Source organism: Aquimarina pacifica (assembly GCF_000520955.1).
In the GTDB taxonomy this organism is placed as follows: Bacteria; Bacteroidota; Bacteroidia; order Flavobacteriales; family Flavobacteriaceae; genus Aquimarina; species Aquimarina pacifica.
The window spans coordinates 1-57671 of the sequence record NZ_JACC01000029.1; the positions used below are offsets into that span (position 1 = coordinate 1).

Genomic DNA, 57671 nt, shown 5'->3' on the forward strand with positions numbered 1-57671 from the left:
CTTCTTTTGCCCAATCAGGGGCATCGTATAGCATATATGCTCCTGTCGAATTACCATAGGTATCTACCCGCAACTTGCCTTCTTCATTAGATATCGTACTATTCTGGTAGGCTTTCCACTCATCGGTGTCTATATCAAAAGTACTCATTCGTGTTAATCCATCTACGTGAGTATTATCTACTTTGGTCACTTTAAATTCATCTACATAAAAATGGGTGGTTTCATCCTCATATGTGTCGTTCTTATCTATATAGATTACAATGCTATTTGCTGACTTAATCGTATAAAAATATTCATGCGTTCCTGTAGACAAATCACTCTGTAAAGTATTCCACCCTAAATGATTACCATTAGCATCTAATTCTCGAATGTATAAACGTACATTGGCATTGGTAGACCCTTTATCAAAGTCAAAAGATAACTTAAACAAATCCATCGGTTCTACAGAAAATTCTGAAAGGTCATATTGTATCCCTTCCCAGGCACTATCTACGGTCACTTTTATTTTACCATTTTCTAGTACCGCCGTAGTGTTTGCTTTTGGAGTCCATCCTCCCAAATCATTAGCAAAATCTGTAAACACTACATTTTGATATACCTCATTACTATTAGTATCTTGATACGAAAGACGGATATTTCCTAAGTGGTCTTTGTACTGATACGTATATCGGTATCCGGTTGTTGTACCATCTGTTTCTACTACAGGCTCTGTATAGCCTTCGGGATGGTTAAAGAATTCTAACTCCCCATTTTTATAGATATAATTACCTGCATAGGCAGTTGTAGTAGTTACACTTTCTTCGGTCACGATTTTTTTCTGTTTTATACCCGTTGCATCGTAAATATAGGTAATATTTCCTTGATGATCTGAGTCGTTAATGGCTAACGTATTGGGCAGATTGAGATGGTTATAGGTAATCCCAGTGATCCCCTTATTTTGATCGGTAATCATATTACCATTATCATCATAGGTAAAGTCATTCCCTGTAGTATTGCCATCTTTAAATCCAAAGGTAGTATGCCCTGCATCGGTAACACTTTGTAGTTTGTTACCGCTATCATAGGTATACGATAATACATCCATAGCTCCAAAAATAGTAGCATCAGCATCCAGATTTCCTTTTCTACTTAGGGTTTGGATATTACCCATCCTATCATAAGTGAGGTTGTCTATATCATATCTTCCATCACTACTCATCCCTTGCGTAATTCTGTTAAGCGCATCATATCCATAGGCATACCACCGCTGTTGTTGATCATTTGCCGTTGCCCAACTCGTCTCTGCAATATTTCCGTTATAGAGGGGTGTTGCCCCATGATCGGCGGTGTTATAATTGATCTTGAATCCAAAAAGGTGATTGCTCAAATTCGTAGGATCATTAATTCCGGTTAGCCAACCTCGTATGTTATAACGATAATCGATATGCTGTAAACCATTGCCCACTGTCTTGGTATCTAATTGTCCTAACGCATCATAATGATTGTTTACCAGTACCTCAGCCTCTTGCTCATTGATGGTTTGGGTTTGAGTTAACAATCTTCCCATATGGTCATATACAAAATGATCTATTGTTTTAATAACTGGCGAATCTACTTTGGTATGGGTTGTGGTTTGTTCTAGTACTTTACCTACAAAATCAAGTTGCATCTCTATTACATCAGTATAGTCCAGATAATTATTTCTAGTAATTATTCCGATGGTACGCCCTCTACTGTCGTACCCTATCCCAGATACAATCCATGCATCGGTAGTTAGTACTTTGGTCATTGCAATGGTTGGCAACCCTTTGACAGTCATATCTAATGAGGCGTCATAGTTTGAGAGGTTACTTACTAGATGTAGTTGTGTCATCAATGATGGCAATTCATAATCATCATAATACTGTACTGTCAATATTTCTGCATTACTTAAATTAGGGAAACCAGTATCGGTATAATAGAGAGATGCACCACCTAACGAACGCTCTGAGCCACGATCCACCCATAACTGATTAGAAAATGCCGAAGCTTCGGTTTGCAATGCTTTGCGATCTCTACTATCCGTTAGTGTTCCTGTATACGCGACTCTACCTAGTGCATCATATCGTGTAAAAAGCCATTTTCCTGCTGCTTTTAATAAGGCATCCTGAGTCAATACGGGCTGATCGAGGGTATTGTATACAATGCTTTCTGGTGCTTTTCCCGGGATTTTCTTTTCGATCAATCGATTGCGATGATCATAGGCATATTGGTAACACAACGCATTGAGTTCGGTTGCACTCACCCCATCGCTAGTCGTTACTTTTGGAGGGAGCACATAGGTAAGGTTACCAAAGGGATCATATACGTAATAGGTATTATGAGCTATCCCTTCATTGTAGGTTCTTTTTAACACCACTTGTCCACGTTTGTTTTTGTACTCTTTGGTGGTATGATCGTTGCCCGAACTCCAGTTTTCATCTTTGGTAGTGGTAACAAACAATTCATTGGCACTATAAAACTCATTTTGATGCAACTGTGGGCTTTCGGTATCATCTTCATTATCAAAAATCACCTCAAAATATACCACATCACTTGCAGCATTTGTTTCCCAATCAAGCTTGATGGTATGATCACTGTCACTTGTAGTATCTACTAACCAATCTTTCCCCGGTGCACCTTGCTCTAACACTCTATTGAGTGGTGAACGCTCATAGTTTTTCTCTGAGTAGGGATTACTATTGTTGGCATCGATATCTTCTGGATAGGTGTTGGCATAATATGCCTTTGTATCGCTGATTAATGCCTCATGATCTCGTAATAATAGAGAAGAAACAGTAGACATCGGATCAGCATAAGGCAAATACTCTTTTGAGGGTTTGCCAAACGCATCATAAACTATCGGAGTAATCATATCCTGTTTATTTCCTCCGGCTTGTTTGGTAATGGTTTGTTTGGAGCGCCCCAAACCATCATAATAGGTAATTTTTTGGATCAGATCATCATCGGTGGTATTCATCAGGTTGATGCGCTCTGATTGTATTGCTTTCGTAAAAATATAGTTTTCGTCCATGATAATGGGTTGATTAGGACATCCGTATTCTGTTCCCTGAACGCCTACACAAAAATCATGAGGGTTGTTGGCATACCATCCCTGTGGTTTCTCGCATTGTATAATTGGTGTACTATTGGGATCGCCAAAACCATCATTATCAGTGTCCTCATACCATGCGGTTTCGGGATTGAGCAAATAGTCTTCATCATCACAATCTAAGTTATTACTGACATAAACGAGTCCTTCAATAGGATCTTCGCAAACGCCTAATTTTTTGTACACATCACCATACCCATCACCATCTGTATCTCCGTACAACTCCTCGGTAGCACATGCGGTTTGTTGTGAAATGGTAAATCCTCTATAGATTTCACCCACGGTAGATGACGCAGTAATAATAAGAGAGCGTTGTACGCCTGTATTCGCTTTTACCCAAATCCTAATTTTAGTGGCTTCGGGTTGCGTGATGGTTAGAAAATCAGACGGAAGTGCCTGTCCACCATTGGCGGTAAAGGTATAATTGTAGCCATTATAATCACAATTGGTGGTAGTGATCTCATATTCTTTAATACCTCCTTCGGGAGAAAAGGTAATACTATTCGGAAATCCAGTAATACTACAGTCATCGTATACAGGATCATCGTCATAATACGAACCATCAGTACCATCCTGAGTAACTAAAAATCCTCCGGTGGTATTATATCCATAATTTATCGCCATAACGGTTTCTCCACGACTCAAATTACCTGCATTAGAATCACAGGTGATCCGTATATAGGTGCCATTATTACTTAGGGTTTCATCAAGAATGGTAACCCAAGAAGGAAACGTATAGGTAAGTTGCGGGGTATCACAAGGCTCTGTAAAATTAATGTAGGTATATATTACTCCTCCTTCTATCGGGAAATCAATACGATCCCGAGAAGTGGTTAACCCATAACAAGTATCACACCCATTAGAATCTCCGGTAACTCCCACACATTGGTCATTATCATTCAGCACATAATCTTCGGGCTGGTCACATTGTGTTATATAAGTATTCGGATCTCCAAAATTGTCATGATCATCGCCATCATAATACCAACGTGTTTCTGGATTAATCTGTTCATTATCATCGTTACAATCATTATTATTGGTTACATAGTTAAACTCATTATCAGGTAATTCACAAATGATAGCGGTTTGATTACGATCACCATAGGTGTCATTATCCTTATCAATATACCATAATTGTTCACATTCATCTTGCCTGATACTAGTGGCAATGGTTTTATCATTAATCTCAGAAGTTCCTTTGATATAGACAAAGCGATCATCTCCTGCATTGGGATCAACTTTAATGCGCACGGTATTTACCTGTGGCTGTGTAACTGTAATCCATGAAGGTAAATTATCCCCAGAAGTGGTTGTAAACACCAAATCTGTTAAATCATAGCAAGCAGAAGACAGGTCTAACTCATACTCTTTGGTATCTCCTGATTGTGGATAATAGATACTACTCGGAAAATCAGTGATTCTACATGTATTGGTGTTTCCTCCACCTGTGCTTCCTCCGCCACTACTATTATCCTCTTCTGGTCCTTCTTGACTAATCTCAAAACCTCCCGTGGTATTACCATTGTTCATAATAGAAATACCTGCTTCTCTATCTTCTCCGGTATTTTCTGAACATTCGATTTTTATATATGTTCCATTAGGAAGTTGTTCGGTAATAGTAATCCAACTAGGTAACGTTCCAAAGGTGACATCAACACCACTGGTACAATAATTTGAAAAATTGATATATCTGTATTCGGTTCCTCCTTCTTCAGAAAAATGTACTTCACTAGAAATAGTACCTCCGTAGCACTGTGCCGAGCTGCTATACACAGCACACAGGGTAAAAATCAACAGGAGAACATAATGTTTTATATAGCTATGCATGGTCTTAGTCTTTGTAGTTATACTGGTTATACGATACGATTTTACCTTGGTCATCTTTTACATATTGCAACTTCCCGACATCATCATAATAGTAGTACATCGTATAATTCTTAGGATCGGTAATGCTAGTTACTCCAAACATGGGATTATAGGTATAGGTCGTAATTAATGCATCCGGAAGTAGGGTACGCAAGCTCTCAATGGTTGCCATATCCAGATCTGTAAAGGTAGCTACCTGACTTTCTGATACATTTAGAACATCTGCGATATCAGAAACACTCGCATTTTCGATTTTGGCAATGGGAAACTGGTTTTTGTATCCCCATAACAGGACATTGTTTGTACCATTGAGCATCGCGTATTCAACAATTTTATCTTTTTTATAGCGGGTTATCCGCAATTCTGTAGCCAAAGGATCATTCGTTCCTTTTTGTTTTTGAGTAGTGATCGGCAGGTATAATCCATCAGATTCTGTATACTTAGTAATGGACTTACTGATCTGTTTGGTATCCTCATAAACTGTTTGTTCTATAACCGGGGTAATGTAATTTCTTTCTGCCATTTCTTTATAGGGGCTACCACTATCTAATGTTGGATATTTGCTGATAGTTTTCACTTCTTTGCCAGCATACGTTACTCTTGTTTGCCCGATGATCTGATTCTTCTCATTGTAACTAAAAGAGTCTGTAGTGGTCACAGGTGAGGCTCCATCAACATCATACACGGTGGTTGTTTTTTTGACTGGATAATATGAATAGGTGTATTCTTTGATAGCCGCTGTTAATAAAAGCACATCTAAAATATTCGTCTTCAAGACAAAAGAAGGAATATTTCTAATATATTGATCAAATCGTTCGGAATCGTCTCTATATTCTGTCGTGGTTTTTTGAACCAGTGTATTCTGATTGGTATAGTGGAAAGTTGCTGTTTCTTTCCCTCTTTCTCTATCTAAAAGTGAATGAGGCATGTATGGGTCATTCTCGGGAAGATATCCTGTATACCCAGCGGGTAGATGATCAAAGTGGGATACACCATTAGTATCCTCTCCATAATTCGTAAAGAAATACTTGGTATACGATCCATCACTGTTTTCTTCTACCACTTCATCATACCCCACATGAGATCCTTTTCCTGTATACCCGTAATTTGCTAATGAATGAAATGAGGTCTGATTTATGGAAGCAGAATGCCCACTATTGGCATTATAATATCCACCTACAAAATTAGCATCTCTTACATAGCTGTAACTATAATTAGGAATTGCGTTTAGTACCCCACTTGATTCTAGATTAGACAAACTAGCTCCTTGATAAAACCCTTTCTTATAGTAATATTTTTTGGAGGTAAGTAAATCACCAAGGTGATCAAAATTCTTTAACTGTTGGATGCGATTTCCCCCTGTTATGCCATCTAAGAAATTCGAAGTAATCAAAGCATCTCTCTGTGTATTCACTACCTTAGCATAGTCATTGACCTCCCATAAAAATGTAGTATATCCACGCGTAGGGTACGTTAACTTCGTTAGCAAACCTAGTTGAGAAGAATATGAGTTTACAGCCTTAAGGTTATAAATCGAATTAAGTGATTCTCCATTAGCATCTTTGCCATTATAATACCCCCAATGATCCGTATAATTACCATTGCAAGAGGGGGTATATTGATCTATATTATTATACTCAAAATCATATCGCTTCTTCTGATCGTTTGGATCTTCTTTTTTATAATAGGAAGACAAGGTGAGGCGCTGATCTGGGTTATCTATATACTCGAATGTGTGAATCTCCTGAGAATCTCCACCAATATTATATCTGTTCCTGATGGTAATTTGGTTAAGCTTTTCGCCTTTTACATTATCTATATACTCATCATATGGATCATCACCAATAAGCCATAATTTGTCAAAATCGTTGCTGTATCCAGACGTTGTTAACAATTGCTCCTCGGTATAGGTAAATGCTTCTGCACGATCCGAAGAAAAATCAATCTCAGTTGTTGAGCTCTTTATTTTGGTGAGATATAAACCCCAATTATAAAATCCACTAAGGTTTTTTTGTAAATCAGGAATCTCTTCAGCATAAAAATCTGCCGTATAGTGTGTCATAAAGGGATCATTATTGTTAAATTTATCACTCCCTGAACTTGCTCCAAAATGAAGCTGACAGGTTGGATAACTTCTTTTGTACTCAAACTCTACTACATTATTATGGATATCAGTAATTTTAGTGAGTACCCAACTATTAATTGTAAATGCTTGATCTTTTTTGGCATAAGGTGAGGATAACTCAACACCATCATGTCCTCCGAATTCATATTGGGTACCGTCTGGGGTAGTAATCTTAAATCTACTAAACATGCGGGATTGAACCGTATTGATCCACGTTCCTGAAAGTTCATTTTTAGGCAGATATGAATTGATGATGTCTACAATCTCATCTTTATATAAGAATTCGTTCATGAATTCTACTTTGATATTTTGATCCGAGATCACTTCCCAACCTCTATCAGTACCCGAATAAAAGAAGGCACCAGAATAGCCTAAAAAATTAAACGTAAACTCATCTCCCATAATGTCGTACTTACTACCACCATCACTTAACAATCCTAAAAATTCTGGAGCTGTCCAGTCATTAATTTTATCTAAAAGGTCAGCGCCGCAAGGGTTTTCTATATCATTCCAACCCAACTCCTCCGGAAAAGGGTAATACGTTTTTGTTGTACCGCTTGTATAGGTTTGGAGATAGGTTTCGTCATACCTACCTTTAGCGTTTCTGGTAATTGCACCGGCAGGATTGAGTGTCCAGCCAAAACCTACCCAACCAGGAATGATCGCAGGTTTTACATTCGAGGGATGATAACTCAGGGTAATTGGTACATTAATAGTACCGGATGCCAAATTATATATCGGAATCGATATATTCGGCGTCCCTGTAAAAAGATCCATAGGCGTCTCGCCATAGGTTCCTAAACTTGCGGTATTTGGACTTTGGACGGTAGGTATCAACTGCCCATTTTGTGCGCCTTGACTATGTGCCGCAATATTCCAAAAGAATACTGCCATACAAATAATGACTACTTTCTGGTACAAAGCCCCTGTACCAACTTTCCAATCTTTAGTGGTTCTCATTTGTGATTTGTATTATTTATTTTCCTTTATTACTTACTTTTTATTGTAAAGACAAACTGCCCTTAAGATGTTTGAAATCATCATGTGATGTTTTGTTTTCTACTACAATAGTAAAACATCCCAGTTTCGTTTTTCGGAACTCTCCAAAAAAATCCGTTTTTTTCGAAATCTTTTTGCACGTTTTAGGAATACTCCCAATATTATATGTCGGGAGCTCTTGATTTGTTACTAAAAATTTGAATTATTTTACATCAGGATCGATATGATCGAATAGTTCTAGTAAAAGAAGTCGATTGGTTTTAGGGTTTCTTTTCTTTACGTTGTGCTCTTTTAGAAATTGATGTATCATAACTGTTAAGTGCATATTAGAAAAAGTCTCTTCTACATTTCTATTATCTAAGGGGATAAACTCAGACGCACCGGGAAGTGTAAAATACAAGGACTCTGATCTTGATAGTACAGGCAATAACCATTGAACACTAACCACATTCATGTGTTGACAAGAATCGAATAGATACCAATACCCTCTGTCCCCAATAGGACCAGAATTTTTGCTACATACCATATTTGTTTTCATAGAACGAATTATGGTTTTAGCATCGATAGGGCTACTGAAATCGATCAATAGCATTTCTATTTGCTGTAAAATCTCGTAAATATCAATTTTGTGCATCCCATCTAATAGGTGCAGTACTTTTTGTATCCTATGATTTTGGTACGTAAGCATTTATTTCATTTTAGTTAGTTGCTGTTTTCATTCATTTTTAAAGATGTTCCGGTGTTTATCAATGTTGGGGAGACATACCTTTGGACTAGTAAGATTTTCTAAAATCGCATTGCTAGGGAAAACTATACGATTTGAAAAAAAGGTAGCTTAATTTCTTGATAAACACAGAACATCCTTACAAACACCACTCACTCAAATCACATAATAAACTTATTAGGTATGGGGTGTATTCCTATTTTGAATAATTTAATGGCTTTGTTAGTTTGTTTCATGTTGTTGGTTATTAAGGAATCTAACAAGTTTATAGTCTCCCAAGGAGTAAGATTATCCTGGCTCGAAATATTATTTGAAGAGCTTGTTCCTTCGTTTTACCTTTATCTTGGAGCATTATGATCCATCTATATATCTGAATTTCATAGCATTTTTCATTGACAATAGCATCTATAAAATCTTCCATTTGTATGTGAAGTGATTGTAAAATATAATTTATGTAGGAATGTTGATAGTTTGATTTTTTTTGAGCTTTCATTATAAAATTTATTCAAGGTTAAAATGTATTTTTCATGTCTAGGCATTCAATTATTTCAAAACCTAAATAGTTAAACTCATGTTTAATGTTTTTTGTAATTCTACTTCTTATTTATATTTTTAAAATGCGTCAGAAATATCTTGTGAGACTCTTTTATTTTTTGATCTCGGATATTATGAGCTGCAACCATACTTTCGACTGCTCGAAATAAATCCTCTTTATCGGTGTCAACTGATTTTACTTTTTGTTTGAAATATGAATGAGATAAACCAAAATCTTTGGCCGCAATTCTGATATCCTCAATAGGTAATTGTATTAATATTTGATATGCTAATTGGGTTAGACTCATCTATTCGCTGTAATTTTGTAGTTTTGTAATTTGTTTCGTTTATGCATCAAAAATAACTAAACATTTCGAAATAAACAAAACATTTATAAACTTTTAATGATTTTTCATAAACAAAAACAAACAATGGACGCTGGAGAAAGAATACTAATGGTTATAGATTTCCTTAAAATTTCTAAAAATAAGTTTTCTACCAAAATATTAGGATTATCTGCTAGTACCAAAATAGATCATATTATTAAAGGTAGAAATCAATTAACCGCCGACTTTGCGAGTATAATTTGTAGAGCAGTACCAGAGATTAATTATGAGTGGTTATTAAGGGGTAATGGTGAAATGTTAAAAGATACTAATAAATCTTTGCTAGATATTGACGATAATGCAACTAATATTGATATAAATAATTTAGCGTTTATGGCAATAAAGTATGAAGATGAATTAATGAAAAACCCCTTATTCAAAAAAATGATCGAAAGACATTCGCTAATTATGTTAAATGACAAAATGCCAGAATTAATTGACAGAATATACAAACTAAAATCATAGTAAATTATCATCCATAAAACTTTTGATAATTTCTGAAGTAATCAAGTTTTGCAACATTTGTTTACTTATGTTTTTTTTTGTGGCAACATTTTTCATTTCTAAAAAAATAATCATAAGTTTTCTTTCTTCTTCTAATATCTCATCAACTAATTTTTTCTCTAAATTATTAGCTTTCAGAATGTCTATTTCCTTTAAAAGAGAAATTTCAAAATCTTTTGGACTAATGGAACCCTTTTCAAATTGATCTACAGTTTCTTTGTAATTCTTTATTCTATAAATAATATGTTTTAACATTTGTTGGCTCGCCTAATAAAATAATTACTTTTTCTTTAGTTTGGATTTCAAATACGACATACCACTTTCAATAACGGTTTCTTTATGTTGATTTATTAATATTAAGGTATTAATATATTTAATTATCTGTCTGAATATTATAAAGGATATACCTAGAATAAATAAAGCAACAAAGGTATAAGCCAAATAATTATAATCGACATCAGGAATAAATACCCAAGTCAAATAAAAAAATCCAGAGACAAAAGGTGAAAGTAATGTGTATTGTAGATATTTTTGAATGACTTTAAATCTCTCTAAATTACTAACGGTAGAAATTGTAAACAATATTCCAATTACCAACAGGAATGTACATAAATGCCCACCAAGTGAATATAAAAAAGTTTGATAACTAGTAAAACCAAAAAACCTATTTTCTAAAATTTCATCTTTTACAAAAGCATGAAGGAATGGCATTAGTCCGCTTATAAGTATAAGTAGGAAACCAAACTTTTCAATAAAAAATAGGTTAAAGGTCTTTTTAATCTTTAAGGCTTCTATATTAATGCCTTTTTTATCATCTATCTGTGGGTAATTCGACTCTATCTTTGTCGATTGATTTGATTTCCAGTATTTCATTTTCCAAGTCTTCATTTTCACAACTCATGACAAAAACACTAATTAAAATAACGGCTAGGATAAGGCTAATTTTTTTCATTTTTTCTAAACATTTTATAAGTTACTAACTTAAATTTAACTAAAAAATTTCTAGTTCAGTGTTAGGAAAAATGTCTTTCTTAATTAAGCCCTTAAAGCACCATGTTTTATTGGTATTCTGATCATAATTGTTTGATTAACAAATTTATTTTACAAAGAAAGTGATTTTTGTTAAAAGAAAATTACGGTTTTACCGCGTATTTTTTTCGAAACATTATGTACCTGTTTCGAAACATAGGTTAGAGTGGGGGAGATGACTACATTTTTAGGTTAAATAAAATACTGGAAAAACATTAAAAGTTGTGTGATTTCCGAAAATATTAAAATTTAAGTGTCATCTCTTGTATCATTTTTTTCTCTATTCGTTTTTGTATTCTCGCAATAAAAGGATTATTTGATGTGTTGGACGGTATTTTTTTGTTACTCACATGAAATTTTAAAATTGCTTAAACCTAAGTAGCATATAAAATGTCTAAAACACAAAATTTTATGTAGAAAATTCGATAGAAAAAAGTACGGTTTTGAAGTAGGGTTTTCCTGCATTTTCACCCCTTTTTAGTACTTTAGAAAAGCCAAATCTCTTTATATAAAGTACTTTGAAAAAACCCTACAGGTTTTAGAAACCTGACAGGTCTGTTTATTTTTACTCGGTTCTTAAGCTTTTTATAGGATTTGCTGTTGCAGCCTTGATTGCCTGATAACTAATTGTGATAATTGTAACAACCAATAAACCTCCTATCGCAGAAGCAAAAACCCACCATTTAATCTCGATACGATACGTATACTTTTGTAACCAAATATTCATGGTATACCAAGCCAATGGTGTTGCAATTATTCCCGCAATTAGGATAAGTTTAAAAAAGTCTTGTACAAACAATACCAAAATACTGGTTACGTTACTGCCAAGAACTTTTCTGATCCCAATCTCCTTAGTTCTTTGAGCTACAAAAAATGAAATCAAGCCATAGAGCCCTAAGCAACTAATAAAAATAGCTAAGCCAGAAAATAATTTTGATAAGGATAATAAGCGTTGTTCTTCGGCGTATTGTTTTGCCACGCGTTCATCTAGAAATTTGAATTGGTAAGTATACTCTGGGAAAACTTCCTTCCATCGCTCTTCGATACCTGCTAATGTAGTTGCAATATCCTTTCCTTTGATTTTGACGGCAAGTTCATGATATGCATGAGGGGCAGGTGCAATAAATACGGGGCTAATATCTTCATGAAAATTTTGATCATGAAAATTGGCTACAACACCTACAATAGAGGCCTTAACAGCTCCTCCACTGAAGTTTACTTGCTTACCCAATAATTCCTCTGAAGAAGCAAGACCTAACTTTTCTGCAAGCTTCTCGTTTACCACAACTTCGGTGATCGAATCAGAAACATAAAAATTACGCCCTACCAACAATTGTAAACCAAAAGTATTGATATACCCCTCATCTGCTAATTTTGCAGAAATCGAAAACTCCTCGTCTTCAGAACGGTTATGATATTTTATACTTGTCCCCCAATTGTTCTCTGCTCCTCCAGGACTTGATAAACAGGCGGTACTATACTTGACTCCGGCGAGTTGAGAAAGACGCTCTTTTAAGCCTTCCCTCTTGATATTTTCGATTTCTTCAGGAATTTCGAGCATTACAATAGCATCTTTTTCGAATCCTAAATCTGCCGTCACTGCATAGTTAATTTGTCTGCCAATGATTATAGTTGAAGTAATCAGTATAATAGAAATTATGAATTGAGCAGTGACCAAAATCTTACGAGTAAGCTTGCCTCCTGTATCTGTTTGAGTTAATTTCCCTTTCAGCGCAAGCGTTGGTAAAATTCTTGCCAACAAAATACCAGGATAGCTTCCTGCTATAAGTGCAACGCATAGTAATAATATCACTACAAAACTTATGAACTTCAAATTTAACAGTGTGTTTACCTCGAGATGTAATTCGAAGAATGCATTAAAATAAGGCAATGACAGTATCGCAATAGTAAGTCCCAAAATCATTGCAAAAAGACTAATGATAAAGGTCTCTGCGATAAACTGCCAAAACAAATGTTGTTTTACTCCTCCCAGAACTTTTCGAATTCCGATCTCCTTAGACCTTGTGAACGCTTGCGCTGTAGAGATATTAATAAAATTTATACAAGCTACCGCAATGAGAAACACACCTATCAAACCAAAAACCCAAAGCAAATCTGAATTGATGCCTCCTGCATATCTTTTGTCAAAATGAATAGTACTTAATGATTGAAGCTTGTATCGATGCACATTTTTACTGGTAGGACGATGTTTGGCTACTAATTCTACCAAGGTCTTTTCAATATGATCAATATTCTGGTTTGGATGCAACAATGTAAAACATTGCAAACTACCATTGATGCCTCCCCAGGATTCGCCGGACACAAAATCATCATAGCTTTTTAAGGTTTTGAATGACGGAAATATGGATCCCTTGATCACCGTCGTTTCTGGCAAGTCTTTGAGCACTCCTATTATTTGAATGGTTTCGGCATTATCCAAAATAAAGGTTTGACCCAAAGCGGTATTACTATCAAACATTTTAGTGGCAAAACTCTCAGTAATGTAGGCGGTATTAGGTTCGGCCAATGTTCGATTACTGAGTTTATCGATAAGTGGAAAATTAAGTATCTCAAAAAAATCAGGTTCTGCAAAGACAATATCTTCCTTTAGGCGTTTTGCATTATTTCCTTCAGTGCCATTAACCTGCCACTGCTCTCTTATGAATATTTTTGCAACCTTTTGAGCATAATTATACGCTGTTCTAAAGCTATTTGTAAAACCTGGCGGCACCGCAGCTTCATAGTCAATATCATCTCTATGCTCTTCGGTCACTATTCTATAAATACGATCAGAATTGGCATGAAAATTATCGAATTGCAGGTGATGATTTACGAATAACACGATTAAAATCGTACACCCAAAACCAAGTGCTAATCCTAAAATATTGATAAAAGCAAACACTTTTCGTTTACGAAGATTGCGCCAAGCGATTTTAAGATGATTTTTAAACATAATTCTTTCGTTTTTTGATGATTAACCCAGACCCGTTAAGTTTTCGAAAACCTGACGGGTCTGTTTATTTTTATTCTGTTCGCAGACTTTTTGTCGGATTCATAACTGCTGCTTTAATACTCTGATAGCCCACTGTAAGTGCCGAAATAATAAAGGCCAAAAACGCTGCCAAGACAAAAACCCACCAAGCAATCTCTATTCGATACGAAAAATCTTCTAACCATCTATTCATAGCATACCACCCCAGGGGCAACGAGACCAGAATAGCAACTGCAACAAGTTTCAGAAAATCAACGGTCAGTCGCAAGGTTATTTGACTAACACTTGCCCCCATAACTTTTCTGATTCCGATTTCTTTTATTCTTCTTTCGGCATTAAATGTTGCCAAACCAAATAGCCCTAAGCAAGCAATCAAAATTGACAGTAACGCAAAAGAAGCAAAAACCTTCCCTAATCGTTGCTCTTCTTTATAGGTGTTATTAAACGATTCATCCATGAAGTAGTAATTAAAAGGCTGCCCTGGAGCAATTGTATTCCATATTTTCTCGATACTCCCTATAGTAGAAGAAAAGTTTCCTTCTACATTTAGTCTAATTACCATTTTATCAGAATAGTTACCTAAAGAGAGGCTCAAAGCTCGAATATCATTTCTTAGAGATTCAAAATGAAAATCCTTTACAACACCAACAATTGTTGAAAAGGTTCTATCACTATTATCAATACTCGATAACCTCATCCCCAATGCTTCTTTGGGTGATACATCTAATATTTTTAATGCAGCCTCATTAATAATTACGCTTGTAGAATCCGTGGCAAATTGACGATCAAAATCACGACCAGCAATTAGTTCTATGCCCAAAGTAGATATATATTCATGATCAACGGACCAGTTCTGTAGATTTATAGCATTTTCTTGATTTGCAATACCGTCTTTATTAAAAGAATTATCTCTTCTAGCTGAAGGGGTAGGTAAAAAACTACTTAATGACGCGCTTTTTATTGATCCCAATTGAGAAACTTGTTCCTTAAAAGATTGCACCTTATTTCGGTCTACATGAATATCATTTACAATCAAAATCTGATCCTTTGAATACCCCAAATCTTTATTCTGAATAAAGTGTAATTGCTGAAAAACTACTAGGGTACTTACTATCAAGAAAACTGAAATTGTAAATTGAAATACGACCAATGAATTTCTCAGCCTATTTCCTCCTACATTATGATTACTTGTACTTTTAAGAACTTTAATAGGCATAAAATTTGACATAAAAAATGCAGGATACATCCCCGAGAGTACTCCTAGGAGCAGGGTACAAATCAATATGATAAGCCAAAATATAGGGTTTGAAAAGGGCATCAAAATTGATGTTCCTGCAAGTTCATTAAAAAAAGGCAATACAATAACAGCCAATATAATTGCAAATAACAGTGCGATAAGAGAAAGTAGCCCGGATTCAATTAGGAACTGTCTAATTAGTTCTATCTTACCCGAACCCAAAGTTTTACGAACACCTACTTCTTTTGCCCTTTTAAGAGAATGTGCTGTAGATAGATTAACAAAATTAACCCCTGCCAACACTAAAAGAAATAAGCCGATAAATGAAAGAATATAGATGTTCTGGATATCATTGTTAGGACTAAACTCAGGAAACCTATTAGAATATAGATGAATATCTGTTAAAGCAATAGTACTAAACCTCCAATAATTGCCTGTATCCAAAAATTGTTTCTTAGTAATTCCCGGATAATAAGCCTGAGCAAAAGGCACTAAGTATTTATCTAAGTAGGATTGTAGTCCCAGCTCTAGACTTTCTACCTTGGCTCCTGGCACTAGTTTTAGAAAGGTGGGAAAATCATGATTCCCCCAATTCTCTAAGGCAGCATATTCATTACCGGACATTGACATAAAAACACCGTGATTTCTCAGAAAAGAGTTTTTGGGCAAATCATCAATCACTCCGGTTACCGTATAAGTTATTTCATTATTTAATACCATTGTTTGGCCAAGCGCTTCTGCTGTTCCAAAATGTTTTTCTGCCACAGTTTTGGTAAGCACTAAGGAGTTTGGTTCTACTAGTGCAGTTTTGATATTTCCTACTAACAAATCAATACCAAACATTTTAAAAAAAGTAGCGTCAACATAAGTAACTCCAGATTCTTTTACACTATTAGCAACGTCACTTTTACGCATAAGCACACTCCCTTCTCTTTTAAATCGAGTTGTCAATTCTATTTGTGCAAAATCCCGTTGTAAAGCTGATGCCATTGAAGGTGATGCTTCAGAAAATTCATGAGTTTCTCCACCGAATTTAAGATCTGTATTAATTCTATATATTCTATCGGCATCTGCAAACATGCTGTCAAAACTCAACTCGTCATAGATATATAGAGAGATAAGTATGACTCCTGCCATACCTGTTGCGAGACCAAAAACATTGAGAAATGTAAAAAAGAGACTTTTCTTAAGGCTTCTTAAGGCAATTTTTAAATAATTCTTAAACATAATTGTTCGTTTTTTGATGATAACTTATTCTGTCTGTAAACTTTTGATTGGATTTACTATTGCTGCTTTTATCGATTGAAAACTTACCGTCGCAATAGTCATGATAAGACATAATAATCCTGTAATAACCAACGTCCACCATTCAAAATTTATCCGGTATGCAAAGCCCATAAGCCATTTGTTTAATAAGTACCAGGTTATGGGTGCTGCCATAACCCATCCCAAAAACACTAAAACCAAAAAGTCTTTTGATAAGAGATAGAGTAATTCTATAATACTTGAGCCCAATACTTTTCGAATTCCGATTTCTTTTGTTCTACTTCTTGCCACAAAAGCACTCATTGCAAAAAGTCCCATACACGTCAAAAAAATCACAATACTTGAAAAGAAATTTAAAAGCTTGAGATGTTCTTTATCTTGATCAAAAAAGCGATCAAACTTATCTCCTAGGATATTAAGCTCCATGGGTGTTGCAGGATCAAAAGAATCGTTTACCCTTTTAAGCGCTGCTATTGTTTCTGACCAATCAGCGGTTTTTATTTTTAGGGTATAATAATCAATTGAATGCACTGGGTTATTCCAATTTGCAATGATTAATGGTTTTATATTAGTTCTAAAATCTTCTATCTGAAAATCTTCTACAACACCTGCTATTTGTGCTAGAAATGGTTCCTTTAAGTTTTCATTAGATCCCCCAAAATTCGCTGAAGGCATCGTAATATATTGTCCTATTGGGTTTTCTAATCCCAAGGCAGTGAGCGCAGAACTGTTTATAAAAACTTTGGTACTATCTGAAGGAGCACCTTTAAAATTCGAACCTTTAATAAGTTTCAAATTATACGTTTGTAAAAAATTATCATCTGCACCAATAAACATCATATCATGGGCATCTGCAGAAGCTTGTCCTTTTCGTCTTGCCTTGACCATCGGTATGTTTTTCCATTCACCCGGCACTCGTGAACTTGTGCTAACGGCGCTTACTTCAGGAATTCTTAAAAACTCTGCTTTTATCGCCTTAAACTGTTTGCGTAAAATACGGCTATTGATATCGATAGTTACCAGTCCTTCTTTTTCAAAACCTATTTCTCTTTTTTCTAAAAAACTCATTTGTCTATTGAATACAACAGAAGCGGTAAGAAAAGTTATTACTGCAATGAACTGAAATGTAAGCATAACTCTTCTGAATGGTAGTTTTGAACCCACAGAAATCGTGTTTTTCAAAGACGAAGACATTCCCGAACGAATAATCAACCAAAAGGGATAGGCAACAGATAAAATACCTAGCAAAATACCAAAAAACAACACAGTTAACATTCCTTTGATCGGTATTTGGGTCAACCTTAATGAGGTCCCAAACCAACCCTGAACATGTGACTGTCCTACCCATAATAATGCGTATGCCAATGCCATTGAAATGGAAATCACTATTACACTTTCTAATAAAAATTGATATAATAGATTCAATTTTCCTGAACCTAATATCTGACGAAGTCCTATTTCTTTAGATCGATCTATAAAAGCAATATTTAATAACCCTGTATAATTAGAACATGCAACCAAAAGAATTAGAACGGCAATCCAGAAAAATAATCTTACATATAATCCGTTTCCCTTGGACTTGTTAATTTCTCCTTCTACATCATTTTCATAAAGGTGAATATCCTGTATTGCCTGAAGGGCATACGAACTATTAAAAGTCCTATCTGCTGGATAATTTTCTTTGGCTAGAGTAGTGATTTTATTATTCAAAGTACTTATATCAGCATTGGGTAATACCTTGAAATAAGTGATTAACTCGTTTCTTGACCAATTCGATGACATGAATCTATCGAACCAATTAAAAACTTCTGAAGCCATTTGATGGCTAAAGAAAACAAAGTTTTCTAAATGAGAGTTTTCAGGAAAATCTTCTAAAACGCCAACTACAGGATAATCTCCATAACCCGTTTTTAAAATTTTTCCCATTGCAGGTTGTTTTCCAAAGTAAATCTCCTTTATTGATTTAGTCAAAATAATACCATTAGGTCGGTCGGATAGATTAGTAGAAATTCCTTCTACCAAAGGAAAATCAAATACCTTCAAAAAATTATCATCTAAAACCGCAATTTGTTGATGATTAACAGTCGCTGGGTCATTACCAACATTAACCCTTCCCATGTATAAAATCTGAGTTTGATTACTTACCTCATCAAATAATAGTTTGGATTCATGCCCTATTTTTGGAGGCGATTGAGCCAACTCATGTTGTGTGCCATTTTCATCAGTTGTTTTTTGAAGAAGTCGAAAAACCTGCTTCTGATTCTGATCAAAAGAGGTTTCCTTTAAGACATAGGCATTAAGAAGGAAAAAGCAAAAGAATCCCATAGTAAGACCAAGGATATTGATCATTGTAAAGGATCTATTATTTTTAAGATATCTAAAAGCAATTTTTAAGTGATTCTTAAGCATAATTGTTCGTTTTTTGATGATGAGATTGATGAATATCTAGTGTATTTGATGAATGGTCGTCTCCTCAATAATAACCCCCCTATTAATCTCTGGATTTCCTTGATAGACTACCGTAGCTTCTTCAAAACAAGCAACGGATACCGTTTCTAATTGACCGTATCCCGCAAATATTGAAATAAGATAGAGTATGAATGCTACGAGATATGCTATTAATTTTGCCATGATTACATCATTTTGTGAATTAAAAAGAATAATTACGTATTGACTGTGAAAGGCTTATTTTGGCTTTCAGTCACAATTTGTCCGTCAAAAAGGTTAATTACACGGTGTGCGTAATGTGAATCCCTATCTGAGTGGGTTACCATTACAATGGTGGTTCCTTCTTGGTTGAGTTCTGTAAGTAAGTTCATTACTTCAATTCCGTTTTTAGAATCCAGATTTCCTGTAGGTTCATCTGCCAAAATTAATTTGGCTTTGGTTACAACTGCTCTGGCAATTGCTACTCGCTGTTGTTGCCCTCCTGATAATTGCTGTGGAAAATGCTTTTCTCTATGAGCAATTTTCATGCGTTCAAGTACTTGTCTTACTTTTTGCTCTCTCTCGTTTTTTTTCATATTCAAGTAGATCAGAGGTAGCTCTACGTTTTCGAATACTGTGAGTTCATCTATCAGATTAAAACTCTGAAATACAAAGCCTAAATTTCCTTTTCTTATTTTGGTACGTTGATTTTCTTTTAACCCTCCTACTTCTTGACCATCAAACCTATAATTACCCTCGTTTGGATTATCTAACATCCCAATAATGTTAAGTAAAGTAGATTTACCGCAACCTGATGGTCCCATAATAGCCACAAATTCTCCCGTTTCTACTTTTAGGCTAACATTATTAAGAGCCAGCGTCTCTACCTCTTCTGTCCTAAAACTCTTTTTTAAGTTTTCTATCTCTATCATTTTTTGATTGATTTTTTTATGTTTAAATCCTTTACTCTTCTTTAGCAAAAGAGAAAATTAGTTTCCTTATTTCAATATAATTTTTTCGGCATCTCCAAAGCTATCATAATTTGATGTAAGTACTTCTTCTCCTGATTCAAGTCCTTCAATTACCTCATAATATTTTGAGTTTTGTTTACCGATTTTGATAGCTCTTTTCCAAGCTGTCTCCCCAGAGCTGTCTACGACAAAAATCCATTGTCCTCCTGTACTCTGAAAAAAACTACCTCTGGGTAATAGCATAGCATCATTAGATGCTCCAAGTTGTAACTTAATTGTATAACTCTGCCCTGTTCGTATATTTTCAGGTTTTTTATCTACAAAAACCAGATCTACTTTAAATTTTCCATCACGTACTTCTGGATATACTTTGCGCAAGCGTAACGTATACTCTTGGCCATTACGATCCAATATGGCGGTCAGGTCCCGTTTTACTCTATCAATATAATGCTCATCTATGGTGGCTTCGATCTTATAATCGGTTAATACATTGATCTGACCAATTCTCTGACCTTGCTGAATGCTTTGTCCTATTTCGGCATCAAGAAACCCTAATTGGCCATCGGCCGGAGCTCGCACATTGAGGTGATCTATACGTTCATAGACCATAGACAAAGTTTTTTTCATTCGCGCCAAATCGTCATCGAGATCTTTTAATGATGTACTTCGCAACGTCTTGTCTTGATCCGTTTGCAGCTTAATGATTTCATATTGCTTTTGTGAAAGTTCATAATTTTCTTGAGATATCAAATATTCTTCTCTAGAAATTAACTCATCATCATATAGGGCTTTATTTTGTTCATAATTTCTCTTTAGCTTTTGAAGTTCATATTTTGAATTAACCAAATCTTTTCGACCTTCAACTTGTCTCGAATCGAATGTTAGTTTGGTTGATCTCAAATCATTCTGTTTGAGCGCTAGATTGTTTTCACTAGCTAATATTTGCTCATATAGTGCTCGATTCTCTAATGTTAATATAATATCTCCTTTTTTTACCATAGCCCCCTCTTCTATCAGCTTTTCGGTAACCCTACCTCCCTCATAGGCATCCATATAAATAGTACTAATAGGAGCTACAGAACCATTTATAGTAATATAGTCATCGAACTTGCCAAAAGATACTTCACTAATAGTTAGTTTTTGTTTTTCCGCTCTAAATGTCGTTGTAGAGCTTCCAAAAACCATTTTATAACCAACAAAAAACAATAAAATTCCTAAAGCAATATATCCTATATGCTTGGGGCGTAACCCTTTTTTCTTTTCAATTTTTATGTCCATTTTACTGTGCTCTATTAATATTAAATACTGGTAATCCTTTATAAAAATCTAAGGTACTCTCGTTTACCTTTAATCGTAAGTCGACTTGTAAATTCTCGTTTCGAGAATTAGCAAATAAATTTTTCGATTGATTAAGTTCTATAATACTTATCAACCCTTTTTCATATCGCTTTCTTGCAATATCAAATGCCAAAGTTTGTGCTTTCATTTTCTGGATACTCTGCTTAAATTCAGTTTTTAGTGCAGCACCTTCCTGCACTAGTTGCTGTATTATATCGTATAATTCTTGTTTCTGAATAGTATGGTTATTCTCTGCTCTCATAAGTGCTATTTTTTGCTGCTTTATCTGTGAGCGATTTGACCATCTATTACTAATAGGAATACTTAGTGAAACTCCGACATATTGAGATGCATTATCTTTAATTTGTGTTCTAAAAGGAATCACTGTATTCGTGTTTTCATCTTGATTTGTTTCATAATATCCTGTTTGATATCCCGCAAATAAAGAAAGTGAAGGGTAGAGATTCCCTCTGGCTACATGCACTTGTTTACTCGCAGCCTTAGCCCTTAATTCTTGAGCCTTAACCATAGGAACCACATCCTTTGCTATCCTAAAAATAGAATCCTGATCCTGAATTTGTTGATTTGAATTTTGATTCGTGTCCATTAAAACAGATTGAATAGAAATTGTTCCTGATCTGGTTAAGTTCATCTCCTGCATCAATGCTAATTTTGCCGATTCTAGGTTATTTTTGCTTTGCGTCACTAACAATTGATCTGCTAACAAAGCTGATTCGGTTTCGTATAAATCGGCCTTTGCCTTTTGGCCTAAGGACACCTGTCTTTTTACCAATTCATAATTCTTTTGAGAAACTTCCTCTTGTTCCTTTGAGATAGCAAATAACCCTTTCATAAACTGAACATCATAAAAAGCTGACATAACCCGGAATCCTAACAAATATTTTTGGTGTAGCGTTTCTTCTTCTGATGCCTGACGCAAAAACTTTGATGATCTAATCGAATTTATTTTTTGGAACCCTTGAAACAAATCAATTTCTGCAGCCAGCGAATAATTGTTTGAAAAAAAATCAGTGTTTACAAAACTATTATTATTCGGATCTACAGATCTTCCATATCGTATATTGTAATCAGAATACCCCGTTAGATTTGGCAATAAGTTACGGATAGATTGTCGATACGTTTCTTTATTTCCTTCTTGAGTATACTCAAAATCCTTAATTCCCAAATTATGCTCGATAGCATATCGTATGCAATCATCTAATGACCATGAATCCTGAGAATACAACACATTTGTAAGAATTATTAGAAGAAAAAATAAGTAGTTACTTTTGTTCGATATCATTTCTAAATACTTAAATAATATTTTTTGGTATCAACGTACTACTCTATTCTTATGCCAAAAAAATAAACATCACAAAATCAGTGTTTTAAATAAAAATTGAACCCTAATACATTTTCTGAATGTAAAATTATTATACAAATAGTGTCTAATAATTTTACAGTTTTATTGACTTATGAATTAAGATGTTTAGTTTTATACTTCCAACATAGTTTGATATGCAAGACGGTAAAATTTTAATTATTGATGATAATAAAAGTCTCTTAAGTGCTTTAGAGATTTTATTGCAATTCGAATTTAAGCATATTCAGTCCATTTCTAATCCAAATCAGATTTCGTCATTTCCCATAGAAGACTTTGATATTATTTTATTAGATATGAATTTTTCTGCAGGTGTAAATACTGGGAATGAAGGTTTATTCTGGTTGCGAGAAATTAAGAAAAAAGCTCCTCTTACAGCAGTTATTATGATGACTGCTTATGGCGCTGTTGATCTTGCCGTAAAAGCTTTGAAAGAGGGCGCCACAGATTTCATATTAAAACCATGGAATAACGAAAAACTATTGACCACTATAAAATCTGCTTTTTTATTACGAAAATCCTTAAAAGAAGTAAAAGAGCTAAAGCAAAAAGAAAATCATCTTAAGCAAATCATTAATCAGGATAGTTCATACATTATAGGTAACTCTAAGGTACTTATGTCTGTTCTTAATCTAGTTAGAAAAGTTGCAAAAACTGATGTTAATGTACTTATAACAGGTGAAAATGGTACCGGAAAAGAATTAATCGCGAGGGAATTACACCGTCTCTCATCCCGAAAAAAGGAAGTGTTTATAAGTGTCGATATGGGGTCTATCTCCGAAAGCCTTTTCGAAAGCGAGCTTTTTGGCCATACCAAAGGCTCTTTTACAGACGCAAAAGAAGATCGTGCTGGGAAATTTGAAGCTGCAAATAGTGGATCTTTATTTCTTGATGAAATTGGAAACTTGTCCTTACAAACTCAAGCCAAGCTACTATCTGCAATACAAAATAGAACCATTGTACGTGTAGGATCAAACAAAACTGTACCCGTTAATATTAGATTAATTTGTGCCACAAATTGTAACCTTAATCAAATGGTTGATGAAGGTATTTTTCGAGAAGATTTATTATACCGAATTAATACAATTCATATAGAAGTTCCTCCATTAAGAAAACGAGGTACTGATATTCTGATACTAGCTGATTTTTATTTAAAAAAATATGCTTCAAAATACGGTAAACCTTCTTTGAGAATGAACACTTCCGCAGAAGAAAAGTTATTAGATTATCGTTGGCCTGGCAATGTAAGAGAATTACAACATACTATAGAGAGAGCTGTTATATTATGTGAAGGAAATGTTCTAAAATCTGCAGACTTCTTGTTAAATACAAATGCAGGACATACACTAGATATGCAAGACAAAACATTAGACGAAATGGAAATCATGATGATAAATAAAGCACTCGAAAAACACAATGGTAATTATAGTGCAGCGGCTAATCAGTTAGGAATTTCTAGACAAACCTTATACAATAAAATAAAAAAAACAACACATAAGTGATAAGCCATATCTTTTATACCCGACTTATTCTTAGGATTACAGGCATTGTAATAACTGCATTACTTATAGCTTTTACTTTTTTTAAAGGGTTTTACGTACTTTCTTTTTTGATGTTGTTACTCCTCTTTTTGCAAACCATATATTTAATCAAAAGTCTTAATCGTACAAATCGAAAAATAGCGTATTTCTTTAATTCAGTAAAAAATGAAGACTATACATTGACATTTCCAGAAAGCGGTCATCCCGAATCATTAAATGAACTTCATGTACATCTTAATAGACTTAATGATACCATTCAAAAAATCCACATAAAAAATCAAACCCAGGAACAATATTATCAAGAAATTTTAAAACAAACTGAAATAGGTATTTTTACCTGTAATGACAAAGGCCATGTTCTTTTTAAAAATCCCAAGGTAGAAAAGTTACTCAACTATACTCCTCTTAATCATATCAAACAATTAACACAAGTTGACCCAAAGTTATACGAATTATTTACTCCTCTTAAATCTTTTGATCGTACACTTTTTAAACTTACTAATGAGCGAGAAACAATAGAGTTAGCTATTAAATCTACAAAAGTCATAGTAAATCATGAATCATTAAAACTAATCACCATTCAGGATATTCATAATGAATTGGATGAAAAAGAAACGGATTCCTGGATAAAACTTATTCGCGTATTAACTCATGAGATCATGAATTCTGTAACTCCTATTACATCTATTTCTGAATCAATCCTAGGGTATTATAAGAATGAAATTGGTATTATTCCTACACCACAAATTGATGATCAAAAAATTGCTAATACTGTAAAGGGACTCGAAGTGATCAAAAATCAAGGAAATGATCTCATGAGCTTTGTACAATCGTACAGAAGTTTTCTTAATGTTCCTATACCTGATAAGAAAATAATACTTGCAGATGAATTGTTAGAAAAAGTACGATTATTAATTGGTCAACAAAAAGGTTTTGCCAATATCACATTTACCCGTATTGCAAACAGCTCTAATCTTGAGATCTATGCCGATGAGAAGCAAATTACACAAATTCTTGTTAATCTAGCCAAAAACTCAATCCAGGCATTAGCAGATACAGATGCACCAATGTTACAATTTATTTCTGGCGTAACGACTGAAGGAAAAAAATATATAACTGTAAAGGATAATGGCCCGGGAATAACTCCAGAAATGATGTCTCAAATTTTTGTCCCCTTTTATACTACCAAAAAAGAAGGTACAGGAATCGGATTAAGCTTATCTAAGCAAATAATGCACTTACATAAAGGTAGATTAACGGTTCGCTCAATACCAAACGTAGAAACCTCTTTTAGCTTATTTTTTGAGTAATACAAATCCATGAATGCGTATTACTTCAATTTTAAAGTCAAAATTAAGGCATCAAAATAAAGGTCCTCGAGATTAGGTGTAATAATAACTTTATATGCCGTGTTCTCTATTACATAATACGATGATGTATTTGGATCTAATGTATTAGAATGAAGTGAAAGAATTTTTTTTATATAATCATTAATCAGTAACACCTCATCATAACTCACTTCTCGTCTATATGTCGGTTTATCACTTTTATATACCAAAAAATCACTCCTAAAACTTAAGGATTCTTTCTTACCATTAAGACGATTAAACTCAAAAGTAAAGTCTTTGGAGGCAAAAATTCTATTTATGTTATCTACCGATGGCTCAACAGTTCTAGCACAGCCGAGAATAAAAATAAAAGATAAAAACAATAACGTTCTCAGCATGAATAGAAATTTAACTACGCCTATTTGATTGAATTAAAATCCGTTAAACTATTTTAAGATACAAAAAATGCCCTAAAAAGACTGTTTTATATTGTCTTATTAAGGCATTCTATATACTTTTTTGAAAAACTAAATAAGTGTTAGGATATCATTTCACAGCTAAACGCTTAATGGATCCCTCAAAATCTATATCTTCTAGATTACTAATAAGTAGCCCAACTCCACCAGATTTTGAAGAAACGATATATTCTGTCTGAAATTTTCGTTCACTTTTATATGCTTTCAAATATTTTAGCTTGATAACCTTAGAAGTAGGTGTAAAGAAAAATCGACCGTGGATTCTTCGATATCTCACCTCTTGATTAGTAGCTTCATCTTTTAATTGATTATTCATAGCTTGCACAACTTTTGCTGCTCTATGCTCATCAAATTCATAAAAATCACACGTATAAATAAATACGTAGTTTGCAATATTATTTTGATCTGCAAAAATCTCATAATCTACCTTTTTCTCTTCGACCTTTTTTAATTCTTCTAAAGCCAGTTTTTTAAATTTAGAATCATTGGGAAGAGAATCCACTCTGCTTTTGAATTCTTCGGTAGACGTTTTTAGGTAACCACTTTTAAGAACAATCGTATTATTACGAAATTCAATCGTATTTTTTTTGTACTTAGAAAACTTGGACTCTTTGGGGACAAATTCGCAGCTAACAAGCAGAACTGCAATTAACATAAGTAGAATTTTTTTCATAAAGTATTTTTTCCGATTAATTATTAAACGTCTATTTTTTTTTACCTAGACATCTGATATGCAAGTTAATAAAAAAAACGTTTGAAAATAGCATTTAATCGGATTTATCGCGCTTTTTAACCATTGTTTAATCGAAAAACCTTGTTTTGGTCGACCAATCTGAAATCGATTTATCTAGCAATATCAATGGTTAACCCGTACAATAGATATGGAAATTGGTCAACCAAAATATTTTACTAATTTTTTGGGATTTTTTTGATTTTTTAATCTTTTTACCCAAAATTCATTGAATTTTTCTAAATTTTTTGTTCAAAAAAATCCTAATTATGCGCAAAGCGCGCGTAAAATTTTAAAACTTTTGACCTAATATGAATCTCTATTTTGACTATTTTTGAAAAGTATTCTATACCCAATCAACAGGATTTTTTAATACATCAACCAATCGTTCTTCTTCGCTCCCCTTCTCAGGTTGATGATCATACCTCCATTGTACATGAGGTGGTAGACTCATTAATATACTCTCTATTCGTCCGTTAGTTTTTAAACCAAATAGGGTGCCTTTGTCATGAACAAGATTAAACTCGACATAACGACCACGTCTAATTTCTTGCCATTCTCTTTCTGCTTTTGTGTAGGAAATTTCCATTCTTTTTTCTACAATAGGAATATAGGCATCAAGAAAGCTATTACCCACTTCGGTTACAAAGTCATACCATTTCTCTAATGACATAATATCATTTGCCTTACAATAATCAAAAAATAATCCTCCTATTCCTCTACCTTCTTCTCGGTGTGCATTATAGAAATACTCATCACACTTCTTTTTATAAAGTTCATAAAACGATGCATCATGACGATCACACGATCTTTTGCAAACCTGATGAAAATGTTTTGCATCCTCATCAAAAAGGTAATAAGGCGTCATATCCTGTCCTCCTCCGAACCAACAATCAACAATATTCCCTTCTTTATCATACATCTCAAAATATCGCCAATTGGCATGTACTGTAGGTACCATTGGGTTTTTGGGATGAAGAACCAATGATAAACCACAAGCAAAAAAATCTACTTCTCCTACATTAAAATAACTTTGCATAGCTTTTGGTAAAGCACCATGAACTCCAGAAATATTTACTCCTCCTTTTTCAAAAACATTGCCATTTTGGATTACTCGAGTTCTTCCTCCTCCACCCTCAGGACGCTCCCAAATATCTTCTTCGAATTTGGCTACTCCATCAATCTCCTCGATTGCAGAAGTAATTGTATCCTGAAGAACTTGTATGTAGTTATAAAACTTTTCTTTCATTTCTTTCTCTTTTCTTTTGAGGTTTTCAATTACAAAAACAAGGCTATTAAGAGGTTTTATTTGCTATTAACCCTTTTTCATCTAATATTCTAACGGTCTCTGTAGAGGCCGCAACAACAGATATTGGTAACGTGATTATAAAACCTAATATCGGAATAAAAAGCATCAAGACAAACACAATCCCATTACCTATAGCTATTCCTCGATTTTTTCTTACAAATTGAATACTTTCTTTGTAATTAAAATGGCGTTCCATCGTATAATCCATATTACCAAAACCAACATAATAGGCCTGAATCAAGAAAATCAATATGGTAGCAATAATTCCTATAACTGGGATAAAACTTAATAAAAGTAAAGGAATCATAAAGAGTAATTCTCTTAGCAAGTTGCGCATATTAATTCGAATCCCCCTGGCTAGTTGTTCGGCAAATGAGGTGGAGCGATGCACATGCTGTGTCTCTCCCAAAAGATGGTTTTCTACTTTTTCTGAAACAGGACTCATAAAAGGTGATGATAAGGCCATGACAATATGCTTATACAATACTAAACCTAATGTGAAAATCAAAAAACCACCGAAGTAGACACTTGCTTTTGCAAAGAATTCAGAACCCCATTCCCAGATCCAAGCTCTGGCAATCAAACCTCCTAAATTATCAGAAAAGAAATAGATCAATCCGACTATTGAAATTCCTATAATAACACTTATTAAAATCGGAATTGCAAAATATTTCCATAATCCTAATTTCGAAATTAACTTGAATGTACCGAAATATGCTTTTACGCCATTGATGATATTTTTGAACATAGATTATATATTTGATTGATTTACTAATTATAATACCGAAATAAATTATAAGTAGTTATTTATCACAATTTGTTTCACCAGCACCTTATAAAAACGTGTATTTTATAAAAAATATGGATTACTCCTAATCTATAATCCTATCAAATCCATCAAGAGATTCTCTATTTTATACTTTATACTCTTTTACTGCATCCACAAATGCTTGCGCATTCTCTACAGGAATATTTGGTAAAATACCATGACCCAAATTAGCAATATATCGATCTTTACCAAAGGCATCTATCATTTCTTTTACCATCTTTTTGATCTCTGCCGGTGGTGATAATAACCTAGAAGGGTCAAAATTACCTTGCAAAGTAATATTACCACCGCTAAGATAGCGCGCATTACGGGCAGAACATGTCCAATCTACTCCCAAAGCTGCAGCACCAGAATTCGCCATTTCTTGTAGAGCAAACCAACATCCTTTACCAAAAACTATAACTTCTGTTTCATCCTTTAACGCATCGACAATTTGCTGTATATATTTCCATGAAAATTCTTGATAATCGACAGGAGAGAGCATCCCTCCCCAACTATCGAATACCTGAACGGCATTTACTCCTGCTACTACCTTGGCTTTTAAATAAGCAATTGTTGTATCTGTTATTTTCTGCAATAATTTATGAGCTGCCTCTGGGTGAGAAAAACAAAGTTCTTTGGCTTTATCAAAATTTTTGGATCCTTGACCTTGCACAGCATAACATAAAATTGTCCACGGTGAACCTGCAAACCCTATTAAAGGTACTCGATTATCTAAACGCTCTTTGGTAAGTTTTATAGCATCAAATACATATCCTAATTCTTCGTGTACGTCTGGCACAATAACTTGATCTACATCAGCCAAAGATCGCACTGGATTTGGCAACCAAGGACCGATCCCATCTTTCATTTCAACTTCGATATTCATTGCTTGAGGAATCACCAATATATCACTAAACAAAATAGCAGCATCAGGACCAATGATATCAATAGGCTGTACTGTAATTTCTGAAGCTAATTCTGGAGTTCTACATCGCGTAAAAAAGTCATATTTTGCTTTTAAAGCTCTAAATTCTGGTAAATATCTCCCTGCCTGGCGCATCATCCATACTGGTGGACGATCTACCGTTTCTCCTTTTAGCGCTCTTAAGAACAGATCATTTTTTAATTGTGTCATATTAATTTTTAATATTTTCGAAATACAGTAGATCCCTATATTTCATTTTTTACATATTCATTTATTCTCAAAATACTTTGCTGCTTGAACAATCACATTCTCAACAGTTGGTTTGTTCGCGATAATTATCTCGGCTTCTGTGTGCCTTTGAACTTCTGCAGCGGTTGTTTTTCCGATACAAAATGCAACACTATCTTTAATTTTATTTTCTAAAGTATAACTAACAACGGCAGACGGGCTAAAAAATAAAATTCCATCAAAAAAACGATCAAATGACCTATATTCTAATGATGTTTTATATACAATCTGTTCATTAAACTTTATGTCATTCCTGTTCAAATAATCGGGTAATTCGTCTCTGCGCAAGTTTCCACAAAAAAACGAAAATGAATGATTTTTATATTTTTTGACGATAATTTTTGCCAAATCCAATGCATTTTGAGCAGTTTCGACAACGGTATACCCATTTTCTTCTAAGAGGTTTTTGGTATTAGAACCTACACAAAAACAATTCTGAATCTTTGCTTTTGCATTCTGAATAACTCTTACGGCATTCTTACTTGTAAAAATAGCATTCTCTACTTCGATAGCTGTTTCGATGGTGTATTGCTCAATCAAAATAGCATCATATGCTACATATCCTAATCCTGCATTGAGTAATAACTCTTTTTGAGAGCTTGTTAATTTTTTGGTAGATAAAAGCGTATTTTGTTTTTTCAATTTATCCTATCTGTTCTTTTATCTCTTTCATTAATTGTCGCCCACCATTATTCAAAATTTCTTTAGCACAAATTTCACCAAAACCTTGGCTATCTTCTATTGCTATTTCTCTATTAACTTCTATTTTTTTCTTTCCGTTAAGACTAAATAGGGCTCCCGTAAAATAAAGTGTATCTTTTTTAATTTGTGCTAACGCCCCTATAGGCGCGGTGCATCCTCCTTCTAAGGTTCTAAGAAACTCTCTTTCTATATGTACGCACGTTTTTGAAGGTATATGATTCAAATTAGACAACGCTTTCCTACAGTATGTGTCTTCGTCTTTTGCTACAACAAGCATTGCCCCTTGCGCTGGCGCAGGAATCATCCAATCTAAATCTATAAAATTCTCAGGCTTGAGATGAATTCGTTCTAATCCTGCTGCCGCAAAAATAGCTCCGTTCCACTCACTATCCGACAATTTTTTCATCCTAGTATTCACATTCCCACGCAAATCTACAACATGATGTGAAGGGTACTTATGTAACCACTGGGCTTTTCTACGCAGACTACCTGTGGCAATAGTTCCCGAGGTTTTTAAAAAATCTGTCCCTTTATGCACCATAATATCCAGAACATTTGCTCGTTCTAATACGGCTGCTTCTACAATTCCTTTTGGTAAGGCCGTAGGAACGTCTTTCATTGAGTGTACTGCTATATCAATATCATTATTGAGCATCGCAACATCTAGTGTTTTGGTAAAAATCCCTGTAATACCAAGTTCATACAAGGGTACATCCAAAACTAAATCTCCTGTAGACTTCACCGGGATAAGTTTCGTACTATATCCCAAATTCTCTAGATGATCCTTTACTGTATTTGCTTGCCAAAGGGCTAATTCACTATCTCTGGTACCTATACGTATTGTTTTGGTCAAGGCTTATTTGTTTTGTAATTGAAAAACTTTTTGGATAAACTCTATACTTTCATCTGCAGATGCATTCTCATTTCTAAGGTGATGTGCAAATTGATTGGTAATTTTTTGAATGATACGATCACTTATAATATCTGCATGCTGCTCATTAAAACCTACTATCTTTTTGCGTTGAAGATCAATTTCAGCATCTTTTAATACAGTCAATTTGTTTTTAAGTGCCTTGATTGTTGGAGCAAATTTTCTCGTGGTTAACCATGCATCAAACTCTTCTTTTATTTCCTCAATAATTTGCTCTGCTTTTGGAATTTGGCTTTTTCTTCGCTTTAAGGTCCTATCTGTCATCTTAGAAAGATCATCTAAATGTACAAGAGTTACATTTGGCAACTCTTTTACATCTAGTGCTACATTTCTTGGTATTGATAAATCAAGTATAAGCAATGGCTCATCAGAGTGAATCAATTGCTTTGAGATCGTTGGTTTCTGTGCTCCGGTAGCTACGATAAGTACATCAGATTTTTTGATTTCGGATTGAATATTAGCATAGTCCTTAACCACTAGGTTAAATTTTCCGGCGATCTTTTCTGCTTTATTTTTTGTTCTATTGATCAATGTGATGTGATCATTCTTGGTATGCTTTATTAGATTTTCGCATGTATTTCTGCCTATTTTTCCTGTGCCAAAAAGCAGTAAGTTTTTATCCGAAACATATGGTACCCTTGCAAGAATGTATTGTACGGCAGCAAAACTTACCGAAGTAGCGCCACTAGAAATTTCAGTCTCGTTTTTAATGCGCTTACTTGCCTGAATAACTGCATTGACCAACCTTTCGGTAAATGGATTGACCATTTCTTTTTCCTTAGACTGCTTAAAACCATTCTTTATTTGGCTAATGATCTCAAAATCCCCAAGAATTTGACTATCCAAACCTGTTCCTACTCTAAAAAGATGAGAAACTGCAATACTATTTTTATAGATATAAGAAACTTTTTCAAACTCTTCTACAGTCCCGTGAGTATGCTCGCATAGTAGTTTGATTAGCTGGAAAGGGTGTTCTGCAAAGCCATATAATTCGGTCCTATTACATGTAGAGATTAAAATTAAGGAATCAATACCTTCATCCTTTGCCTCATCTAGTATATTGACTTTGGCCTCATCAGTAATACTAAAGTGCCCCCTTAGCTCGGCATCAGCCTTTTTATAGCTGAGTCCTATGGCATAAAAATGTTTTCCTTTTGCTCGAAGGTGGGGCTCCATGTATTGTGTATTCTTTTTTACCCAGCAAAAATATTTTACATTGGCTTAAAAAAATAACGCTAGAGGATTTTTTAATAACAAAAAACGTTAACTTTAGTAATTCTATGACGGCAGACGCTCCAAAACCAGCATTATTAGTTGGTAAAGAGCTCTTTTATTGTTAAATTATTTAGATCTATTCTAAATAACATTCTTTTTTAACTATGGATATTGAACTAAAAAATAACGCTCCAGGAATTCTTGAAGAAACTAAAATTGATGATGGATTCTTTATTTTAAAATTTCAAAATGACACCCCAGAAAATAAAAGTCTTGTTCGCGAAATTGGTAGCGATTTTATTCAATTTCACTTCTGTCTTAAAGGTGCTGTCAAATTTAATTTTAATAACGGAAGCTACGCTATTAACTTGACAGAAGAAAACTCGCTTCTACTTTATAACCCTCAACTTGATCTACCGATGAATGTTGAGATGGAAAAAGACTCCTGGTTAATTACGCTTATTATTTCGATTAAAAAGTTTCATTCCCTATTTTCTAGAGAAGCAGACTTTATTCCGTTTCTTGGTGAAGGAAATCGCGATAAAAAATATTACACAGACGCGGTTATTTCTCCATCAATGGCAGTTGTACTAAATCAAATCATGAACTATAGTTTACATAAATCGATCAAATTATTATATTTCAGAGGCAAGGCTTATGAACTGATTAGTTTGTATTTTAATAAACCAGAAGATGTCAATATAGAGCAGTGCCCATTTTTGGTTGATGAAGAAAATGTGTTAAAAATTAGAAAAGCCAAAGAAATTGTTATTGCTCGTATGGCAGAACCTCCTACACTGCAAGAATTGTCTAATGAAATAGGACTATCGCTCAAAAAACTAAAAGATGGTTTTAAACAAATATATGGGGAGCCTGTTTATGCATTTTTATTTGATTATAAAATGGAAGTTGCCCGTAAATTACTAGCCTCAAGAAGCTATAATGTAAATGAAGTAGGGTTGAAAGTAGGATATAGTACAGCAAGTCATTTTATTGCCGCATTTAAAAAGAAATTTGGTACAACTCCAAAAAAATATGTTACCAGCCTAAATTAATTAAATCACTGTAAGTTACTCTGTCTTGGGGATGCCTATACCCTTTTGCAAAGAAACAATAGAATCATACATTCCTCTATCTTGCTCAGGAGTTTCTGCAGCTACGACAGTTACAAATTCATACTTTTTTAATAAGTCTAAAACAAAAGGTAATTTCTCTTTTTCGACATCTAAGATTATTCGTTTCATGTGTTCTAAATATTTAGTTATTATAGTCACATAAAACCTTGAGCCATTATCATTCTAATCGACCTAGGTTTCATCAGTTGCTTTTCTCTTATAAAAGTACTAAAAAAAAACACTTGTCTTTTGGTTTTTTGTAATTTAACTTAATTAACAATGTCAATGTTCACATCTTGACATTTCAACCTTTTTTACATCAATATTTTCTATGACAAGAGCTCCTTATCCAAAAGAAGTTTTAGCATTAACATTAGACATGTATAGATAAAAAAACTTACGATACCCTACTCCTAAACCATCCTTTATGGTAATACTTAAATTCTCTATGCCAGTATTGACAAGTCTTATCATTTTTTTAGCACCAATACTTCTATTAGTTCGTATTTTTGTTTATTGAAAAAGAAAAAGTTTATGAGTAAAGGAGTTCTTCTTGTTAATCTTGGATCACCTGACAGTACTGATCCCAAAGATGTAAAAAAATATCTTGGTGAATTTTTGATGGATCCCCGAGTAATTGATGTTCCCTTATGGGCACGAATACTTCTTGTAAAAGGAATTATCCTGAATACCCGGCCAAAAAAATCAGCAGCAGCTTATAAAAAAATATGGTGGGACGAAGGGTCTCCTCTAATCGTATTATCAGAACGGTTACAGAAAAAAGTTGCAGATCGTACACCAATAACAGTAGGATTAGCAATGCGCTACGGGTCGATGAGTATAAAAAAAGGGCTTCAAGAGTTACACGATAAAGGTGTTAATGAAGTAATGATTATCCCACTCTATCCGCAGTTTGCGATGGCAACTACAGAAACGATTTTGGTACTTGCAGAAGAATTACGGTCTACTCATTTTCCTGAAATGAAATTTATTGATATTCCTGCATTTTACAACAAACCTGAGTATATCAAAGTTCTTTCAAAAAGTATTGGTGAACACCTAGAAAATCTAGATTACGAACATCTACTATTTTCCTATCATGGTGTTCCTGAGCGACACATACGAAAAAGTGATGTTACAAAATCTCATTGCCAAATTGATGGATCTTGTTGTCATGCAGCTGAAACTCCTGCACATGAATTTTGCTATCGTCACCAATGCTATACCACGACAAAAAATGTAGCTAAAACCTTAGGGCTAAAAGAGGGAACCTATTCAACCTCGTTTCAATCTCGTTTAGGTTTTGATCCATGGTTACAACCTTATACAGATAGAACCATCGAACGCATGGGGAAAGAAGGTGTTAAAAAAATGGCCATTGTCACCCCAGCTTTTGTATCAGATTGTCTTGAGACCTTAGAGGAAATAGCCATGGAAGGAGAGGAAATTTTTCATGAGGTTGGTGGTAAAGAATTTACAACCATTCCTTGTCTAAATGACCGTGATGACTGGGCTTCAATTTTAGCAAACTGGATCAATGATTGGGCTGAGACCAAAACAGAACTTGTATAATGACAAAGACCGTCTCTGACGCCTTAGGAATCGAACCGATAGGAAAACTCTTGATAAAACAAGCAGTTCCTGCTTCTGTAGGGATATTAGTGATGTCACTCAATGTGCTCATTGACTCTATTTTTGTCGGAAATTGGATTGGTTCTATTGCTTTTGCAGCAATTAATGTAGTATTACCAGTATCTTTCTTTATTGGCGCATTAGGGATGTCTGTTGGTGTTGGTGGTTCTAGTATTATTTCAAGAGCCTTGGGAGCGGGAGACAAAGAAAAAGCCCTCAAAACCTTCGGAAACCAAATTACTATTGCCTTACTTCTAATGGTGTCTTTAGTGATTTTGGGACTTGTCTTTGTAGATGACATCATTCCTAATTTTGGAGGCAAAGGTGATATTTTTGAACCTGCAAAAATATATTATACCATTATTCTATACGGGGTCCCGATTCTGGGTTTTGCTATGTTAGGCAATACAGTAATCAGAGCAGAGGGTAAGCCCAAATTTGCAATGGTCGCTATGATCATTCCTACGGTAAGCAATTTATTTCTGGATTATCTTCTTATTTATGTATTTGATATGGGAATGCATGGAGCCGCATGGGCAACAACAGGATCATATATGGCTTGTTTTCTCTATATTTTTTGGTTTTTTGCTTCAAAAAATTCTGAATTAAAAATTAGTTTTCGCCATCTGGGACTACAAAAGAGTATTGTAGGTGAAATCACGTCTTTAGGCGGCGTAACCATGGCAAGACAAGCAGTCGTAAGTATTACATATCTGCTTATGAACAACATACTTTTTGATCTTGGGCAAGAAGGACTTGTTGCCGTATACGCTATTATCGGTAGAATGTTGATGTTTGCTTTATTTCCTGTTTTTGGTGTTACGCAAGGATTTTTGCCAATTGCGGGATACAATTACGGGGCTAAGCATTATGAACGTGTTCGAGAGACAATCAATACAGCCATAAAATATGCAGCTATCTTAGCTACTTTAGTTTTTATAGGATTAATGATTTTTCCTGTAGAAATAACGGCGTTGTTTTTAAGTAACGACACGAATCTTCCGGCAAAAGAATTGGCCCTAAATGAGTTTGTTCTTTCTCATACAGCAACTCCTATGCGATGGGTATTTGCCGCAACACCAATTATTGCATTACAACTTATTGGTGCTGCATATTTTCAGGCAGCCGGTAAAGCCTTACCTGCATTATTACTTACATTATCAAGGCAAGGATTTTTCTTCATTCCCTTGATATTAATTTTACCCAAATTTTATGGGGAACTAGGTGTTTGGATCTCATTTCCTATTGCTGATGTTTTATCAACGATCGTAACAGGTTATTTTCTGAATCGCGAAATCAGAACAAAACTTGTCACGAGAGAATCTGCTACTTGATTTTTATATTGGTTTGATGTAGCCCTTTTTCTTTGAGATATGCATACAGTTCATCTTGTTGCCCTACTTTGGCATGATGTAATAATGTAAAGCCATGAGGACCTCTGGCAAAAATTAAATTCGGGTAGGCCTCTAGAGTTGGTTTTACTAATGTTATTTTACCAAGCATAGTAAGTGTAAAGAGGGTCACTCTAGCTCCTTGGCTAATTAAATATTCTGCGATTTCAGTATTACCGACATGCGCTGCCCCTTCTATGGCTTCTTCAAAATCTCCATTTCCCCAATCATAACGACTATGGATCAAATTGGGGTGCTCCGTCAACATTTTTTGTACTTTTTGTAAATCCTTATGACCGGCTATTACAAATTCTTTGACTAATTTGATATCATACGGCTCGTATTCTTGTATCGATTGAGAAAATATCGCATTTGGACTCATGCTGGCCAATGCAACACCTGTAACCGCTCTTGTTATAAATGTCTTTCTATTCATGCTATTAATTTCTTGTGGTTGCTGCTTTACTTATAATTTTCCATGCACCCTCTATGCGTTTAAGCAGGAAGATGTCAATATATACTTTGCTGTTTTTGGTTTGTGTAATTTCTGCTTTTGCCATGGCGATATCATTTTCAATATCTACAGCAAGGATCTTCCCCTTTCTTCCGTTAAAAACGTCTTTTTCTCGCTTGGCAAACCAACCGGCATACTCAACAATAGGAACGATCCATAAACTTTTTTCTTTATTGGTGAGATATAAATTCGCATCCTCATGAAATCCTTTTTTGATTTGTTCGGGTCGATTGTAGGAAGTACCTTGGAGATAATTTTGTAATGTCTCTTGAATTTGATCATACGCTGACTGAGAAAAAAGTGAGTAGCTATTGAGTAGGATGAGTAATAAAAATAATTGCTTCATGTTTTTTTGTGTTTTGCTAAAAATTAGGTTCATTTTTGATTCTTATAATTTTTCCATTAACCTCATCGGTCAGAAGATATAGTTTTCCTGCGGGGCTTTGCAGCACTTTTCGTGCCCGAACCCGATCATCAACAAATAATTCTTCGGCGCTCTTTATGGTATCATTTTCAATTCGAAATCGCCAAAGACTTCCTCTGGATAATCCTGAAACCAATAGGTCATTTTTCCATGCTGGAAATTCGTGCGACGTACAAAAAACAAGACCCGTAGGTGCTACCGTATGTTTCCAGTACCAAATAGGATCTGTAAAATCAACATCTTCAGGAATTTTTGGTTTGAACTCCTTACTGCGATACCCTCCTGTGGTGATCAATGGCCACCCATAATTAGCACCTGCTTTTAGAATATTAATTTCATCTCCTTGCATGGTGCCATGCTCACTAAACCAGAGTTTACCTGTTTCTGGATGTAATGTGATGCCTTGTGCAGCTCGAATTCCTGAAGCATAAATTCCTTTGACCATATTTTCGCCCAAAACGGGATTATCATGAGGGATACTGCCATCAGTATTAATGCGATATATCTTGCCTCGTCTATCGGTTAGGTCTTGTGCAATTGGTGTTTCGGGTTCATCAATTTCTTTAAAAAGTCGTTCTCCCACGGTAATGTATAATTTTTGATCAGCCCCAAATGTCATTCCGCCACCATAATGAAAATACTCTTTGGTATAGGGACCTGCCTCTAGTAATGTTTTAATACTCGTAAGAGAATCATTGATCAGCGTTCCTCTAATCACCTTAGTCGTACTGCCTTTATTTTTTTGTTTGGCAGCATAAGAAACATATAGATGATGATTATTCTTAAAATCTGGGTCTAGCAAAACATCAAAAATTCCCGAATTATCACCCCGCCAAATGGCACGAATACTATCGGTAAGATCTCTGGGAAACCCTTTAATAATCTTTTTTTCTGAAGTGTCGAAATATACTCGTAACAGGTTACCATCTTTTTCTGAAACCACCACATCTTTTTCTGAGATAAAAGCCATACTCCAAGGGTGTTTCAACCCTTCGACAATTATTTCTTTTACAGGGTTTGTTTTTATGGACTGCTTAGGCTTTGTAGTTTTAGCACATCCAATAATACATACTATACATGGTAGAAATATCCATATGAATCTGTTCATGTTTTTGAATTTGATAATTTTGACTGCAAAGTCAAAAAAAGACAACCAAAATCCTTTAAAAATCATGATTTTAAAGATGAAAAGGTATCAAGTGATGAAATATAATTAACAAATCACGTCATACTGAATTGATTTCTGTAAGTAGAAGGAGTTTTTTGAGTAACTGCTTTAAAAGCAAGATTAAATGAAGTAACATTTCCAAAACCGCAATCATAAGCGATTGTTGCTATTTTTTCTAAAGCATAAGCAGGGTCAATCAACAACAATTTGGCCTTTTCAATTCGATAAGAATTTACAAACTCAGAAAAATTTTTGTTTTCGTTCTCATTAATTACCTGTGATAGTTCCCTTGGCGTAACCGCTAATTTCTCTGCAATTATTTGCAATGAAATTGTATTATCCAAATAAACTTCTTCACTTTCGAAAAGTGTCTTAACATTCTGGATTAACTTAGTCGAGGCCTTTCTATCAATTGCAGAATTACTGTATTTTTCTAAAGAAAAAACATGCCTTTTAAGCAGCAAATATGAGAACCCATAAACTAATATAGAATACAAAATTGCTCCGCCGATATAAAAAGGTATAAATCCTGCAAAATTACTTAGGTAAAAAAACCAAATAAGGCATGCTCCAAACACAATGGTTCGATACCAGGTAAGGAGTTGTGGATTTGCCTCTTTTCTCACTTTATAGATATATGCCCAGGATAAAGTCAAATATATCCCTAGATGAAAAACGACAAGACCATAACTAAGATAGGACTCCCAATTTCTGGTATTAGGAATGATTGTGCTACCCAAAACAAAAATTGCAAAAGGCACAAAATGTAGAAAATAAAATTTTGAAAGCATATACTTCTTATTCAGAAGCGCTTTACCATAAAACCATAAAAATGGTCCCGACATTAATATTCCTGAAATACCAAGATTACGCTGCCAAGGTTCTAAAACAATATAATTATTAAAAACAGACTTCCCTATTCTAATTGTTAAACCCAAAAGAACAAAAGCCAACAATCTATTCGCTTTTTTATTTCCTTTTTTTAAAGTAAAAAGATAAAAGCATAAAAAAAGTGCTTGTGCCAAACCCAAACAACTCAAAACTAATATAAAACCCTCTTTAATCATAGTTCCAAAATTAAAATGATCTCATATATTTTTAGTTAAAATTACGCAAAACTATATTTCTTATTTTCGGTTTGGGATCTACTTTTTCAATTGCTTTGTCCTTATGTCATTGAAAACAAACCTGTAAAACACGTATTTTTTTGATCACGTAAAAATTAAATTTTATACCACCAAAACTGCCAAACAAATGTTAAATCTATATATTTGTATTTGACTATGAAATTGTATTATCATTTGAAGTATACAATTAAATAGTGCCTTATGGTCTAACAAAAGGCATTTTCAAAATCTCCTTGTAAAATGAGCACTTTTGCAAGCATACCCTAAAAGAGTTTGAAAGTATAAGAATAGGTTAGCTTTACTAAAACAAAACACTATGGTTATAGAATACGTATATTTTGCTATCGCTCTCGTTGGTATGCTATTTTTCTTTTTTTTGCTGAGCAAATTTTTCAAATGGTTGCAAAAGAAAACAGATCAATTAGAAAGAAATATTTTTTTTGGAGGGAGTAAAGCAGCTCAGTTTTTCAGATTTATTACACCTTCTAGAGAACGTCATATTCTTAAAGCATTATTAAGACTGCTAAAAATAGGTGTTGGACTAACTTTTTTAGTCTTTTATTTACCTTTTTTATTCAGCTTTATTCCCCAGACCAAAGAATATGCTGATGTTGTGTTAGGTTATATAAAAAAGCCATTGTTTTTCTTGTATAATGGGCTTCTTGATTTTATACCGAATCTATTCTTTATTATTGTCATTTTCTTTGTTACCAAATATTTACTTCGTTTTCTGAAATATGTTACTGGTGAGTTAGAAAAAGAGGCTGTACGCCTGGATGGCTTTCATGCAGACTGGGCACGCCCTACTTTTAATCTATTGAGAGTTGTAATTATTGCTTTTGCTGTTATTATCGTTTTTCCGTATATCCCTGGTTCTGATTCTCCGGCTTTTAAAGGGCTCTCTATCTTTTTTGGGATTTTATTTTCGTTGGGTTCTACTTCTGCTATTTCTAATATTGTAGCAGGTATTGTAATTACCTATATGCGTCCTTTCAAAATAGGAGATCGTGTAGAAATAGGAAATACGATAGGAGATATTACAGAGCGTAGCTTGTTGGTAACCCGAGTAAAAACTATAAAAAACTTAGATATTACTATCCCTAATTCTTCTATTCTAGGAAATCATATTGTCAATTTTACTACCAATGCCGCAGAAGATGTCGGGATTATATTACATACTTCAGTAACTATAGGGTATGATGTATCAAGTAATAAGGTCTTAAAGGCTTTAATAGAAGGAGCCAAAAAAACAGAATTAATCCTACAAGAACCCTCTCCTTTTGTTTTGATCAAAAGCCTAGATGATTTTTATGTAAACTACGAAGTCAACGCCTATACCAAGAACCCAGAAAAAGCGGCAGTTATTTACTCTATGCTTCATGATCATTTAAAAAATGAATTGCATAACGCTGGGATAGAAATACTATCTCCACATTACAGTGCAATGAGAGATGGAAATGTACTCACAGTACCACCAGAGAATATTCCTGAAAATTATGTGATCCCTGGCTTTAAAATTCAGAAATAATTAGCCCTAGAATTTTAGATTAAAACTACATAATATAAGGTTTGTACATTTGCTGTTTGAAGATTTCTTACTTTTGGGATCCCAGTAAAAAGTTAGACATGATCGAATATTACGACTACATAAAATCGTTACATCTTATATTTGTGATTACCTGGTTTGCCGGTTTGTTTTATATGCCGCGCCTCTTTGTATATCAAATTGAAGCCTCTCAGAAACCATCTCCAGAGAAAGAAATTTTGAGTAAGCAACTTAAGCTAATGGCAAAGCGACTATGGTTCATTATTACTTGGCCTTCTGCAATTTTGGCAACCTTATTTGCTATTTGGTTGTTACTATTAATCCCTGAGTGGCTGCAACAACCTTGGATGCATATAAAACTTGGATTTATAGTGTTACTTATACTCTATCACCTCAAATCTCATCATATATACAAGCAATTACAAGTCGATATTGTCAAGTGGTCCTCTAATCAAATGAGAATGTGGAATGAAGGTTCTACTATCATTCTTTTTTCTGTTATATTTTTGGTAATCGTACGTGATGCCGTGAATTGGATTTATGGTGTTATTGGGATCATTTCACTGGCTGTTTTACTTATGTTAGGAATTAAATTTTATAAAAAAATACGGGATAAAAACCCAGAGGCTTGATATGTTTATAAAGCAATTTTTATAAAATTCAACATACAGGAAAAGGTATTTGATATTGTTATCTTTCTTTTTGATACCAAATCAATTTCTGAAACAATGTTATCTACGTTACCTCATCAGTTTTGCTTATCTTCGTGCAACTTTAGCATAATTCTATGATTAAATCAATGACAGGCTTTGGGAAATTTGTATTACAACTTCCTGCAAGAAAAATCACAATTGAGGTTAAATCCCTTAATAGCAAAAACTTAGACCTCAACGCAAGAATTCCTTCTCAGTATAGAGAAAAAGAGTTAGAGATGCGAAATACCATTGCCAAAACTCTTGTACGAGGTAAAGTTGACTTTGGTTTATATGTCGAAGCTACAGGCGAGGAGACTTCTAATAAGGTAAATGAAGGTATTGTAAAAGAATACATGCGACAGCTTTCTAATGTTCATAATGGAGATGCTACAGAATTAATGAAAATGGCTATTCGAATGCCTGATGCCTTAAAAACTGAACGTGAAGAAATAGATGCTAAAGAATTTAATGCCATTAAAGAAGCACTTACCAAAGCACTTTTAGAAATAGAAGATTATAGAAGTAATGAAGGAAAAGCACTGGAGAAAGACTTTAATCTTCGCATCAAAAATATTAGTGAGTTACTGGATAAAGTAAAACTAATAGATCCCGAACGCATGATTGCGGTTCGAGAAAAACTTCAAAAGGCTGTTTCTGACCTAAAAGAAGATGTAGATCAAAATCGTTTTGAACAAGAATTAATTTATTATCTCGAAAAATTTGACATTACCGAGGAAAAAGTTCGACTTTCTAATCACCTAGAATACTTTGCTACTACCTTAAATTCTAATGACTCAAACGGAAAAAAACTAGGATTTATAACTCAAGAAATCGGAAGAGAAATTAATACAATTGGTAGTAAATCAAACTATGCACCTATGCAACAATTAGTAGTGCAAATGAAAGATGAACTCGAAAAAATTAAAGAACAATTACTAAACGTTTTGTAAATGAACCAAGGTAAACTTATTGTACTTTCGGCACCGTCTGGGAGTGGAAAAACTACTTTAGTTAAATACTTACTTCATCAAGAAGAGTTAAATCTTGGCTTTTCTATTTCTGCTGCTTCCCGCGAACCTAGAGGCGGAGAAATTCATGGAAAAGACTATTATTTTTTATCTCTTAGAGAATTTAAGAACAAAATCAAAGCTGATGAATTTCTAGAATGGGAAGAGGTCTATCGAGATAATTTTTACGGAACCTTAAAAACAGAAATACAACGTCTTTGGGATAATGGGAAGCATGTAATTTTTGATATTGATGTTGTGGGCGGTCTTGATATCAAAAGCATTTATCCGGATCGTACATTGGCAATTTTTATAAAGCCACCGAGTATCGAAGAGCTTAAAATTCGCTTAAAAAAGCGTAAAACAGAATCCGAGGACAAAATCAATATGCGTGTCGCCAAAGCTTCTACAGAAATGGCTACGGCACCACAGTTTGATGCTATTGTCACCAATGATGACCTAGAAAAAGCCAAAGAAGAAGTATATCAATTGGTAAAAAAGTTTCTTCTGAAATAAGCTTAAAAACTTATTGTAAATAATCAAGCTGCCCAACGTCTGAAGACGTTGGGCATTTTTTTGGCACTCTCATAACTACAAAAGTCACCAATACAATACCATTTTTGTACTCAGACAAAACAAAAAGAAAGAGACCCTCTACAAACAATACAACCAGTAACAAAATAGTCTTTACCAGTTATATATACCAACCTAGATTATCATCTAATTAAACTGACACAAAAAAATGAAGAATAAATAGAAGGAGGTTTAAGTTTCTTTACACCTAGTACACTTCATATTCGCGGTAATAAAATATTTTTCATCTTTTTTGGGTAATGAATCTACGCTTTATGTACTTATTAATAGATCGATCAAATTAATTGTATTGAGGTGTAACCCGAAAAACCTTTATTAGAGTAGGGACTATTAAAACTTATTACTAATGAAAAATCATGTAACAAAATTAGTATTTCTGATCTCTATTTCCATTTTTTTATTTGGATGTGAAAAAGAAGATTCTATGGTATCCACAGAAGTGGAAAAAGAAGCACTATTAAAAAATTCAACATCCAAAGATATTGAGAATCCTGAGGAGGAATTTGGAGACATAGAGCAAGAAGAGATCGTTAAAATCTCTCATAATTACTATTATAATGAAAGGGAATTTAATGTCACTTATACATATAATCAAATAGAGGACGAGATCACTGATGTATCCGGCGATCTAGAAATGGCAGAAACTCTTTTTACTAAAGAAGAAAGCGGCACAACATTACTTTTTGATAAGCTTGAAGAAGATAGTAAAGAGATTAGTGTGCGCGTATTTGACTCAGAAGAAGAGATGACCGCGTATATGGAGAAACATTTAGAATTAGAATTACCAAAAGAAGAAGAAGAAGGCCAAGAGACAGAAAATAAAGGTTTTCGATGCAATAGTTATGACTATTGGGGGCATGGTAACTTTTATTTTTATAAACACGCATATTATAGCTCACAAATGAATAGTTTGAGAAGAACATCGAGAAGAGCTACTGGGAATCATTGGGTAGGCTCGGGAAATAATGATCAAATGTCTTCTGCAATAATTACAAAACCATATTGGTATAATGGGTATCTACGTCTCAAAGAGCATAGCTGTTACGGAGGAAAGTCTCTTAATTTTTATATTCCCGGATATTACTATTGGTCCTCTTATGGTATCAAAAATTTATCGTGGTATACCCTTAAATGGAAATGGTTTAAGAAAATTTCTTGGAATGATCAAGTTTCATCTTACCAAGGATGGTGTTGGTATTAAAAACGGATCTAACCTCTAATTTTAACTAAAAAAGGAGCGAGAAGATTTATCAATTGGCACTACTAATATAAGCCTTGTTTTGGGTTTTGAAACCTAAAACAAGGCTTCTTCCTTACAAAGGTTATTCAAAAAGCTGGTTCGATTTCAGCACATTCAAAAAACTCTTTTTTCCTTATTATCCCAAAGACATTACTCAAACGTATAGTTTTCCCTTATGACTTCGGTTACCCTAAAATATCCATTTGCATAATTATCTTTGTTATCCACATTGATACAATTTCCTTTTACATCCACAGGTGTCGGATCAAAAATACCTGCTCCAAAAAATTGACCAGAAAGAATATTAACATAATTATAATAAGCCTCAGAAATCCCAAAAAGATAAATCTCTATGGTATCACCAACCACAAACTCTTCATCTTCATCCTCTTCTTCATCATATTTCTCAACCAACAAGCCAATTTCATTACCATTTACAAACTCATCTTCGAAAGCAGCTACAGAAGAAAAACGTTCTCCTTCTTCTTCAACCTTAATAAAATAATAGTTCCCTTCTTCTTCGGGGTCAATAAATGTAATATTGGCTTCGAGTGCCTCTTCATCAAAACCATCTTCTCTTGATTGTGTGATATTTATAAAATCTACAACCGGAAATAGTGTTTCTGTAGCTTCATACTTTTCTCCATTGTATATCACTTCCAATGTATAAGAATCATAAAATACAGGAACAAAATCAACGGTCGTATATGTTCCGTCATTTTGATCCGTAAAATTAAATACTGCGCCACTAGTAGTATTGGTTACGTTGACCGATGCACCTGTAACTGCAGTATTAGAAGTGGTATCAAAATAGGCCGTCGACGTGCTTAATTTTATTATTTGATTATTTCCTGAAGTACCTTTTTCCCAATCTAGAGATGCTTCTATCGTTAACCTTGTAGGTGCTGTTTGTACATCTACATCAATCACATCCTCGCAAGATATAATACAAAATACCATAAGTATTATAAAAAAAATGTGTGTTATTTTTATGTATGTATTTGTATTCATTGCTCTAGAATTTAAAATTATAAGTCACTGATGGTACTAAGCCAAAAATTGCTGTTCTGGTTGCTTCATTAGCACCTGTTTCTAGGTTTTGACCAAAAGATACGGATGCGGCATTCCTACGATTATAGACATTATAGATTCCGAAAACCCATTCGCCTTTCCATCGTTTATGCGGTTTTCTATTAGGTCTGTATGTTGCAGAAATATCTAATCGATGATATGCGGTTAACCGATCAGAATTACGATCAGAATAACTCGCTATAGAAAACCCCTCATATTCGTATTGACCATTGGGATAGGTCACAGGTCTTCCGGTTTGAAATACCAGATTTGTTCCGAAACTCCATTTATCATTCAAAGTATACGACCCTGTTATTGAGATATCATGTGTTCTATCATAAGGCGTATTATACCAATCTCCATTATTAATCCCCGGACCTCCTGCAGTACCTCCTAGGGTTCTTTGTTCTGATTTTGATAAGGTATAGGCAAACCACCCTGTAAATTTTCCTGTGTTTTTTCTGAGCAAAAACTCCAATCCATAAGCTCTGGATTCTCCATTTAATATTTCTGTTTCGATAGTATTATTCCCTATCAAATCTGCTCCATCGATATAATCAATTCGATTGTCTGTTGTTTTGTAATAGGTTTCTAATTCTAGAGAGTAGGTTTTGTCTTTAAAGTTTCTAAAATATCCCAAGGCATACTGATCAGAACGTTGCGGCTTTATATATTGTCCACTAGGAGTCCATACATCTAAGGGGGTAATCGAAGCTGTATTAGACAGTAAATGAACATACTGTGCTGCGCGCGAATACCCTGCTTTTATCGATGATTTATCATTTAACTGATAAGCAAGTGCAGCTCTGGGTTCTAAGGTACCATAATTCTCAATGGTCTCATTTTTTTCAAAATCTGTTTCTCCAATAGGAATTCCACGTTCATAAATACCTAAGGTCGTATTATAGACTACAGGTTGATCATTGGCATAATTTGTCATGGCCTGCCCACCAAATCTGCTAAAAACGCTGTATCGAGCACCGTATTGCAGTGTTAACTTATCACTGAGCTTATGCTCGGCATTGATGTAAATACCTCCTTCGAATGCTTTTTTTCTATCAAGATTAAAAGGATTTATTTGTGAGGTTCCTGAGGTAGGACGAATTTGTCCCGGGTCAAAATCATAATAAATACCACTGACACCAAAATCTAAAGTATAGGTATCGCTTGCATACGATTTTAGATCATACTTAAGATTATAAGTATTGATCGAGGACAGCCAATCGAACTTATCGGTCTCAATCCCTATTTTATAGTCATATTTACTATAAATAAAAGAAAGATTAGAAAACAACTTATTATTAAAAATATGATTCCATCGCAGGTTACCAGAAAGATTCCCATATCCCATAGTAAAATCATCACCAAACTTAAAATTATCTCTTCCGAAATAACCAGATAGATATAATTTGTTATGCTTGTTAAGGCTATAATTTGTTTTAAGATTAAGGTCGTAAAAATTAGCACTATCATCTTCTCCCGCTACTTTTGCCAGCACTTGTGCATACGAACTTCTTCCTGCCACCAAAAATGATCCTTTTCCTTTAAACAAAGGCCCTTCTAGAGCCAATCGACTCGAAAGTAAACCAATCCCACCGCTCATTGCAAAATTCTTGCTATTCCCATCCTTTTGTCGAATATCCAATACAGAAGATACTCTGCCTCCAAAACGAGCCGGAATCCCACCTTTATACAACTTAACATCCTTAATGGCATCCGAATTAAAAACAGAAAAGAAACCAAAAAGATGGGAGGTATTATAAATAATGGCCTCATCTAATAATACTAAATTTTGATCTGCTGCCCCTCCCCGCACATGAAATCCTCCGAAACCTTCATTACTATTGGCAATTCCTGGTAACATCTGCAATGATTTTATAATATCTATTTCTCCTAAAACAACAGGCATTTTTTTGATAGTTCCAATTTTTAGTTTGGCAATGCTCATTTCTGGCTTTCTCAGGCTTACGCGCTCTGTTTCTTCTGCCTCTATAATTACTTCTTCTAATTGAGTAGATGATTCTTGCATTTCAAAATCTATCTTTTGGTCCTCTTTTAGAGCAATACTTTTAGTCACTTCTAAATATCCCAAATAGTAAACAATTAGATCATAACTCCCTTCTAATGTGGTGATAGAATAAAAACCATATTCGTTGGTGACAACACCTACAGAGGTTCCTTTGAGAAAAACAGATACTCCAGAAAGGGACTCTCCATTGCTTCCATCTGTAATTGTTCCACTAATTGTATGACTGACTTGTGCTTTTGATCCTGTACAAAGAAAAAGTAACCCTAGAAAAACGAATAAAGCATGTATTTTTTTTTCTGGATGAGGTGCATATAGCATAAAGAATAATTTTGTGATTAAATCTAAAATTGTCAAAAACAGCGAATCATTGCATATTGCGGGTTATATAAAACCACTAAACTTTATGAAAATTTTATGTTAAGAACATCCTAAGGACGAGATCTATTAACGGGATGTTACAAGTTATATTAGAGATTTTAAGAAGATTTAAGTCCAACGCAGATATTCTGGCGTACTTTTTATTCGTTGCTGAACCATATAATCACAATTCAATTATGCCCTAGACATTCTTTATTGTTCGTTACCAAAAAAGAAATCAAAAAGGAGGTTTACGAATTCTTTCCCTATTAGTAATATCGCAAGAACTAATCAAAAAAAATCTAGAGATACGAAACCGAAATTACATCCTTTTGACTGTATAAAATTCATACCTTTGGATATATTTATAAGCATCACTTTTGTGCTTTACTATCTTTTACAAAACAACTTTAATTAAATGAAAAACATAGGGCTCTATTTTGGGACATTTAATCCTATTCATATCGGTCATTTGGCGATTGCCAATCATATGGCAGAATTTTCTGATCTTGATGAATTATGGATGGTGGTGACACCTCACAACCCTTTTAAAAAGAAAAGTTCTTTATTAGATAATCACCATCGATATGAAATGGTCTATCAAGCAACAAAAGACTATCCCAAGCTACAACCTAGTGACATAGAATTTAAGCTACCTCAACCCAATTATACCACTGACACCCTTATCTACTTGCAAGAAAAATACCCGAATGATAGATTTAGTCTAATCATGGGAGAAGATAACCTGAAGAGTTTTCATAAATGGAAAAATTATGAAGTGATTCTAGAACACCATGATCTTTATGTTTATCCTAGAATTTCTGCAGGCATTACAGATAGTCAATTTGAGAACCATCCTAAAATTAATCGGGTGGATGCACCCATCATGGAAATTTCTTCAACTTTTATTCGAAAATCTATTATTGATAATAAAAATATACGCCCTCTTCTACCTGGAGCCGTTTGGGATTATATTGATGAAATGAATTTTTATAAATAATTTACAAAATATATATTTTTCATAGCATTCTAATTTCTTATTCCTCATAAGGATTCAACGCTACTTTTGCTCTTTTAATTAGACTATGCACACGATCGCTTCCACCAGCAATAATGGCTGCGGTAAGAATAATATCAATAGATTGAAGTATCGTTGCTTGCATACCTAATCCTCCCTCCTCTACATCAAATAAGACCCCAGAGTTAAACAAAGCACCAGTTAGAATGCGAATTCCTGAAAATGAAATTAGCAACCCCATAATAAAACTTATCACCCGAATTCTTCGTTGTCTTTTTAGTCCCTGTTGCTCTAATTCTATTTTTAGTTCTTCTCTTTCTCTTACCATACGCCGTTTATTCTCTTTTTGCTCCTTTGTAAGCAGTATAATCTGCTCATCGATTTCAGAAACAAGTGCTTCTGGGTCCATTTTTTCTAATATAGCATTGATTTTTTGAATCCTTTTTTTTGACGCTTCTTTCTTTTTTTTGTTAGCATCAAATACAAATATCTCTATGGATTGTTCTACCACTAACATAATAATCGAAACATATCCCAACACACCAATTATTGTACTTGGTTCTATTATTGTAAGGTCAAGTGAGGGTAATTGGTCTTCAAAAAATATAAAAGCCACTATGGTTGTAATAGCAAGGAGAATGAAAAGGATCACTGTAAGGTATTTATAGAATAGTTTCATCTCTCAGAAATGGTTTTAATGTATATTCATATAAAAATACAAAACTACGAGTACAAAAGTCAAGAGATCTTCGATTATACTAAATACATTATAACAAAGACAGTTTAGCTGTATTTTATACAAAATCCGAAATCTTGAGTCAGAACATAAACATTATAAGGTATCATTTTCTTAGATTCCTTAAGCCTTCGTAGACTACTATGCCTACGGCATTCGCAAGATTTAGGCTTCTAATATGAGGGTTGTGTAACGGTATTTTGTATAGTTGATCTGCAAATTGATCTGTAATTTGTTTTGATAAACCTGCAGATTCTTTTCCGAAAACAAAAAACATATCGTCTTCATACGGGATATCATAGTACTCCTTTTTTGCATGACTCGAGAGAAAGGTCATTTTTTTGTCTTTATGCATTTCAAAAAACTCATCTGCATTTTCATAGGTATGCAATTCGATATGTTTCCAGTAGTCTAATCCGGCTCTTTTGAGTCTGGAATCAGTAATCTCAAAACCAAAAGGTTTTACCAAATGTAATATGGATCCTGATGCTAAACTTAGCCTACCAATATTACCCGTATTTGTATGTATTTCTGGTTCTATGAGAACAATGTTATAGGGCATTAGAATATATCTTCTTTTTGATCATAAAAAATTATCGGTATTTTCCTCTATTCTATTTTCCTGGAAAATCTGCTTTACGTTTCTCTAAAAATGCCGAAGTTCCTTCTTTAAAATCTTCGGTACCAAAGCAATTGCCAAACTGTTCTATTTCTACATTATATCCATTCACTCCATCTTCGTAACCTGCATTAATGGCTTTTATCGCTGCACCTATGGCTACCGAAGAGTTTCGCATAATTTTACTTCCTAATTTCTCTGCTAATGCTAATAGCTCTTCGGGTGTAGTGATATGATTTACTAAACCGTATTGTAATGCCTGTTGGGCATCGATCATTCCTGCTGTCATAATCATTTCCATCGCCCTTCCTTTTCCTACTAATTGAGGAAGTCGTTGCGTACCTCCATATCCAGGTATCACTCCCAAAGACACTTCTGGGAGCCCCATTTTGGCTGTATCACTGGCAATTCTAAAATGTGCTGCCATCGCTAGCTCTAAACCACCACCCAATGCAAAGCCATTAACCGCAGCAATGACCGGAGTTGTGAGATTTGCTACAAAATCAAAAAGTAGTTCCTGCCCTTTGGCTGCTAGTTTTCCTCCTTCACCAACCGAAAAATGTGCAAACTCACTTATATCAGCTCCTGCAACAAAGGCTTTCTCTCCGCTCCCGGTAATAATAATTACTTTGGTGTCTGTATCTAATTCAGCTACACGAAAAGCAGCATGTAGTTCCTGAATGGTATCTTTATTAAGGGCATTGAGCTTTGATGGACGATTAATAGTTATCCTGGTAATACCATTATTTTGCGCTGTAAGAATGTTGGTATACATGTGATTTTATGTTTTTTAACTTCCGCATAAGCGAAAACTTAATTTGTACTTATATTTTAATCAGTTGGTTAGGTTATTGTAAAGTTATTCCTTCTTAAAAAGAAATCAGATTACACCTTCGGAAATCTAACTTTAAAAATGGTTCCCTCTCCTTCTTTTGAAGTAAAGGTAATACTTCCGTTATAGGTTTCTATAATATTTTTAACCATACCCAATCCGAGTCCCATTCCGCTTGTTTTAGTTGTAAACTTTGGTTCAAAAATCTTACCTTGATTTTCTTCTGATATCCCTATTCCGTTGTCTGTAACAGTTATGACCACATCTTTATCTTCTACAAATACATGTACTCTAATTTTGGGTGTTCGATCTTCAGGAATAGATTGTATACCATTCTTTACCAAATTAGTAACGACTCTAATAAGTTGTGTGCGGTCAAAATCAGCAATAATTTCTTCTTTCTCTGAAGGAAAAACAATATAAGATTCATCAAAAATATCCAAAGCTAACCCGACAACCTTTACTACGTTAAGCGTTTCTACTTGTTGAGCAGGCATTTGGGCAAAATTCGAGAATGCCGATGCAATAGAACTCATTGTATCAATTTGTTGAATTAGTGTAGCACTATACTCACTTACCTTTTGATGTATATTTGCATCATTGGGATCAAACTTACGCTGAAAACTTTGTACTGTAAGTCGCATAGGAGTTAACGGATTCTTAATCTCATGCGCTACTTGTTTTGCCATTTCTCGCCAAGCTGCTTCTCGTTCACTTTTAGCCAACTTTACTGCGCTATTCTCAAGTTCGTCGACCATACTATTGTATGCATTTACAAGAGAATAAATTTCTTCACTAGCGTTGCCGATAGCAATTCGTTTATTTTCTTTATTTAATCTAGTTTGATCAATCGTGTCTGATATAGTTTTTAGAGAACGAGTAATATATTTTGAAAGAAAATATGCCAAGGCAATCGCAATTAATAACATCAAAATGTATACTTGACCCAAACGCTTTAAAAATTCCTTGAGTTCTCTAGTGATAAAATCATCATTTTCTAGATAAGGAACATTAAGAATAGCGAGCGGCTTTGCTCTACCATCAGAAATATAGGTATAAGAAGACAAAAACTTTTTATCTTCTTTTTCTGATTTGATCAAATATCGTTTGTCATAAAGAGAAGCTAACGTATCAATAATAACAGGTGGTAATTTATGCCCGATAGTATCTTCTATAAAGTTACCTTCTGACTGAATTAATATACTACCCGATAGATCATAAATATTAATTGGTAGCGAGTGTTCTTCAGAAATTTGATAAATACGCCCTCTTTCTCTAAAAATTAAGGTAACATTTTCTTCATTAACAGGGTATGTCGTACTTTTTAAAACATTATTGATAGCTATTTGTATGCGCTCTTCTTTTCTCTCGAGACGTTCCTGGTGATATTCTTCTGCTTCTTCTTTATATTGATAAATTGTTACAGCGGCAATTAGTATAGAAGCTACTAATACCAATAAAGTCATCGTAATAAAAATTCGTGTACGAAGGGAGAGTTTTAGCAACGTCATGTTTCTTTTTGAGCCATAAATATACTAAATATCTTACCAAAATAGTTCTAAAAACGAATCATGGTCCGCACTGATTTTCCTAAATTTACTTCTATAATTGCATTATGGATAATACAACTCTACTTTCAGTACAAAATCTTTGTGTTTCTTTTTTAACAGAAGGAAACAAAAATCAAGTGCTTCATAATATTTCTTTTGATATTCATAAAAATGAAATTTTGGGTATGGTTGGAGAGTCTGGAAGCGGCAAATCGGTTGCTTCATTATCTATACTGGGTTTATTACCCAAAAAGAACACTAAAATAACAGGGGCTATTAACTATAATGACACCTCTCTTACAACTCTTACAGACAAAGAGTACAGATCCATTCGAGGTAATGAGATTGCGATGATTTTTCAGGAACCTATGAGTTCGCTAAATCCTTCAATGAGATGTGGTAAGCAAGTAGCAGAGATCCTTAAACAACATACTACTTTATCAAAAAATGACATCCGAAATGAAGTGTTATCATTATTTGAGAAAGTGCAACTACCAGACACGACACGAGCCTATACGTCCTATCCGCATCAATTAAGTGGTGGACAAAAGCAACGTATTATGATTGCTATGGCTATCGCTTGCAAGCCAAAACTCCTTATTGCTGACGAACCTACAACGGCACTAGATGTAACGGTACAAAAAGAAATTATTGGTTTACTTAAAACCCTTCAGAGGGATTATAAAATGAGTATTTTATTTATCTCTCATGACCTTTCTTTGGTGTCCGAAATAGCGGATCAGGTGTTGGTATTATATAAAGGAAATATAGAGGAGTACGGAACTACTGATGCTATTTTTTCTGCTCCAAAAAAAGAGTATACCAAAGCCCTTATCAATGCTAGACCCCCTATGAATATTCGATATAAAAAACTGCCTACAATAAGCGATTTTCTCGAAGGTGAGGATCAAGAAAGACAAGTTATCTCTATCGAAGAACGAAAACAAAAACATCAAAATCTATATAGTAATCCCCCGTTACTTGAAGTTATTAATGTTGAAAAAAGTTATTTTTCTAAGGCAGGTTTCTTTAACAAAAAAGAATTTAAGGCTGTAGATGATGTAAGCTTTAAATTATATGAAGGAGAGACCCTAGGGCTTGTAGGAGAATCCGGTTGTGGTAAATCTACACTAGGAAATACCATTCTACAATTAGACAAAGCGAATAAAGGTCAAATTATATATAAAGGTCAAGACATAACGAACTTATCTGCTACAGGTATACGAAACCTTCGAAAAGAGATTCAACTTATTTTTCAAGATCCTTTTGCCTCCTTAAATCCAAGATTAACTGTAGGAAAAGCAATTATGGAACCCATGAAGGCCCATGGACTATATCCCAACGATACTGAATGCAAACAAAAAGTTTTAGCGTTATTACGACGAGTAAGCCTTACCGAAGCTCATTTTGATAGATACCCGCATGAATTTAGTGGTGGGCAGCGTCAACGCATTGGTATTGCCAGAACTATTGCACTACAGCCAAAATTGATTGTATGTGACGAATCAGTAAGTGCTCTTGATATTTCGGTACAAGCGCAAGTGTTGAATTTGCTAAATGAATTAAAGGAAAAATTTGGTTTTACATATATTTTTATCTCACATGATCTAGCTGTTGTAAAATATATGTCGGATCAATTACTAGTTATGAATGCTGGTAAAATTGAAGAAAAAGGAGATGCCGATGCGATTTATGACGATCCACAAAAAGAGTATACAAAAAAACTTATTAGTGCTATTCCAAAAAATACTGCCGAATAAACTAGATATTCTAATTCACCTCACTTTATCAATTTCTTAATATTAACTATAGGGACGAGAGGGTTTCTCGGGATAGCATACAAATAAAAAACCTGTTACGTTTTATTAAAACTCTAACAGGTCTCATTCATCGCGACTTGGGGATAGTTACGATTACTAACTAACAACAAAAATTACATCAATAAAAATACTTTTTTAGCTACATAAACACAGTTTGAAATCAATTCTATTGTAGGCTTGATTGACTTCTGTAGACTATTCATTCTTTTTTTCATAATTTGGGATAAAATGTGTGGGTTATTATTTTGTTTACATCAATTAAAAAAATTAGTACTCAACTATTATTTTTTAAATACACTGCAATATGCAAATTATTTTCAATAAAAACGTTGAAATACACCAAAAATCGTTGAAATACACATAATTTTAACATTTGATTCAAAAACCGTAGTATTTCGGTATTAAAGTAAAGGTTTAAGTATCTTTTTTCTTGCAAAAATTGTAATCTTTTTCCTTCAAAATGATAAAATTAAGCCCTCTAAAAAGCAAACGTTTTCTTTTGGCTTTTATTATCCGCCCTAAATTAGTTATTATTCGACACTCTTGCAATAGAATTAGTCAAAAATCAATTTAAAATCATTTCGGGTATATTTCCCTCAATTATCAGGTTTCCTTCCGTAGCTTTTTTGATTTCCTCTACCGAAACTCCAGGGGCTCTTTCTAAGAGTTTAAACCCGTTTTCTGTCACTTCCAAAAACCCCAAATTTGTAACTATTTTTTTCACACAGTTCACACCTGTGAGTGGCAATGAACATTTTTTTAATAATTTAGATTTTCCCGCTTTATTGGTGTGCATCATCGCTACAATAATATTCTCGGCGCTCGCAACTAGGTCCATTGCTCCTCCCATTCCTTTGACCATTTTACCTGGGATTTTCCAATTTGCTATATCTCCTTTTTCAGAAACCTCCATAGCTCCTAATACTGTTAAATCAACATGTTTGCCTCGTATCATACCAAAACTCATAGAAGAATCAAAAAAAGAAGCTCCGGGCATCGTAGTTATCGTTTGCTTTCCCGCATTAATAATATCGGCATCCTCTTCTCCCTCAAAAGGGAAAGGCCCCATACCCAAAACGCCATTTTCGCTTTGAAAATCTACCTCTATACCTTGCGGAATATAATTCGCCACAAGCGTGGGTATGCCAATTCCTAAATTGACAAAATATTTATCCTTTAGTTCTCCTGCAATTCGTCTTGCAATTCCGTTTTTATCTAACATGATTATCTTCTTCTGATCTTATATGAGTTAAAGCTCTTTATTAAACTATTTTCTTGAATCCACATTAAAAGTGGAATTGAGAAGGTTATCGTCCCTATTAATCCGAAAAAAAATAACAAAATAAAAGTAACTACAACACTTATTCCCAATGCTAATAGCAATTTTTTAGTGTCATTAACAGCATCTATTCTATTGATGTGCTTATTTTCTATTTTTCCACAATGCAAACAATTTACTTTAACCTCATCACCAATCTTCATTTGTAAGTCTCCTCTCGTTGGGGCAACGGGTGTAAATTTATTTTGCTTTTTACATCCAGAACAGGTAAACTCTAATCTCATAAAACAGTTTTATATTTGTGCGTTAATTACAACCTATTTTTTCAAGTTTTAAAGTCTAATTCAAATTAGGCTGAGGAGTCATTCTTAGATATGGCTTAATTTCTTTGTGTCCTTTCGGAAACAATTCTGGGATTTGTTCATTCGTTACAGCTGGCGAAATCACACAGTCCTCACCATTGTTCCAGTTTGCCGGGGTAGCCACCTTATGGTACGCGGTTAACTGAAGTGAATCTATTACACGTATTAATTCATCAAAATTTCTACCGGTAGAAGCAGGATAAGTAATAGTAAGCTTGATTTTTTTATCCGGTCCAATTACAAAGACAGAACGAACAGTCAATTGGCTATCGGCATTTGGATGAATCATATCATAGAGTTCTGATACTTTTCTATCATCATCTGCTATTATAGGAAAATTAACAGTTGTTTTTTGGGTCTCATTAATATCTTTAATCCACCCATGGTGTGACTCTAACCCA

Annotated in this window: 49 protein-coding genes (1 of these 49 running past the window's edge); 13 read left to right on the forward strand and 36 right to left on the reverse strand. The window is 34.3% G+C overall.

The window, feature by feature from the left end; translation table 11 throughout:
* The 4 genes from DZ60_RS23150 to DZ60_RS0114725 form a co-directional block, all read right to left on the reverse strand.
* Nucleotides 1-4936, reverse strand: a 4936-nt coding sequence (locus tag DZ60_RS23150; RefSeq protein WP_161634426.1) for a DUF6443 domain-containing protein, incomplete at its 3' end; no start/stop codon positions are given.
* Nucleotides 4937-4940: 4 nt separating this feature from the next.
* Complete coding sequence (locus DZ60_RS0114710; protein WP_025742803.1) at nt 4941-8060, reverse strand: RHS repeat domain-containing protein; 3120 nt, start codon at nt 8058-8060, stop codon at nt 4941-4943.
* 241 nt (nt 8061-8301) lie between these two features.
* Nucleotides 8302-8787: a hypothetical protein gene (locus DZ60_RS0114715; protein WP_025742804.1), complete on the reverse strand. Its 486-nt coding sequence runs from the start codon at nt 8785-8787 to the stop codon at nt 8302-8304.
* A 629-nt stretch (nt 8788-9416) separates the two neighbouring features.
* Nucleotides 9417-9665 carry a hypothetical protein gene (locus DZ60_RS0114725; protein WP_025742806.1) on the reverse strand — a complete coding sequence of 83 codons (249 nt, stop codon included), beginning with the start codon at nt 9663-9665 and terminating at the stop codon, nt 9417-9419.
* 123 nt (nt 9666-9788) lie between these two features.
* On the opposite strand from DZ60_RS0114725, the gene DZ60_RS24330 reads away from it, so the two are divergent.
* On the forward strand, nt 9789-10208 hold the full coding sequence (locus DZ60_RS24330) for a hypothetical protein (RefSeq protein WP_152537448.1): 420 nt from the start codon (nt 9789-9791) through the stop codon (nt 10206-10208).
* Here DZ60_RS24330 and DZ60_RS0114735 read toward each other — a convergent pair.
* The 9 genes from DZ60_RS0114735 to DZ60_RS0114775 all read right to left on the reverse strand — a co-directional run bounded on the left by DZ60_RS0114735 (nt 10203) and on the right by DZ60_RS0114775 (nt 22810).
* Nucleotides 10203-10502 (reverse strand): hypothetical protein, encoded by a 300-nt coding sequence (locus DZ60_RS0114735; RefSeq protein ID WP_025742808.1) that lies wholly within the window; start codon nt 10500-10502, stop codon nt 10203-10205. The genes DZ60_RS24330 and DZ60_RS0114735 overlap by 6 nt on opposite strands.
* A 24-nt stretch (nt 10503-10526) precedes the next feature.
* Entirely contained in the window at nt 10527-11120 is a 594-nt protein-coding gene (locus tag DZ60_RS0114740) for a hypothetical protein (protein WP_025742809.1), read from the reverse strand.
* Nucleotides 11121-11841: 721 nt separating this feature from the next.
* Nucleotides 11842-14229, reverse strand: a complete 2388-nt coding sequence (locus DZ60_RS0114745) for an ABC transporter permease (RefSeq protein WP_025742810.1) — start codon at nt 14227-14229, stop codon at nt 11842-11844.
* 70 nt (nt 14230-14299) lie between these two features.
* Nucleotides 14300-16732, reverse strand: coding sequence for an ABC transporter permease (locus tag DZ60_RS0114750; protein ID WP_025742811.1), 2433 nt, complete (start codon nt 16730-16732; stop codon nt 14300-14302).
* Between the two features lie 24 nt (nt 16733-16756).
* Complete coding sequence (locus DZ60_RS0114755) at nt 16757-19180, reverse strand: ABC transporter permease (protein ID WP_025742812.1); 2424 nt, start codon at nt 19178-19180, stop codon at nt 16757-16759.
* 36 nt (nt 19181-19216) lie between these two features.
* Nucleotides 19217-19402 (reverse strand): hypothetical protein, encoded by a 186-nt coding sequence (locus DZ60_RS0114760; protein ID WP_025742813.1) that lies wholly within the window; start codon nt 19400-19402, stop codon nt 19217-19219.
* A 32-nt stretch (nt 19403-19434) separates the two neighbouring features.
* Nucleotides 19435-20130 (reverse strand): ABC transporter ATP-binding protein, encoded by a 696-nt coding sequence (locus DZ60_RS0114765; RefSeq protein ID WP_025742814.1) that lies wholly within the window; start codon nt 20128-20130, stop codon nt 19435-19437.
* Nucleotides 20131-20196: 66 nt separating this feature from the next.
* Complete coding sequence (locus DZ60_RS0114770; protein WP_025742815.1) at nt 20197-21447, reverse strand: efflux RND transporter periplasmic adaptor subunit; 1251 nt, start codon at nt 21445-21447, stop codon at nt 20197-20199.
* Between the two features lies 1 nt (nt 21448).
* Nucleotides 21449-22810, reverse strand: a complete 1362-nt coding sequence (locus DZ60_RS0114775) for a TolC family protein (RefSeq protein WP_051477665.1) — start codon at nt 22808-22810, stop codon at nt 21449-21451.
* 215 nt (nt 22811-23025) lie between these two features.
* On the opposite strand from DZ60_RS0114775, the gene DZ60_RS0114780 reads away from it, so the two are divergent.
* Together DZ60_RS0114780 and DZ60_RS0114785 are read left to right on the forward strand one after the other, a co-directional pair.
* Nucleotides 23026-24390 carry a sigma-54-dependent transcriptional regulator gene (locus DZ60_RS0114780; protein WP_025742817.1) on the forward strand — a complete coding sequence of 455 codons (1365 nt, stop codon included), beginning with the start codon at nt 23026-23028 and terminating at the stop codon, nt 24388-24390.
* The gene (locus DZ60_RS0114785; protein WP_025742818.1) at nt 24387-25739 is read left to right on the forward strand and encodes a sensor histidine kinase; all 1353 of its coding nucleotides are present in this window, start codon (nt 24387-24389) and stop codon (nt 25737-25739) included. Before DZ60_RS0114780 ends, DZ60_RS0114785 begins: the two co-directional genes overlap by 4 nt.
* A gap of 20 nt (nt 25740-25759) precedes the next feature.
* On the opposite strand, the gene DZ60_RS0114790 is transcribed toward DZ60_RS0114785, so the two are convergent.
* The 8 genes from DZ60_RS0114790 to hemA form a co-directional block, all read right to left on the reverse strand.
* Entirely contained in the window at nt 25760-26155 is a 396-nt protein-coding gene (locus tag DZ60_RS0114790) for a hypothetical protein (RefSeq protein ID WP_025742819.1), read from the reverse strand.
* Between the two features lie 148 nt (nt 26156-26303).
* Nucleotides 26304-26906, reverse strand: a complete 603-nt coding sequence (locus DZ60_RS0114795) for a hypothetical protein (protein ID WP_025742820.1) — start codon at nt 26904-26906, stop codon at nt 26304-26306.
* A gap of 403 nt (nt 26907-27309) precedes the next feature.
* Nucleotides 27310-28212 (reverse strand): oxygen-dependent coproporphyrinogen oxidase, encoded by a 903-nt coding sequence (gene hemF, locus DZ60_RS0114800; protein WP_025742821.1) that lies wholly within the window; start codon nt 28210-28212, stop codon nt 27310-27312.
* Between the two features lie 46 nt (nt 28213-28258).
* Nucleotides 28259-29020 carry an EI24 domain-containing protein gene (locus DZ60_RS0114805; protein WP_025742822.1) on the reverse strand — a complete coding sequence of 254 codons (762 nt, stop codon included), beginning with the start codon at nt 29018-29020 and terminating at the stop codon, nt 28259-28261.
* Nucleotides 29021-29186: 166 nt separating this feature from the next.
* Nucleotides 29187-30218, reverse strand: coding sequence for a uroporphyrinogen decarboxylase (gene hemE / locus DZ60_RS0114810; protein WP_025742823.1), 1032 nt, complete (start codon nt 30216-30218; stop codon nt 29187-29189).
* Between the two features lie 57 nt (nt 30219-30275).
* Complete coding sequence (locus tag DZ60_RS0114815; protein WP_025742824.1) at nt 30276-30938, reverse strand: uroporphyrinogen-III synthase; 663 nt, start codon at nt 30936-30938, stop codon at nt 30276-30278.
* 1 nt (nt 30939) lies between these two features.
* Complete coding sequence (hemC, locus tag DZ60_RS0114820; protein ID WP_025742825.1) at nt 30940-31851, reverse strand: hydroxymethylbilane synthase; 912 nt, start codon at nt 31849-31851, stop codon at nt 30940-30942.
* A 3-nt stretch (nt 31852-31854) separates the two neighbouring features.
* Nucleotides 31855-33105 (reverse strand): glutamyl-tRNA reductase, encoded by a 1251-nt coding sequence (hemA, locus tag DZ60_RS0114825; protein ID WP_025742826.1) that lies wholly within the window; start codon nt 33103-33105, stop codon nt 31855-31857.
* A gap of 203 nt (nt 33106-33308) precedes the next feature.
* Between hemA and DZ60_RS0114830 the strand changes: the two genes are divergently transcribed.
* On the forward strand, nt 33309-34199 hold the full coding sequence (locus DZ60_RS0114830; RefSeq protein WP_025742827.1) for a helix-turn-helix transcriptional regulator: 891 nt from the start codon (nt 33309-33311) through the stop codon (nt 34197-34199).
* 15 nt (nt 34200-34214) lie between these two features.
* Here the strand turns inward: DZ60_RS0114830 and DZ60_RS25265 are convergent, their stop codons facing one another.
* Together DZ60_RS25265 and DZ60_RS25695 are read right to left on the reverse strand one after the other, a co-directional pair.
* The gene (locus DZ60_RS25265) at nt 34215-34388 is read right to left on the reverse strand and encodes a hypothetical protein (protein ID WP_161634427.1); all 174 of its coding nucleotides are present in this window, start codon (nt 34386-34388) and stop codon (nt 34215-34217) included.
* A 216-nt stretch (nt 34389-34604) separates the two neighbouring features.
* Nucleotides 34605-34733 (reverse strand): hypothetical protein, encoded by a 129-nt coding sequence (locus tag DZ60_RS25695; RefSeq protein WP_262482388.1) that lies wholly within the window; start codon nt 34731-34733, stop codon nt 34605-34607.
* Between the two features lie 60 nt (nt 34734-34793).
* Between DZ60_RS25695 and hemH the strand changes: the two genes are divergently transcribed.
* Nucleotides 34794-35831 (forward strand): ferrochelatase, encoded by a 1038-nt coding sequence (gene hemH / locus DZ60_RS0114845; RefSeq protein ID WP_025742828.1) that lies wholly within the window; start codon nt 34794-34796, stop codon nt 35829-35831.
* Entirely contained in the window at nt 35831-37225 is a 1395-nt protein-coding gene (locus DZ60_RS0114850) for an MATE family efflux transporter (RefSeq protein WP_025742829.1), read from the forward strand. Before hemH ends, DZ60_RS0114850 begins: the two co-directional genes overlap by 1 nt.
* Here DZ60_RS0114850 and DZ60_RS23160 read toward each other — a convergent pair.
* The 4 genes from DZ60_RS23160 to DZ60_RS0114870 all read right to left on the reverse strand — a co-directional run bounded on the left by DZ60_RS23160 (nt 37218) and on the right by DZ60_RS0114870 (nt 40455).
* Complete coding sequence (locus tag DZ60_RS23160) at nt 37218-37718, reverse strand: hypothetical protein (protein WP_025742830.1); 501 nt, start codon at nt 37716-37718, stop codon at nt 37218-37220. The two genes, DZ60_RS0114850 and DZ60_RS23160, sit on opposite strands and share 8 nt — an antisense overlap.
* A gap of 4 nt (nt 37719-37722) precedes the next feature.
* Complete coding sequence (locus tag DZ60_RS0114860) at nt 37723-38142, reverse strand: nuclear transport factor 2 family protein (protein WP_161634428.1); 420 nt, start codon at nt 38140-38142, stop codon at nt 37723-37725.
* Between the two features lie 16 nt (nt 38143-38158).
* Nucleotides 38159-39328, reverse strand: coding sequence for a PQQ-dependent sugar dehydrogenase (locus DZ60_RS0114865; protein WP_206538656.1), 1170 nt, complete (start codon nt 39326-39328; stop codon nt 38159-38161).
* A gap of 113 nt (nt 39329-39441) precedes the next feature.
* Nucleotides 39442-40455: a helix-turn-helix domain-containing protein gene (locus tag DZ60_RS0114870; protein ID WP_025742833.1), complete on the reverse strand. Its 1014-nt coding sequence runs from the start codon at nt 40453-40455 to the stop codon at nt 39442-39444.
* Between the two features lie 376 nt (nt 40456-40831).
* On the opposite strand from DZ60_RS0114870, the gene DZ60_RS0114875 reads away from it, so the two are divergent.
* The 5 genes from DZ60_RS0114875 to DZ60_RS0114895 all read left to right on the forward strand — a co-directional run bounded on the left by DZ60_RS0114875 (nt 40832) and on the right by DZ60_RS0114895 (nt 45558).
* On the forward strand, nt 40832-42043 hold the full coding sequence (locus tag DZ60_RS0114875) for a mechanosensitive ion channel family protein (RefSeq protein WP_025742834.1): 1212 nt from the start codon (nt 40832-40834) through the stop codon (nt 42041-42043).
* Nucleotides 42044-42141: 98 nt separating this feature from the next.
* Complete coding sequence (locus DZ60_RS0114880) at nt 42142-42693, forward strand: CopD family protein (RefSeq protein ID WP_034229815.1); 552 nt, start codon at nt 42142-42144, stop codon at nt 42691-42693.
* Nucleotides 42694-42848: 155 nt separating this feature from the next.
* Nucleotides 42849-43706: a YicC/YloC family endoribonuclease gene (locus DZ60_RS0114885; protein ID WP_025742836.1), complete on the forward strand. Its 858-nt coding sequence runs from the start codon at nt 42849-42851 to the stop codon at nt 43704-43706.
* On the forward strand, nt 43707-44279 hold the full coding sequence (gene gmk / locus DZ60_RS0114890; protein ID WP_025742837.1) for a guanylate kinase: 573 nt from the start codon (nt 43707-43709) through the stop codon (nt 44277-44279).
* A gap of 424 nt (nt 44280-44703) precedes the next feature.
* Complete coding sequence (locus tag DZ60_RS0114895; RefSeq protein ID WP_025742838.1) at nt 44704-45558, forward strand: hypothetical protein; 855 nt, start codon at nt 44704-44706, stop codon at nt 45556-45558.
* 189 nt (nt 45559-45747) lie between these two features.
* Here the strand turns inward: DZ60_RS0114895 and DZ60_RS0114900 are convergent, their stop codons facing one another.
* Nucleotides 45748-46608 (reverse strand): DUF4249 family protein, encoded by an 861-nt coding sequence (locus DZ60_RS0114900; RefSeq protein WP_034229816.1) that lies wholly within the window; start codon nt 46606-46608, stop codon nt 45748-45750.
* A gap of 4 nt (nt 46609-46612) precedes the next feature.
* Nucleotides 46613-49015 (reverse strand): TonB-dependent receptor, encoded by a 2403-nt coding sequence (locus tag DZ60_RS0114905; RefSeq protein WP_025742840.1) that lies wholly within the window; start codon nt 49013-49015, stop codon nt 46613-46615.
* A gap of 457 nt (nt 49016-49472) precedes the next feature.
* Here DZ60_RS0114905 and nadD point away from each other — a divergent pair, with 457 nt between their 5' ends.
* On the forward strand, nt 49473-50054 hold the full coding sequence (gene nadD / locus DZ60_RS0114910) for a nicotinate (nicotinamide) nucleotide adenylyltransferase (protein WP_025742841.1): 582 nt from the start codon (nt 49473-49475) through the stop codon (nt 50052-50054).
* Nucleotides 50055-50091: 37 nt separating this feature from the next.
* Here the strand turns inward: nadD and DZ60_RS0114915 are convergent, their stop codons facing one another.
* The 4 genes from DZ60_RS0114915 to DZ60_RS0114930 all read right to left on the reverse strand — a co-directional run bounded on the left by DZ60_RS0114915 (nt 50092) and on the right by DZ60_RS0114930 (nt 53770).
* A complete protein-coding gene (locus tag DZ60_RS0114915; protein WP_025742842.1) occupies nt 50092-50751 on the reverse strand; it encodes a hypothetical protein in 660 nt (219 codons plus the stop codon).
* A gap of 163 nt (nt 50752-50914) precedes the next feature.
* Nucleotides 50915-51370, reverse strand: coding sequence for a tRNA (cytidine(34)-2'-O)-methyltransferase (locus tag DZ60_RS0114920; RefSeq protein ID WP_025742843.1), 456 nt, complete (start codon nt 51368-51370; stop codon nt 50915-50917).
* A gap of 52 nt (nt 51371-51422) precedes the next feature.
* Nucleotides 51423-52202: an enoyl-CoA hydratase/isomerase family protein gene (locus tag DZ60_RS0114925; protein ID WP_025742844.1), complete on the reverse strand. Its 780-nt coding sequence runs from the start codon at nt 52200-52202 to the stop codon at nt 51423-51425.
* Between the two features lie 110 nt (nt 52203-52312).
* The gene (locus DZ60_RS0114930) at nt 52313-53770 is read right to left on the reverse strand and encodes a sensor histidine kinase (RefSeq protein WP_025742845.1); all 1458 of its coding nucleotides are present in this window, start codon (nt 53768-53770) and stop codon (nt 52313-52315) included.
* A 104-nt stretch (nt 53771-53874) separates the two neighbouring features.
* On the opposite strand from DZ60_RS0114930, the gene DZ60_RS0114935 reads away from it, so the two are divergent.
* Complete coding sequence (locus DZ60_RS0114935) at nt 53875-55569, forward strand: ABC transporter ATP-binding protein (protein WP_025742846.1); 1695 nt, start codon at nt 53875-53877, stop codon at nt 55567-55569.
* 625 nt (nt 55570-56194) lie between these two features.
* On the opposite strand, the gene DZ60_RS0114940 is transcribed toward DZ60_RS0114935, so the two are convergent.
* The 3 genes in view from DZ60_RS0114940 to DZ60_RS0114950 are tightly spaced (at most 55 nt apart) and all read right to left on the reverse strand, a layout consistent with a single transcriptional unit that may run on beyond the window.
* On the reverse strand, nt 56195-56851 hold the full coding sequence (locus DZ60_RS0114940) for a CoA transferase subunit B (RefSeq protein ID WP_025742847.1): 657 nt from the start codon (nt 56849-56851) through the stop codon (nt 56195-56197).
* Nucleotides 56852-56853: 2 nt separating this feature from the next.
* Entirely contained in the window at nt 56854-57192 is a 339-nt protein-coding gene (locus DZ60_RS0114945) for a hypothetical protein (protein WP_025742848.1), read from the reverse strand.
* Between the two features lie 55 nt (nt 57193-57247).
* Nucleotides 57248-57671 carry the 3' portion of a peroxiredoxin gene (locus DZ60_RS0114950; RefSeq protein ID WP_025742849.1) on the reverse strand. It continues 218 nt past the right edge of the window, so the window shows 424 of its 642 coding nt (coding positions 219-642); its start codon lies beyond the right edge, outside the window — the gene reads right to left on this strand; its stop codon occupies nt 57248-57250.

Excerpts from the sequence above, each read along its gene's own strand:
- DZ60_RS0114710 (WP_025742803.1), bottom strand. The coding sequence starts at position 8,060 with ATGAGAACCACTAAAGATTGGAAAGTTGGTACAGGGGCTTTGTACCAG.
- DZ60_RS0114715 (WP_025742804.1), bottom strand. The coding sequence starts at position 8,787 with ATGCTTACGTACCAAAATCATAGGATACAAAAAGTACTGCACCTATTA.
- DZ60_RS0114725 (WP_025742806.1), bottom strand. The coding sequence starts at position 9,665 with ATGAGTCTAACCCAATTAGCATATCAAATATTAATACAATTACCTATT.
- DZ60_RS24330 (WP_152537448.1), top strand. The coding sequence starts at position 9,789 with ATGGACGCTGGAGAAAGAATACTAATGGTTATAGATTTCCTTAAAATT.
- DZ60_RS0114735 (WP_025742808.1), bottom strand. The coding sequence starts at position 10,502 with ATGTTAAAACATATTATTTATAGAATAAAGAATTACAAAGAAACTGTA.
- DZ60_RS0114740 (WP_025742809.1), bottom strand. The coding sequence starts at position 11,120 with ATGAAATACTGGAAATCAAATCAATCGACAAAGATAGAGTCGAATTAC.
- DZ60_RS0114745 (WP_025742810.1), bottom strand. The coding sequence starts at position 14,229 with ATGTTTAAAAATCATCTTAAAATCGCTTGGCGCAATCTTCGTAAACGA.
- DZ60_RS0114750 (WP_025742811.1), bottom strand. The coding sequence starts at position 16,732 with ATGTTTAAGAATTATTTAAAAATTGCCTTAAGAAGCCTTAAGAAAAGT.
- DZ60_RS0114755 (WP_025742812.1), bottom strand. The coding sequence starts at position 19,180 with ATGCTTAAGAATCACTTAAAAATTGCTTTTAGATATCTTAAAAATAAT.
- DZ60_RS0114760 (WP_025742813.1), bottom strand. The coding sequence starts at position 19,402 with ATGGCAAAATTAATAGCATATCTCGTAGCATTCATACTCTATCTTATT.
- DZ60_RS0114765 (WP_025742814.1), bottom strand. The coding sequence starts at position 20,130 with ATGATAGAGATAGAAAACTTAAAAAAGAGTTTTAGGACAGAAGAGGTA.
- DZ60_RS0114770 (WP_025742815.1), bottom strand. The coding sequence starts at position 21,447 with ATGGACATAAAAATTGAAAAGAAAAAAGGGTTACGCCCCAAGCATATA.
- DZ60_RS0114775 (WP_051477665.1), bottom strand. The coding sequence starts at position 22,810 with ATGATATCGAACAAAAGTAACTACTTATTTTTTCTTCTAATAATTCTT.
- DZ60_RS0114780 (WP_025742817.1), top strand. The coding sequence starts at position 23,026 with ATGCAAGACGGTAAAATTTTAATTATTGATGATAATAAAAGTCTCTTA.
- DZ60_RS0114790 (WP_025742819.1), bottom strand. The coding sequence starts at position 26,155 with ATGCTGAGAACGTTATTGTTTTTATCTTTTATTTTTATTCTCGGCTGT.
- DZ60_RS0114795 (WP_025742820.1), bottom strand. The coding sequence starts at position 26,906 with ATGAAAAAAATTCTACTTATGTTAATTGCAGTTCTGCTTGTTAGCTGC.
- hemF (WP_025742821.1), bottom strand. The coding sequence starts at position 28,212 with ATGAAAGAAAAGTTTTATAACTACATACAAGTTCTTCAGGATACAATT.
- DZ60_RS0114805 (WP_025742822.1), bottom strand. The coding sequence starts at position 29,020 with ATGTTCAAAAATATCATCAATGGCGTAAAAGCATATTTCGGTACATTC.
- hemE (WP_025742823.1), bottom strand. The coding sequence starts at position 30,218 with ATGACACAATTAAAAAATGATCTGTTCTTAAGAGCGCTAAAAGGAGAA.
- hemA (WP_025742826.1), bottom strand. The coding sequence starts at position 33,105 with ATGGAGCCCCACCTTCGAGCAAAAGGAAAACATTTTTATGCCATAGGA.
- DZ60_RS0114830 (WP_025742827.1), top strand. The coding sequence starts at position 33,309 with ATGGATATTGAACTAAAAAATAACGCTCCAGGAATTCTTGAAGAAACT.
- DZ60_RS25265 (WP_161634427.1), bottom strand. The coding sequence starts at position 34,388 with ATGAAACGAATAATCTTAGATGTCGAAAAAGAGAAATTACCTTTTGTT.
- DZ60_RS25695 (WP_262482388.1), bottom strand. The coding sequence starts at position 34,733 with ATGATAAGACTTGTCAATACTGGCATAGAGAATTTAAGTATTACCATA.
- hemH (WP_025742828.1), top strand. The coding sequence starts at position 34,794 with ATGAGTAAAGGAGTTCTTCTTGTTAATCTTGGATCACCTGACAGTACT.
- DZ60_RS0114850 (WP_025742829.1), top strand. The coding sequence starts at position 35,831 with ATGACAAAGACCGTCTCTGACGCCTTAGGAATCGAACCGATAGGAAAA.
- DZ60_RS23160 (WP_025742830.1), bottom strand. The coding sequence starts at position 37,718 with ATGAATAGAAAGACATTTATAACAAGAGCGGTTACAGGTGTTGCATTG.
- DZ60_RS0114860 (WP_161634428.1), bottom strand. The coding sequence starts at position 38,142 with ATGAAGCAATTATTTTTATTACTCATCCTACTCAATAGCTACTCACTT.
- DZ60_RS0114865 (WP_206538656.1), bottom strand. The coding sequence starts at position 39,328 with ATGAACAGATTCATATGGATATTTCTACCATGTATAGTATGTATTATT.
- DZ60_RS0114870 (WP_025742833.1), bottom strand. The coding sequence starts at position 40,455 with ATGATTAAAGAGGGTTTTATATTAGTTTTGAGTTGTTTGGGTTTGGCA.
- DZ60_RS0114875 (WP_025742834.1), top strand. The coding sequence starts at position 40,832 with ATGGTTATAGAATACGTATATTTTGCTATCGCTCTCGTTGGTATGCTA.
- DZ60_RS0114880 (WP_034229815.1), top strand. The coding sequence starts at position 42,142 with ATGATCGAATATTACGACTACATAAAATCGTTACATCTTATATTTGTG.
- DZ60_RS0114885 (WP_025742836.1), top strand. The coding sequence starts at position 42,849 with ATGATTAAATCAATGACAGGCTTTGGGAAATTTGTATTACAACTTCCT.
- gmk (WP_025742837.1), top strand. The coding sequence starts at position 43,707 with ATGAACCAAGGTAAACTTATTGTACTTTCGGCACCGTCTGGGAGTGGA.
- DZ60_RS0114895 (WP_025742838.1), top strand. The coding sequence starts at position 44,704 with ATGAAAAATCATGTAACAAAATTAGTATTTCTGATCTCTATTTCCATT.
- DZ60_RS0114900 (WP_034229816.1), bottom strand. The coding sequence starts at position 46,608 with ATGAATACAAATACATACATAAAAATAACACACATTTTTTTTATAATA.
- DZ60_RS0114905 (WP_025742840.1), bottom strand. The coding sequence starts at position 49,015 with ATGCTATATGCACCTCATCCAGAAAAAAAAATACATGCTTTATTCGTT.
- nadD (WP_025742841.1), top strand. The coding sequence starts at position 49,473 with ATGAAAAACATAGGGCTCTATTTTGGGACATTTAATCCTATTCATATC.
- DZ60_RS0114915 (WP_025742842.1), bottom strand. The coding sequence starts at position 50,751 with ATGAAACTATTCTATAAATACCTTACAGTGATCCTTTTCATTCTCCTT.
- DZ60_RS0114920 (WP_025742843.1), bottom strand. The coding sequence starts at position 51,370 with ATGCCCTATAACATTGTTCTCATAGAACCAGAAATACATACAAATACG.
- DZ60_RS0114925 (WP_025742844.1), bottom strand. The coding sequence starts at position 52,202 with ATGTATACCAACATTCTTACAGCGCAAAATAATGGTATTACCAGGATA.
- DZ60_RS0114930 (WP_025742845.1), bottom strand. The coding sequence starts at position 53,770 with ATGACGTTGCTAAAACTCTCCCTTCGTACACGAATTTTTATTACGATG.
- DZ60_RS0114935 (WP_025742846.1), top strand. The coding sequence starts at position 53,875 with ATGGATAATACAACTCTACTTTCAGTACAAAATCTTTGTGTTTCTTTT.
- DZ60_RS0114940 (WP_025742847.1), bottom strand. The coding sequence starts at position 56,851 with ATGTTAGATAAAAACGGAATTGCAAGACGAATTGCAGGAGAACTAAAG.
- DZ60_RS0114945 (WP_025742848.1), bottom strand. The coding sequence starts at position 57,192 with ATGAGATTAGAGTTTACCTGTTCTGGATGTAAAAAGCAAAATAAATTT.